This window comes from Rhodoferax sediminis, from assembly GCF_006970865.1.
Classification (GTDB): domain Bacteria; phylum Pseudomonadota; class Gammaproteobacteria; order Burkholderiales; family Burkholderiaceae_C; genus Rhodoferax_A; species Rhodoferax_A sediminis.
This window is the reverse complement of sequence record NZ_CP035503.1, coordinates 951,168-1,005,379: the sequence shown is the minus strand read 5'-3', so window position 1 is coordinate 1,005,379 and position 54,212 is coordinate 951,168. Positions and strand designations below refer to the sequence as shown.

58 protein-coding genes (2 of these 58 cut by a window edge) are annotated in these 54,212 nt (G+C 64.5%); 25 read left to right on the top strand and 33 right to left on the bottom strand.

The features are described 5' to 3' along the window. The 6 genes from EUB48_RS04850 to EUB48_RS04825 all read right to left on the bottom strand — a co-directional run. Nucleotides 1-581: the 5' portion of an RNA polymerase sigma factor gene (locus EUB48_RS04850; protein WP_142817865.1), read on the bottom strand. It extends 664 nt beyond the left edge of the window; the window shows 581 of its 1,245 coding nt (coding positions 1-581); the start codon lies at nt 579-581; its stop codon lies off the left edge, out of view. Nucleotides 582-588: 7 nt separating this feature from the next. After that, on the bottom strand, nt 589-945 hold the full coding sequence (locus EUB48_RS04845; RefSeq protein WP_142817864.1) for a YciI family protein: 357 nt from the start codon (nt 943-945) through the stop codon (nt 589-591). Between the two features lie 264 nt (nt 946-1,209). Continuing rightward, nucleotides 1,210-2,217: an NAD(P)H-dependent glycerol-3-phosphate dehydrogenase gene (locus EUB48_RS04840; protein WP_142817863.1), complete on the bottom strand. Its 1,008-nt coding sequence runs from the start codon at nt 2,215-2,217 to the stop codon at nt 1,210-1,212. A gap of 51 nt (nt 2,218-2,268) precedes the next feature. Further along, nucleotides 2,269-2,733: a protein-export chaperone SecB gene (gene secB, locus EUB48_RS04835; RefSeq protein ID WP_077560209.1), complete on the bottom strand. Its 465-nt coding sequence runs from the start codon at nt 2,731-2,733 to the stop codon at nt 2,269-2,271. A gap of 106 nt (nt 2,734-2,839) precedes the next feature. Then, entirely contained in the window at nt 2,840-3,100 is a 261-nt protein-coding gene (gene grxC / locus EUB48_RS04830; protein WP_142817862.1) for a glutaredoxin 3, read from the bottom strand. A 19-nt stretch (nt 3,101-3,119) separates the two neighbouring features. Further along, entirely contained in the window at nt 3,120-3,527 is a 408-nt protein-coding gene (locus EUB48_RS04825; protein WP_142817861.1) for a rhodanese-like domain-containing protein, read from the bottom strand. A 91-nt stretch (nt 3,528-3,618) separates the two neighbouring features. Here EUB48_RS04825 and gpmA point away from each other — a divergent pair, with 91 nt between their 5' ends. From gpmA to EUB48_RS04810, 3 genes are all read left to right on the top strand, one after another. Then, nucleotides 3,619-4,374, top strand: coding sequence for a 2,3-diphosphoglycerate-dependent phosphoglycerate mutase (gene gpmA, locus EUB48_RS04820; protein ID WP_142817860.1), 756 nt, complete (start codon nt 3,619-3,621; stop codon nt 4,372-4,374). Between the two features lie 91 nt (nt 4,375-4,465). Further along, entirely contained in the window at nt 4,466-5,902 is a 1,437-nt protein-coding gene (locus EUB48_RS04815) for a S41 family peptidase (RefSeq protein ID WP_142817859.1), read from the top strand. Next, entirely contained in the window at nt 5,899-6,654 is a 756-nt protein-coding gene (locus EUB48_RS04810) for a HesA/MoeB/ThiF family protein (protein WP_142817858.1), read from the top strand. The genes EUB48_RS04815 and EUB48_RS04810 overlap by 4 nt, the downstream gene beginning before the upstream one ends. Before the next feature lie 24 nt (nt 6,655-6,678). On the opposite strand, the gene EUB48_RS04805 is transcribed toward EUB48_RS04810, so the two are convergent. Continuing rightward, nucleotides 6,679-8,616 (bottom strand): AsmA family protein, encoded by a 1,938-nt coding sequence (locus EUB48_RS04805; RefSeq protein WP_142817857.1) that lies wholly within the window; start codon nt 8,614-8,616, stop codon nt 6,679-6,681. Between the two features lie 273 nt (nt 8,617-8,889). Here EUB48_RS04805 and EUB48_RS04800 point away from each other — a divergent pair, with 273 nt between their 5' ends. Next, nucleotides 8,890-9,285, top strand: coding sequence for a response regulator (locus EUB48_RS04800; RefSeq protein ID WP_142817856.1), 396 nt, complete (start codon nt 8,890-8,892; stop codon nt 9,283-9,285). On the opposite strand, the gene EUB48_RS04795 is transcribed toward EUB48_RS04800, so the two are convergent. Then, nucleotides 9,275-9,907, bottom strand: a complete 633-nt coding sequence (locus tag EUB48_RS04795; RefSeq protein ID WP_142817855.1) for a response regulator — start codon at nt 9,905-9,907, stop codon at nt 9,275-9,277. The genes EUB48_RS04800 and EUB48_RS04795 overlap by 11 nt on opposite strands. Before the next feature lie 71 nt (nt 9,908-9,978). Between EUB48_RS04795 and EUB48_RS04790 the strand changes: the two genes are divergently transcribed. The 8 genes from EUB48_RS04790 (at nt 9,979) to EUB48_RS04755 (ending at nt 17,257) form a co-directional block, all read left to right on the top strand. Continuing rightward, nucleotides 9,979-11,328 carry a CHASE3 domain-containing protein gene (locus EUB48_RS04790; protein WP_142817854.1) on the top strand — a complete coding sequence of 450 codons (1,350 nt, stop codon included), beginning with the start codon at nt 9,979-9,981 and terminating at the stop codon, nt 11,326-11,328. A gap of 181 nt (nt 11,329-11,509) precedes the next feature. After that, complete coding sequence (locus EUB48_RS04785) at nt 11,510-11,674, top strand: DUF1328 domain-containing protein (RefSeq protein ID WP_142817853.1); 165 nt, start codon at nt 11,510-11,512, stop codon at nt 11,672-11,674. A 47-nt stretch (nt 11,675-11,721) separates the two neighbouring features. After that, entirely contained in the window at nt 11,722-12,057 is a 336-nt protein-coding gene (locus EUB48_RS04780; protein WP_142817852.1) for a hypothetical protein, read from the top strand. A gap of 65 nt (nt 12,058-12,122) precedes the next feature. Next, complete coding sequence (locus EUB48_RS04775; protein WP_142821093.1) at nt 12,123-12,668, top strand: ferritin-like domain-containing protein; 546 nt, start codon at nt 12,123-12,125, stop codon at nt 12,666-12,668. 102 nt (nt 12,669-12,770) lie between these two features. After that, complete coding sequence (locus EUB48_RS04770; RefSeq protein ID WP_142817851.1) at nt 12,771-13,085, top strand: BON domain-containing protein; 315 nt, start codon at nt 12,771-12,773, stop codon at nt 13,083-13,085. A 96-nt stretch (nt 13,086-13,181) separates the two neighbouring features. Beyond that, nucleotides 13,182-14,183 (top strand): Bug family tripartite tricarboxylate transporter substrate binding protein, encoded by a 1,002-nt coding sequence (locus EUB48_RS04765; protein WP_244618332.1) that lies wholly within the window; start codon nt 13,182-13,184, stop codon nt 14,181-14,183. Further along, the gene (locus EUB48_RS04760) at nt 14,180-15,496 is read left to right on the top strand and encodes a sulfatase family protein (protein WP_142817850.1); all 1,317 of its coding nucleotides are present in this window, start codon (nt 14,180-14,182) and stop codon (nt 15,494-15,496) included. The genes EUB48_RS04765 and EUB48_RS04760 overlap by 4 nt, the downstream gene beginning before the upstream one ends. 42 nt (nt 15,497-15,538) lie before the next feature. Continuing rightward, nucleotides 15,539-17,257, top strand: a complete 1,719-nt coding sequence (locus EUB48_RS04755) for a SulP family inorganic anion transporter (RefSeq protein ID WP_142817849.1) — start codon at nt 15,539-15,541, stop codon at nt 17,255-17,257. On the opposite strand, the gene EUB48_RS04750 is transcribed toward EUB48_RS04755, so the two are convergent. The 16 genes from EUB48_RS04750 to EUB48_RS04675 form a co-directional block, all read right to left on the bottom strand. After that, entirely contained in the window at nt 17,203-18,030 is an 828-nt protein-coding gene (locus EUB48_RS04750) for a DUF429 domain-containing protein (RefSeq protein ID WP_142817848.1), read from the bottom strand. The two genes, EUB48_RS04755 and EUB48_RS04750, sit on opposite strands and share 55 nt — an antisense overlap. 52 nt (nt 18,031-18,082) lie before the next feature. Then, the gene (locus EUB48_RS04745; RefSeq protein ID WP_142817847.1) at nt 18,083-18,505 is read right to left on the bottom strand and encodes a BLUF domain-containing protein; all 423 of its coding nucleotides are present in this window, start codon (nt 18,503-18,505) and stop codon (nt 18,083-18,085) included. 4 nt (nt 18,506-18,509) lie between these two features. Continuing rightward, nucleotides 18,510-19,235, bottom strand: a complete 726-nt coding sequence (folE, locus tag EUB48_RS04740; protein WP_077560191.1) for a GTP cyclohydrolase I — start codon at nt 19,233-19,235, stop codon at nt 18,510-18,512. 93 nt (nt 19,236-19,328) lie between these two features. Continuing rightward, complete coding sequence (clsB, locus tag EUB48_RS04735) at nt 19,329-20,552, bottom strand: cardiolipin synthase ClsB (RefSeq protein ID WP_142817846.1); 1,224 nt, start codon at nt 20,550-20,552, stop codon at nt 19,329-19,331. Between the two features lies 1 nt (nt 20,553). Then, nucleotides 20,554-21,282, bottom strand: coding sequence for an endonuclease/exonuclease/phosphatase family protein (locus EUB48_RS04730; protein ID WP_142817845.1), 729 nt, complete (start codon nt 21,280-21,282; stop codon nt 20,554-20,556). Continuing rightward, the gene (gene nudB / locus EUB48_RS04725) at nt 21,279-21,758 is read right to left on the bottom strand and encodes a dihydroneopterin triphosphate diphosphatase (protein WP_142817844.1); all 480 of its coding nucleotides are present in this window, start codon (nt 21,756-21,758) and stop codon (nt 21,279-21,281) included. The genes EUB48_RS04730 and nudB overlap by 4 nt, the downstream gene beginning before the upstream one ends. A 64-nt stretch (nt 21,759-21,822) precedes the next feature. Further along, on the bottom strand, nt 21,823-23,658 hold the full coding sequence (gene aspS, locus EUB48_RS04720) for an aspartate--tRNA ligase (protein WP_142817843.1): 1,836 nt from the start codon (nt 23,656-23,658) through the stop codon (nt 21,823-21,825). Between the two features lie 59 nt (nt 23,659-23,717). Beyond that, a complete protein-coding gene (locus EUB48_RS04715; protein WP_142817842.1) occupies nt 23,718-24,338 on the bottom strand; it encodes a DUF502 domain-containing protein in 621 nt (206 codons plus the stop codon). Between the two features lie 15 nt (nt 24,339-24,353). Next, nucleotides 24,354-24,719 carry an FmdB family zinc ribbon protein gene (locus EUB48_RS04710; protein WP_142817841.1) on the bottom strand — a complete coding sequence of 122 codons (366 nt, stop codon included), beginning with the start codon at nt 24,717-24,719 and terminating at the stop codon, nt 24,354-24,356. A 100-nt stretch (nt 24,720-24,819) separates the two neighbouring features. After that, the gene (locus EUB48_RS04705; RefSeq protein WP_142817840.1) at nt 24,820-26,265 is read right to left on the bottom strand and encodes a high affinity choline transporter 1; all 1,446 of its coding nucleotides are present in this window, start codon (nt 26,263-26,265) and stop codon (nt 24,820-24,822) included. A gap of 47 nt (nt 26,266-26,312) precedes the next feature. Next, the gene (gene ubiB, locus EUB48_RS04700) at nt 26,313-27,881 is read right to left on the bottom strand and encodes a ubiquinone biosynthesis regulatory protein kinase UbiB (protein ID WP_142817839.1); all 1,569 of its coding nucleotides are present in this window, start codon (nt 27,879-27,881) and stop codon (nt 26,313-26,315) included. Beyond that, nucleotides 27,878-28,432, bottom strand: a complete 555-nt coding sequence (locus EUB48_RS04695; protein WP_142817838.1) for a hypothetical protein — start codon at nt 28,430-28,432, stop codon at nt 27,878-27,880. The genes ubiB and EUB48_RS04695 overlap by 4 nt, the downstream gene beginning before the upstream one ends. A gap of 62 nt (nt 28,433-28,494) precedes the next feature. Continuing rightward, a complete protein-coding gene (locus EUB48_RS04690) occupies nt 28,495-29,502 on the bottom strand; it encodes a Tim44 domain-containing protein (protein WP_142817837.1) in 1,008 nt (335 codons plus the stop codon). A gap of 25 nt (nt 29,503-29,527) precedes the next feature. Next, nucleotides 29,528-30,259 (bottom strand): bifunctional demethylmenaquinone methyltransferase/2-methoxy-6-polyprenyl-1,4-benzoquinol methylase UbiE, encoded by a 732-nt coding sequence (gene ubiE / locus EUB48_RS04685; RefSeq protein ID WP_142817836.1) that lies wholly within the window; start codon nt 30,257-30,259, stop codon nt 29,528-29,530. A 156-nt stretch (nt 30,260-30,415) separates the two neighbouring features. Continuing rightward, the gene (locus EUB48_RS04680; RefSeq protein ID WP_142817835.1) at nt 30,416-30,829 is read right to left on the bottom strand and encodes a gamma-butyrobetaine hydroxylase family protein; all 414 of its coding nucleotides are present in this window, start codon (nt 30,827-30,829) and stop codon (nt 30,416-30,418) included. A gap of 116 nt (nt 30,830-30,945) precedes the next feature. Continuing rightward, nucleotides 30,946-34,890 carry a DUF3683 domain-containing protein gene (locus tag EUB48_RS04675; protein WP_142817834.1) on the bottom strand — a complete coding sequence of 1,315 codons (3,945 nt, stop codon included), beginning with the start codon at nt 34,888-34,890 and terminating at the stop codon, nt 30,946-30,948. A 188-nt stretch (nt 34,891-35,078) separates the two neighbouring features. Here EUB48_RS04675 and ugpB point away from each other — a divergent pair, with 188 nt between their 5' ends. The 5 genes from ugpB to ugpQ all read left to right on the top strand — a co-directional run bounded on the left by ugpB (nt 35,079) and on the right by ugpQ (nt 40,047). Then, nucleotides 35,079-36,389, top strand: coding sequence for a sn-glycerol-3-phosphate ABC transporter substrate-binding protein UgpB (gene ugpB, locus EUB48_RS04670; protein WP_142817833.1), 1,311 nt, complete (start codon nt 35,079-35,081; stop codon nt 36,387-36,389). An 83-nt stretch (nt 36,390-36,472) separates the two neighbouring features. Then, the gene (ugpA, locus tag EUB48_RS04665) at nt 36,473-37,354 is read left to right on the top strand and encodes a sn-glycerol-3-phosphate ABC transporter permease UgpA (protein WP_142817832.1); all 882 of its coding nucleotides are present in this window, start codon (nt 36,473-36,475) and stop codon (nt 37,352-37,354) included. 15 nt (nt 37,355-37,369) lie between these two features. Beyond that, the gene (gene ugpE, locus EUB48_RS04660) at nt 37,370-38,221 is read left to right on the top strand and encodes a sn-glycerol-3-phosphate ABC transporter permease UgpE (protein ID WP_142817831.1); all 852 of its coding nucleotides are present in this window, start codon (nt 37,370-37,372) and stop codon (nt 38,219-38,221) included. Between the two features lie 9 nt (nt 38,222-38,230). After that, nucleotides 38,231-39,247, top strand: a complete 1,017-nt coding sequence (locus EUB48_RS04655) for a sn-glycerol-3-phosphate import ATP-binding protein UgpC (protein WP_142817830.1) — start codon at nt 38,231-38,233, stop codon at nt 39,245-39,247. Nucleotides 39,248-39,264: 17 nt separating this feature from the next. Beyond that, complete coding sequence (ugpQ, locus tag EUB48_RS04650) at nt 39,265-40,047, top strand: glycerophosphodiester phosphodiesterase (RefSeq protein WP_142817829.1); 783 nt, start codon at nt 39,265-39,267, stop codon at nt 40,045-40,047. Between the two features lie 10 nt (nt 40,048-40,057). Here the strand turns inward: ugpQ and EUB48_RS04645 are convergent, their stop codons facing one another. Further along, entirely contained in the window at nt 40,058-40,336 is a 279-nt protein-coding gene (locus EUB48_RS04645; RefSeq protein WP_142817828.1) for a hypothetical protein, read from the bottom strand. Nucleotides 40,337-40,416: 80 nt separating this feature from the next. Here EUB48_RS04645 and hemA point away from each other — a divergent pair, with 80 nt between their 5' ends. The 3 genes from hemA to EUB48_RS04630 all read left to right on the top strand — a co-directional run bounded on the left by hemA (nt 40,417) and on the right by EUB48_RS04630 (nt 43,804). Next, complete coding sequence (hemA, locus tag EUB48_RS04640) at nt 40,417-41,676, top strand: glutamyl-tRNA reductase (protein ID WP_142817827.1); 1,260 nt, start codon at nt 40,417-40,419, stop codon at nt 41,674-41,676. 9 nt (nt 41,677-41,685) lie between these two features. Further along, nucleotides 41,686-42,783 carry a peptide chain release factor 1 gene (prfA, locus tag EUB48_RS04635; RefSeq protein WP_142817826.1) on the top strand — a complete coding sequence of 366 codons (1,098 nt, stop codon included), beginning with the start codon at nt 41,686-41,688 and terminating at the stop codon, nt 42,781-42,783. Between the two features lie 82 nt (nt 42,784-42,865). Beyond that, nucleotides 42,866-43,804, top strand: a complete 939-nt coding sequence (locus tag EUB48_RS04630) for a HemK/PrmC family methyltransferase (protein ID WP_142817825.1) — start codon at nt 42,866-42,868, stop codon at nt 43,802-43,804. A gap of 1 nt (nt 43,805) precedes the next feature. Here the strand turns inward: EUB48_RS04630 and acuI are convergent, their stop codons facing one another. The 3 genes from acuI to EUB48_RS04615 are packed head-to-tail and all read right to left on the bottom strand — an operon-like array spanning nt 43,806 to nt 46,894. Beyond that, nucleotides 43,806-44,789 carry an acrylyl-CoA reductase (NADPH) gene (gene acuI, locus EUB48_RS04625; RefSeq protein WP_142817824.1) on the bottom strand — a complete coding sequence of 328 codons (984 nt, stop codon included), beginning with the start codon at nt 44,787-44,789 and terminating at the stop codon, nt 43,806-43,808. Nucleotides 44,790-44,826: 37 nt separating this feature from the next. Continuing rightward, complete coding sequence (locus tag EUB48_RS04620; protein ID WP_142817823.1) at nt 44,827-46,551, bottom strand: AMP-binding protein; 1,725 nt, start codon at nt 46,549-46,551, stop codon at nt 44,827-44,829. Between the two features lie 58 nt (nt 46,552-46,609). Further along, nucleotides 46,610-46,894 (bottom strand): DUF1330 domain-containing protein, encoded by a 285-nt coding sequence (locus EUB48_RS04615; protein ID WP_142817822.1) that lies wholly within the window; start codon nt 46,892-46,894, stop codon nt 46,610-46,612. Between the two features lie 78 nt (nt 46,895-46,972). Here EUB48_RS04615 and EUB48_RS04610 point away from each other — a divergent pair, with 78 nt between their 5' ends. Genes EUB48_RS04610 through EUB48_RS04600 form a run of 3 tightly spaced genes read left to right on the top strand, consistent with a single transcriptional unit; the run spans nt 46,973 to nt 48,336 of the window. Further along, nucleotides 46,973-47,191, top strand: coding sequence for a SlyX family protein (locus EUB48_RS04610; protein WP_142817821.1), 219 nt, complete (start codon nt 46,973-46,975; stop codon nt 47,189-47,191). 49 nt (nt 47,192-47,240) lie between these two features. Further along, nucleotides 47,241-47,927 carry a ProQ/FINO family protein gene (locus tag EUB48_RS04605; protein ID WP_142817820.1) on the top strand — a complete coding sequence of 229 codons (687 nt, stop codon included), beginning with the start codon at nt 47,241-47,243 and terminating at the stop codon, nt 47,925-47,927. 40 nt (nt 47,928-47,967) lie between these two features. Continuing rightward, complete coding sequence (locus tag EUB48_RS04600; protein ID WP_142817819.1) at nt 47,968-48,336, top strand: hypothetical protein; 369 nt, start codon at nt 47,968-47,970, stop codon at nt 48,334-48,336. A gap of 191 nt (nt 48,337-48,527) precedes the next feature. Here EUB48_RS04600 and EUB48_RS04595 read toward each other — a convergent pair whose 3' ends face one another. From EUB48_RS04595 to EUB48_RS04585, 3 genes are all read right to left on the bottom strand, one after another. Beyond that, a complete protein-coding gene (locus tag EUB48_RS04595; protein ID WP_142817818.1) occupies nt 48,528-49,376 on the bottom strand; it encodes a DUF2971 domain-containing protein in 849 nt (282 codons plus the stop codon). Between the two features lie 140 nt (nt 49,377-49,516). After that, nucleotides 49,517-50,593, bottom strand: a complete 1,077-nt coding sequence (locus EUB48_RS04590) for a formylglycine-generating enzyme family protein (RefSeq protein WP_142817817.1) — start codon at nt 50,591-50,593, stop codon at nt 49,517-49,519. After that, entirely contained in the window at nt 50,577-51,053 is a 477-nt protein-coding gene (locus EUB48_RS04585; RefSeq protein WP_142817816.1) for an FKBP-type peptidyl-prolyl cis-trans isomerase, read from the bottom strand. The genes EUB48_RS04590 and EUB48_RS04585 overlap by 17 nt, the downstream gene beginning before the upstream one ends. 118 nt (nt 51,054-51,171) lie before the next feature. Between EUB48_RS04585 and grxD the strand changes: the two genes are divergently transcribed. Together grxD and paeA are read left to right on the top strand one after the other, a co-directional pair. After that, nucleotides 51,172-51,498, top strand: coding sequence for a Grx4 family monothiol glutaredoxin (grxD, locus tag EUB48_RS04580; protein WP_142817815.1), 327 nt, complete (start codon nt 51,172-51,174; stop codon nt 51,496-51,498). Between the two features lie 130 nt (nt 51,499-51,628). Continuing rightward, nucleotides 51,629-52,927, top strand: coding sequence for a polyamine export protein PaeA (gene paeA / locus EUB48_RS04575; protein ID WP_142817814.1), 1,299 nt, complete (start codon nt 51,629-51,631; stop codon nt 52,925-52,927). On the opposite strand, the gene EUB48_RS04570 is transcribed toward paeA, so the two are convergent. Beyond that, the gene (locus EUB48_RS04570; RefSeq protein ID WP_142817813.1) at nt 52,893-53,570 is read right to left on the bottom strand and encodes a transglycosylase SLT domain-containing protein; all 678 of its coding nucleotides are present in this window, start codon (nt 53,568-53,570) and stop codon (nt 52,893-52,895) included. The two genes, paeA and EUB48_RS04570, sit on opposite strands and share 35 nt — an antisense overlap. After that, nucleotides 53,567-54,212: the end of a proline--tRNA ligase gene (locus EUB48_RS04565; protein WP_142817812.1), read on the bottom strand. 1,100 nt of this gene lie beyond the right edge of the window; 646 of the gene's 1,746 nt are visible here — the last part of the coding sequence; the start codon falls outside the window, past its right edge; its stop codon occupies nt 53,567-53,569. Before EUB48_RS04565 ends, EUB48_RS04570 begins: the two co-directional genes overlap by 4 nt.

Here is a 54,212-nt window from a genome sequence, read left to right as displayed (position 1 = left end):
GCGGCATAGATCGCCTCCAGCACCGCATCCAGCCGCTCGGGCAGGTGCGCACGCTCCGGCACCTGCAAGCCAATACCGGCCTGCCGGATCTTGGCCTTGGCCCGCACCAGGCGCTGGCCCATGGTGGCAGGCGCAACCAGAAAGGCCGAGGCCATCGTGGCCGCGTCGAAGCCCAGCACCGTCTGCAGCATCAGCGGGGCGCGGGTCGCCGGCTCGATGCCGGGGTGCGCGCAGGCGAACAGCAACTCCAGCCGCCGATCCGGCAGGCTCGTCTCAGCCGTCTCGGGCTCGGCCAATTCGGCCAGCCACCCGAAGTAGCCGGCGGCGGCCTCGTCGTGCCGGCGCAGCCGGGCCGCGTCGACCATCTTGTGCCGCGCCACGGTCAGCAGCCACGCCTCGGGATTGTCCGGCACCCCGCGCGCCGGCCATTGGGCCAGCGCCGCGGCAAAGGCCTCCGAGAGCGCGTCCTCGGCGCCGGCCACGTCGCGCGTGCGCGCGGCCAGGAAGGCGACGAGCTTGCCGTAGCTGCGGCGCGCCGCGTCCTCGGCCGCGCGGGATGCTTCGAGCCGGTCCTGCGGCACCGCGCGCTCAGCTCTCGCCCATGGCCCAGATCGGGCGCACCTCGACCGTGCCGTGGCTGGCGCCGGGGCAGCGCGCGGCCCAGGACAGGGCGGTGTCGAGGTCCGGCACGTCGATCAGGTAGTAGCCGCCGAGTTGCTCGCGCGTCTCGATGAACGGCCCGTTGAGCACTTCGGTCTTGCCACCCCGCACGCGCACGGTGGTGGTGGCGTCGGCGCTGCGCAGGCGGTTGCCGCCGCGCGCCACGCCGGCCGTCTGCAGGGCCTGCATGTAGGCGCCGTAGGCCGCCAGGGCCGTCGAGCGTTCGGCCTCGCGCAGGGCCTGCAGCCCGGCGGGATCGGCATGGATAAGCAACAGATATTCCATGGGAAACTCCTTCTGGTCAGAACGGCGCACCATGCGCCGCCTTGACAATGTCGCTCGGCGAGCGCCAATTTCGACACGCCCCCGGGAGAGAATCTACGCCGCTTCGATGGCTGGCACCAGTGCGCCCGCATCGCGCGCGGCCCTGAGGATGGCTGAGGTCGAACCCCAAGCATCGGCGTGCGCCAGATCGGCCACACGCTGGGGGGAGAAATCAGAAATTGGGGCCCTGGTTAAAAGCACGGCGATGCCAAAAGGGTGACGCCCCTACAACTGCTCGTGTGTGGGCTCGCGTCCCATCAGGGCCGCGACGGCGGCGTCCGGCTTCAGCTGGCCGTCCAGCAGGGCCACCACGCCTTGCGCGATCGGCATGTCCACGCCCAAGAGCGCAGCCCGCTGCACCACGGTGCGCGCGCAGTACACGCCTTCGGCCACGTGGCCGAGCGAATCCACGGCTTGCTTGAGCGTGCGGCCCTGTGCCAGCAGCAGGCCGACGCGGCGGTTGCGGCTCAGGTCGCCCGTGGCGGTGAGCACCAGGTCGCCCAGACCGGACAGGCCCATGAAGGTGTCGGGCCGGGCACCGAGGGCCACGCCCAGGCGCGTCATTTCCGCCAGGCCGCGCGTGATGAGCGCGGCGCGCGCGTTCAGCCCCAAGCCCAGGCCATCGCACAGGCCGGTGGCGATCGCGAGCACGTTCTTGACCGCGCCGCCGACCTCCACGCCGGTGACGTCTTCGTTCACATACACGCGCAGGGCGGAGCTGTGGAACGCCTCGACCAGCGCGTCGCGCACGCTCGCGTGCTCGCTGGCGGCCACCAGCGCGGTCGGCTGGCCGCGCGCCACCTCCATGGCAAAGCTCGGGCCGCTGAGCGCCCCCGCTATCAGATCAGGAGCAACCTGCGCCCGTACTTCATGGGCCAGAAGCCCAAATGACTGCGCACGCGCGGCCTCGAAGCCCTTGCACAGCCAGGTCACGGGCGTCGCACAGGTTTTGAGCTGGGAGAGCAGGTCGCGCAGGCCCGACATGGGCGTGGCGATGATGACCAGGTCCTGCCCCGCCACGGCGGCACCCACCGGCCCCGCGCGCACGCCCAGCGAATCCGGCAGCGCGATACCCGGCAGGTAGCGCGCGTTGACGCGCTGCGCCTGCAGGCTCGCCGCCTGCGCCGCATCGCGTGCCCACAACGTGACCCGGTGCCGTGCCGGCGCGTTGCTGGCGGCGCCGATGGCCAGCGCCGTGCCCCACGATCCAGCGCCGAGAACTACGATTTTCATAGCGTCCGGTGCAGAGTGGTCAAGGGCTACAGACCGATAAGACTTAAGAAATTACTGCGTCACAACACTGGGCGCCTGCTCGGCACCGTTGGTCTGGGCTTGCTGCTGTTGCTCGTACATGGCCTGGAAGTTGATTTCCGACAGGTGCACCGGCGGGAAACCGGCACGCTGGATCAGATCGGCCACGTTGCCGCGCAGGTACGGGTACACGATTTGTGGACAGGCGATGCCCAGGATGGGGCCGGTCTGCTCGGCGGGCAGGTTGCGCAGCTCGAAGATGCCGGCCTGCCGGGCCTCGACCAGGAACACGGTTTTTTCCTTGATCTTGGTCTGCACGGTGGCCGTCACGGTCACTTCGAACAGGCCATCGCCCACGGGAGAGGCGTCCACGCCGAGCTGGATGTCCACGGTGGGCTGTTCCTGCTCGAGCAGGATGGCCGGCGAATTGGGCTGCTCCAGCGAGGCTTCCTTGAGGTACACGCGCTGGATCTGGAAAACGGGATCTTGGTCTGCCATGGGATTTCTTTCAAGTCAAAAACAGGACCCGCCGCAGATGTTTTTCACGGCGGGCGGTGAAGTGTCAGGGGTTGCCGGCGCGATTATCTCAGGTGATCGCGCGAGTTCAGACGGCGTTGAGCAGCGGCATCAGGCCGCCCTGGCCATCGAGCGCCATCAGGTCGTCGCAGCCGCCCACATGGGTTTGCCCGATGAAGATTTGCGGCACGGTGCGCCGCCCGGTGGTGTCCATCATGACCTTGCGCTGCTCGGGGTCCTGATCGACGCGGATCTCCTCGATCTGCGCCACGCCCCTGGATTTGAGGATCTGTTTGGCGCGAATGCAGTAGGGGCAAACGGCCGTGGTGTACATCTTGACGGATTGCATGGTGCGGTTTTTCAGGCCTTCAGGTATTTTGAATCGGCAGATTAGCGTCTTTCCAGGCCTTGAGGCCGCCGCCCAGCGCTTGAGCCTGCTCATAACCCAGTTTCTTGACCGCCGCGAGCGCGCGGTTGGAGCGCGCGCCGGTGGCGCACACCAGGATCACGGGCAGCGTCTTGTTTTTCACGGTCTCGGTGAGTTTTTTCTCGAGCAGGTCAAACGGCACATTTTTGGCGCCGCCGATGTGGCCGGCCGCGAACTCTTCGGGCTCGCTGACATCGACCACCACGGCACGTTCGCGGTTGATCAGCTGCACCGCACCGGCGGGGTCCAGGCTGCCGCCCGAGGCGCCCTTGATCACGGGCCACACCAGCATGCCGCCCGAGGCCAGCGCCACGCACAGCAGCATCCAATTGTCGATAATAAATTTCACTTGAGTCCTTGTTGGTTGGCGGGTATTTAACCCGTCATTTTAGAATGGAGGGCTTTGCAGCCGAATATCCGCAGGAATTGACAAGGATCCCATGTACAAACTGGTACTCATCCGCCACGGCGAATCGACCTGGAATCTGGAAAACCGCTTCACGGGCTGGACCGACGTTGACCTCACCGCCGCCGGCATCGAACAGGCCAAGGCCGCGGGCCGGCTGCTCAAGGCCGAAGGCTACGAGTTCGACGTGACGCACACCAGCGTGCTCAAGCGCGCCACGCGAACCCTGTGGCATTGCCTGGACGAAATGGACCGCACCTGGCTGCCGGTGGTGCACAGCTGGCGCCTGAACGAGCGCCATTACGGTGCGCTGCAGGGCCTGAACAAGGCGGATACCGCCAAAAAATACGGCGACGAGCAGGTGCTGGCATGGCGGCGCAGCTACGACACGCCGCCGCCGGCGCTGGAGCCGGGCGACCCGCGCTGCGAGCGCGGCGACCTGCGCTACGCCAAGCTCAAGCCCGGCCAGGTGCCGCTGACCGAATGCCTGAAGGACACGGTGGCGCGCGTGATGCCGTTCTGGAGCGAGGCCATGGCGCCCGCCATCCGGGCCGGCAAGCGCATCCTGGTGGCGGCGCACGGCAACTCGATCCGCGCGCTGGTCAAGTACCTGGATGGAGTCTCCGATGCCGACATCGTCGGCCTGAACATCCCCAACGGCATCCCGCTCGTTTATGAGCTCAACGCCGGCCTGAAACCGGTCCGGCACTACTACCTTGGAGATGCCGACGCAGCGGCTCGGGCCGTCGCCGCAGTGGCCTCCCAAGGTAAAGCCCAAGTAAAGGTTTGAAGCCTTCTTCACAAAGGTGTCAGCAGTCGCGGAACCGTCACAATGAGCGACGTTCCAAGGTGTATATTGGGGTTGTAAAGGTGTTTTTTCTATGCGTCATAAACTGAAAATTGCGGGCTGGATTTCGATTGGCGCCATAACGGGGGCGTTGACCACCGTTTCACTGCAAACGGTCGCCCGCGGCTCGCTGGCGCCGCTGCCGCTCGAAGAGTTGCAGCAATTGGCCTCGGTATTCGGCATGATCAAGACCGACTACGTGGAGCCGGTGGATGAGAAGAAGCTGATTTCCAATGCCATTTCGGGCATGGTTTCCGGACTCGACCCCCATTCGGAGTATTTCGACAAGAAATCGTTCAAGGAATTCCGTGAAGGAACGAGCGGAAAGTTTGTCGGCGTGGGCATCGAGATCACCCAGGAAGACGGCCTCGTCAAGGTGGTCTCGCCCATCGAGGGGACGCCGGCCTACCGCGCCGGGATCAAACCGAATGATCTGATCACCAAGATCGACGACACCGCCGTCAAGGGCCTGTCGCTGAGCGACGCCGTCAAGAAAATGCGCGGCCAGCCCAACACCAAGGTCACCCTCACCATCTTCCGCAAGGATGAGAGCCGTACCTTCGTCGTGACCATCACGCGCGAAGAAATCCAGACGCAGTCGGTGCGCGGCAGGGTGGTCGAGCCCGGCTATGCCTGGATCCGTCTGAGCCAGTTCCAGGATCGCACGGTCGACGACTTCGCGCGCAAGGTCACGGAAATCTACAAACAGGATCCCAACCTCAAGGGGCTGGTGCTGGATTTGCGCAATGACCCTGGTGGTTTACTGGATTCCGCGGTGGCCATTTCGGCGGCCTTTCTGCCCGACAACGTGACCGTGGTGTCAACCAAGGGCCAGTTGCCGGAGAGCAATTTCACGTACAAGGCGGCGCCCGAGTTTTACCAGCGGCGCAGCGGTGCGGACCCCCTCAAGGGCCTGCCCGCCGCACTGAAAACCGTGCCGCTGGTGGTGCTGGTCAATGAAGGCACGGCCTCCGCCAGCGAGATCGTGTCGGGCGCCCTGCAGGATTACAAGCGGGCCACCATCATGGGCAGCCAGACCTTTGGCAAGGGCTCGGTGCAGACGGTGCGCCCGCTCGGGCCGGACACCGGCTTGAAACTCACGACCGCCCGCTACTACACGCCTAGCGGCCGCTCGATTCAGGCCAAGGGCATCGTGCCCGATGTGCTGGTCGACGAGACCGAAAAAGGCAACCTCTTCGCCGCCCTGCGCACCCGCGAAGCCGATCTGGACCACCACCTCAACAGCGGCCAGGGGCCCGAGGTCAAGGATCCGGCCCGCGAGAAAGCCCGCGATGAGGCGCGCAAGGAACTGGAGCTCGAAATGCTCAAGCCGCAGGCGGAGCAAAAAGTGCCCGAACTCGGCAGCGACAAGGACTTCCAGCTCGTCCAGGCGCTGAATCAGCTCAAGGGCCGCCCCGTCATGGTCAGCAAGACCATGACCGAGCGCAAGGAAGAGAAGAAAGAGAATTGACCGACGACCAGCTGCTGCGCTATTCGCGCCACATCCTGCTCGACGAGATCGGCATCGAGGGGCAGCAGCGGCTGCTGGCGGCGCATGCGCTGATCATCGGTGCGGGCGGCCTCGGCTCTCCCGCGGCGCTGTATCTCGCGTCGGCAGGCGTGGGCCACATCACCCTCGTCGATGACGACTCGGTGGATCTGACCAACCTGCAGCGGCAGATCGCCCACAGCACCGCGCGCATCGGCATGGCCAAGGTGCAATCGGCGATGCAATCCGTGGCGGCAATCAATCCGGAAGTGACCGTGACGCCGATCCAGGCGCGCGCCGACGCGGGCCTGCTGTCCGAACTGGTGGCCCGAGCCGACGTCGTGCTGGACTGCTGCGACAACTTCGCCACCCGGCACGCCGTGAACGCGGCCTGCGTCGCGCATCGCAAGCCGCTGGTCTCAGGCGCCGCCATCCGGTTTGACGGCCAGCTCACGGTGTATGACCCACGCGATGAGCAATCGCCGTGCTATGCGTGCATCTTCCCGCCCGATACGAACTTTGAAGAAGCACGCTGCGCCACCATGGGGGTCTTTGCGCCGCTGGTCGGCATCGTCGGCGCCATGCAGGCGGCCGAGGCCCTGAAACTGCTGAGCCATGCGGGCCAGCCGCTCACCGGCCGGCTTTTGATGCTGGATGCACGCTCGATGGAATGGAGCGGGATGCAGGTGCCGCGCAATGCGGCATGCAGCGTCTGCGGCGCCCACACCTCCTGAAGCGCCGCAGGTCGAACCAGACGGCTATGGGGTGCGCCCCGGTGGTCTGGGGGCAGTGGCCTGCGCCAGTACCTGCGCACAATCCGCATCCTTGCCCGGCCCGGTTTCCACCGTGGCAGCCAGTGCCAGCAAGGGGTTGATGGCGCCCAATGCCAGGGTGATCCCGGCCCGCCCGCCCAGCGCAGCCTTGTCTGGACCGGCGGATGGCGCGTCAAAGCTGCCAGTGATCTTGAGCGGTGAACGCAAGCTGAGAATGCTTCTGTCCTTGGGCTCGGGCTTGAGTACGATATCCAGCGTCTCATCCGCCAGATTGATGGTTCCGCTGCCGTTGATCACCGTGGTCGAGGTATCGAGCACGATCGATCGGCTGGTCATCAATCCGTTTTTGACATCGAACGCCGCCGCCGCGCAACGCAGCAGCACAGGCTTGTCCCCCACGACCAGAAATTTGATGATCTTCCCGCCATCCAGTCCCAGCTCCGCCAGTAACAGGCGGCTGATCTGGCCCTTGCCCATAAGCAGCGCCACGCTGCCGGACGCCGAGCCAAGCACCTGCGCCGTCGAATTGCCACGCCCTTGCAGATCCACTCGTCCATGCAGCTTGCCGAGGCTGCCTTTGGTGAGCTCGATGGTGGGAAACAAGCGGTTGAGCTGAAGCGCGCGCGCCTGCAGTTGCGCACTCACAGAGGCAGGCGCGGCGTTCGCATCGATCCTGATGTTCCCGGCCAGCTGGCCGCCCGCCACCCCTAAATTCAGGGGGTCCATCTGCAGCACGCCGTTGGCGAGCCGGACATGAACACTCATCTTGTCCAGCGGCAACGCCTTGATGTGCCGGATGTCGGAGGCGGCGTACCAGACGTCGGCATCCATGACCTTCAAGCGCCCGAAATCCAGCGCGCTGTCGGGCAGCACCTTGTGCCCGGGCCGGGCGAGCGGCGTGGGGGCGCCCGCATCCGGCGTGGCAGACGCACCGATCAACGGCCCGAGGTCATCAAAATCCAGCTCCCTGGACTGCAGTTTTCCGGTCAGCATGGGAATCGCCCTGCTGCGGTCGTAACTCATGTCGCCCGACAGGTCCGACCGGCCCAAACGCCCCTGTATCTTGCCGACCGCCCACACGTCGCCCTGCTTGCGCAAATTTCCGCGCAGCGCGTAGGGCGGGGTGTGGGGCAATACCACGCCGAGCAAGGTATAGAGTTCTGCGAGGCTGCGGCCGCGAATGTCGAACGTGGCATCCACGCTCGCGAGCGTGGCCAGGCCAGCGATCGAGCCGCTGGCCTTCAGGCTCGTCCGGCCCGCGGTGGCTTGAACCTCGACGGGGAAGGGCTGCTGCACGGCCGAGCTCAATTGCAGGACGCTGCCGGTGCGCCCACGCGCCGTGAAGGCCTGTTTCTTCAGCACCCCGCGTGCCGAGTAAGACAGCGGCAAGGCGGGATCCGACGTGGCGTCCATGCCGAAGTCAACCGCAATGTCGGCGCCCTGGGCACTGTCGACATAGTGCACGGTCCCGTTGTCCACGTGCAGCAGACCGATCTCGGGAACGGTGCTCCGGTCGGAAGTGTCTTTGCCCAATGCCCAGGTCCGCCGGCCGTCGGGCTCGATCTGAAGCGACAGCTGAGGCTTGCGCAAACTCACCAGCGGGAGCACAAGCTTGCCATGCAGCAAGGGCCAGAGCCTGATATCGAATTGGGCCGCCTCGGCCTTGAGCAGATAAGGATCGTGCGCCCATGCGGGGTTGGTGAATTCGACCCCTTCGGCGATAACACGTGTCGTCAGCCCCAGTCGCACATCGAGGCGCTGCGTGATCTCGAACCGGCGCCCCGTGAGGTCACTGACATAGTGGTTGAGCGGGCCGCGCAGCAGATCCCACGGGAAGAAAGCCGCCATGCCTGCCAGCACAATCAGGATCGACGCCAGCCAGGCGGGCCAGCGGATCCACGGGGATTTGAACGAAATTTTCATAGTGCCTCTCGCGCGCAAAGCATGTGTTGCGGCGCTTGGTTGTTTCGCCCTAATATGCTGTGCAACGCGTCCACCGGCAGTCAGCGACTTTCACCGGCCCATGTCAGTCAACACCGATAGATGCAGCGCGTAGGAGTCGTCCTACATAAAGCCGACCCCATGGCTGGCATCGTGAACCCCGGGAACACGGTACATTTCCAATCGGCAGCAGCAGCACAACTTCGATCCAATCCGTGGACACCCTCCGCCGCAAAACCCTGAATAGACCCTACCGTGTCGTCGAGAACCTATATCGTTGAGGACAACGCGACCATCCGCGAAAATTTGGTGGCTACGCTGGAAGAGCTGGCGGGCGTCAAAGCCGTTGGATTTTCCGAGACGGAGGATGAAGGCAAGGCATGGTTGACCGAGAACGACCAGGCGTGGGATCTGGCCATCGTGGATCTGTTTCTGCGGCAAGGCAGCGGCCTTCGCGTACTGGAAGCCTGCCGCAATCGCCGATCGAGCCAGAAAGTCGTGGTTCTCACCAACTACGCCACGCGCGACATTCGCAAGCGCTGCGCCCAACTGGGCGTTGACGCGGTTTTTGACAAGTCCAACGAAATCGACGCCCTGATTGAATTTTGCGCCGGCATGGGCTCACCAGCCGGTGCACCGCTCAATCAATAAGCTTGTTTTTCAGCGCGTAGTAGGTCAGATCGCTGTTGGACGAAAGATTCATTTTTTCCATCAGGCGGGTGCGATAAGTGCTGACGGTTTTGACACTCAAGGACAGCGCCTTGGCGATGTCACCCGCTGTTTCACCCTTGGCCAGCTTCAGAAATACCTGAAATTCTCGCTCCGAGAGTTGCTCGTGGGGTGCGGTGTCGTTCTTGTGGTTGAGTTGCTGCGCCAGCAGCTCTGCCACCGAGGGCGAGATATAGCGCCGGCCCAGCGCTATGGTGCGTATGGCATTGACAATTTCCAGCGGGTCGCACTGCTTGTTGAGGTAGCCGCTGGCGCCCTGGCGAATAAGGTTCAAGGCGTAATGCTCCTCGGGATAGCCGCTCAATATCAGCACACCAACATCCGGCGCTTTGGCACGGATCATGGCCAGCGCGTCTATGCCGCTCTGTCCGGGCATGGACAGGTCCATCACCAGCACATCGATTTCGGTGGTGCGCACCAGATCGATGGCTTCACGCCCGCTGGCAGCCTCTCCCACCACCCGCAGGTCCACGTGGTCGGAAAAGAACTGCCGCAGCCCTGACCGCACAATGGCATGGTCATCGACAATTCCAATCTTGATCATCTCGGTGTCTTTCAGTGAGGTTGCTGCACTGATTATTCACGATTTATCCTCGGTATTCACTGGAGACCCTTATGCGATGGTTTGTAATGCCCAAGATGACGATCAGCCTGCCCCTTGCGGTGCTGGCGGCATGCCTGCTGATTGGTATCAATGAAGCAGGCTACAAGCGGTCCGCCGCCGCGATGCAGGACATGGCGCAAGCGCAGAGCATCCGAACCGAACTCACCACACTGCTCAAGCTCATGCTGAATGCAGAAACGGGGCAGCGCGGCTTTCTGCTCACAGGAGACCCTAAATACCTGGCGCCCTATGAGTCCGCCCTGACCGAGGTCAACCAGAATCTGGGCAGCCTGCGCGAGCTCTACGCGTCCGACCCTGGCGAGCTCACCGAATTCAGCCGTCTGTCGCAGGACGTCTCCGGCAAGATGGCCGAGATGGCTGTGAGCGTACGCATGCGCAAGCAGGGTCAGGAGGATGGCTGGAAAGCCGTGCTGCTCACCGATGTGGGCAAGGAACAGATGGACGCCATCCGCGACCAGACCTCGAAATTGATTGCACAGAGCGCGCGCAAGATGAGCGTCAATCAGGATCAGGTGGTGCGGGCACTGCAGCTGTCGCGCATCGGCATTGCGCTCGTGGCCATGAGCGGCTTGCTGGCGTTCTACATGTACCTGCTGCAAAGCAATGCCCTGCGGGCCGCCGGGCAGCGCGAACAGGAATCCCTGAAGAGGGAGCGCGACCAGCTCGAACGGCAGGTTCGTGAGCGCACCGAGAGCCTGGCAGCGCTGGCCACCCACTTGCAGCAGGTGCGCGAGGAAGAGCGCGGCCATCTGGCCCGCGAACTGCACGACGAACTCGGCTCGCTGCTGACTGCGGCCAAACTGGACGTGGCAAGGCTCAAATCCAGACAGGCCAATGCCTCACCAGAAGCCGCCGAGCGCCTGCAACACCTGACCGACACGCTCAACAGCGGCATCGCACTGTCGCGCCGCATCATCGAAGACTTGCGCCCCTCGTCGCTGTCCCACCTGGGTCTGGTGGCTTCGCTCGAAATTCTGGCGCAGGAATTTGGTGAAAGAGCGGGACTCACTGTCACCACGGATCTCGAGGCGGTCGAACTGGGGGGTGCGGCACAACTCACGATCTATCGGCTGCTTCAGGAGTCGCTGACCAATATTGGCAAGTATGCACAGGCCCAGCACGTCACCATCAGCCTGCAGAACTTCGATAGTTACATCAGCGTAGAGGTCAAGGATGACGGCAAGGGGTTTGACACGACCCAGGCCCGCCTCTCGAGCCATGGGCTCATCGGCATGCGGCACCGGGTTGAAGCCAGCGGCGGGCGCCTCACGGTGACTTCCCGTATCGGCAGGGGCACCTGTATCTCCGCCGTCTTGCCCAAGGGCGCCAACGCGGGCTGACCCGCGTTCGATAAAGGCGCCCTCCTGTGTCAGTGGATTCCTACAACGCCTCAACGCGGTCGCTGACAACCGCTCAAGCCTCCCGCCGATGAACAACGGCTCACTCCCGTTTTAACCTTGCTGCAGGTGGCTCGATAGTGGCCACCTCATCAAATGGGTACCGCCCAGCAAGGAGATCCGTATGTTGCACTATGCCGTTGTATTCCTGGTGATTGCATTGATCGCCGCCATTTTTGGCTTTGGTGGCATCGTCGCCGGGGCTGTCGAGATTGCCAAGATTCTGTTCTTCATTTTCGTCATCATGGCCATCGTCAGCTTCGTGGTAGGGCTGCTTAAAAAGGGCTAGCCGCGCCAACACCACCATTCAACCCTCCCTTCATAAGGAACCAGATCATGACCATCGACACCTCAAAAACCAGCACCCTGCGCGAGCAGGGAGAGACGGCGCATCACCTGGCGAGCCACGTGCTGAAATCAGCAGAGCAGGCTTACGACACAACCCGCAACTTTGCCGACGAGTCACTCGACCAGGCACAGCGGTTCGCCCGGCGCGGCATGGATGCCGCATCCGACGCCGGAGCCAAAGCACAAAAAACTTTGGCGCGCTACGCCGACAGCACGGGGGAGTACGTGGCGAACCAACCCATGAAGTCCCTATTGATCGCAGCCGCAGCAGGTGCGGCCATTGCCACACTGCTGCTCTCTGTGCGGCATCGCAATGGCAGGTGAACGGATGGGGTCTCTGGTTCGCGCTGCGGGCCGGCAATAGCAAACAATGCCCGAAAGGAAATGGAATGCAAAATATCAAACCCGGAACCAGCGACAGTCTTGTGCTGGATGAAAAGGCGCTGAAGCAGGCCGCGCAAAACCTGGAGGACGGCGCCGTCACTCCCAGCTATGGCCCGCATCGCGATGCCATCGTCAAATTGCTGAATGACGCGCTGGCCACCGAGCTCGTGTGCGTGTTGCGCTACAAGCGTCACTATTTCACGGCCGTGGGCCTGGCGTCGGCGAAGATTGCAGAAGAATTCCTGGTACACGCCAACGAAGAAGCTGCGCACGGCGACCTGCTGGCGCAACGCATTGTTCAGCTTGGCGGTGATCCCGATTTTTCGCCCGACACGCTCAGGCAGCGCAGCCATGCCGCGTACGACGAATCAAAAGATCTCAAAACCATGGTTCGGGCGAACCTGGTCGCGGAGCGGATTGCGATAGAGAGCTACACCCAGATGATCAGCCTGCTGGCTGACAAGGATCCGACCACCCGCAGAATGCTGGAAAGTATCCTGGCCCAGGAAGAAGAGCACGCGAATGAGCTCAAGGACTGGCTCGCGATCTGATCCTTCCATCTTTATTGTGCAAGCTGGTTGGCGTGGTGCCGCAAATTGGCGAGCTTTTCAACGACAGCACCAAATCACAACTATCCACTTGAAGGAATCATCATGAAATACGCTCGCGCACTTGCATTTGCCGCCCTGACCGGGATCACGGCCGTCACCATGGGCTGCGCTGTCTCGCGCGGCCAGGAAACCGTAGGGTCGTATGTGGATGATGCAACCATCACCACACAGGTGAAGGCCAAATTCGTCGGAGATAAAACCGTGGACGCCACCGCCATCAGTGTCGAGACATTGAATGGCACCGTTCAGCTCTCTGGCTTTGCCAAATCGAGCGCCGAAAAAGACCGGGCCGTGAGCATCGCGCGCGGCGTCAACGGTGTGAAGGGCGTACACGACAGTATCGTCGTGCGGCCTTGACGCAGTCATTCTGGCGCTGCCAGTAAAAAAAGCCGGCTGCGGGACAATGTCCCGCAGCCGGCTTTTTTACAATCTCTCCCGAGAAGGGTTTCCTCCATGTCCATCCACCGCCAACTGACCCGTCGCCAACCGCTTGCCGCCCTCGGCGGCATGGCTCTGATCTTCACACTGGGCCTGAGCGCCACCCCCGCTCTTGCGCAAGGCACGTATCCCGCCGCCAAACCGGTGACGTTCGTCAACGCTTTCCCGCCCGGGGGCCCGGCGGATATTCTGGCGCGCTCGGTGGCCAGCATCCTGCAAACCAGCCTGAAGCAATCGTTTGTGGTTGAAAACAAACCCGGGGCCGGCGGCAATCTGGGCGCCGACTATGTGGCCAAGAGCCGGCCGGATGGCTACACCGTGATGTTCGGCATCGACACCACGTTCACGGTCAATCCGCACATCTACAAGAACATGCCCTTCAAGCCCGGCGATCTGAAGCCACTGATGATCATGGCCTCCTCCGGCCTGCTGGTAGGCGTCAACCCGTCGACCGGCATCAAATCGATGAATGATCTCGTGGCCCAGGCCAAGGCCAAAACGCTGAACTTCGGTTCGGCGGGCAGCGGCAGCCCGGGACATCTGGCGGTACAACTGTTCACCGAGGTGACCAAGGCCAGGCTCAATCACATTCCCTACAAAGGTAATACGCCCGCCGTCACCGCCGTGCTCTCGGGAGAGGTGGACGGCGGCGTGTTGGCCACACCTGGCATGTTGCCTTACGTCAAGGCCGGCAAAGTCACCGCGCTGGCCGTCACCAGCCAGCAGCGCTCCAGGCTGGCGCCCAATATACCGACCGTCGCCGAGGCGGGATTCAAGGAATTGGGGCAAGAGGTGCTGTATGTCGCCATGGTTCCCGCAGCCACCCCCGAGCCCGTGGTGCAAATCCTGCAGCGGGCCTTCACCGATGCATTCGCGCGCCCCGACATGCAGGCGCGCCTGAACACGCTGGACCTCCAGCCCGACGGTGCCACGGGCGCGGCGGCGGCCAAGCGCCTGGCAGACGTCTCCGCGCACTACGCCCAGATCATCCGCACCACCGGGATGAAAGTCGAATGAAACAACCCAACATCATCTTCATCGTCGCAGACGATCTCGGCTATGCCGACCTGGGCTGCTATGGCGGGCGGGACGCCGTGTTCGGCCCCGTCTCGCCCGTGCTCGACGGCCTCGCCGCAAAAGGCCTCAAGTTCACCCAGGGCTACGCGAACTCGCCCGTGTGCTCGCCCACGCGCTTCGCACTGATGACGGCGCGCTACCAGTACCGCCTGCGCGGCGCGGCCGAGGAGCCGATCAACAGCAAGAGCCGCGGCAGTGCCACGCTGGGCCTGCCTCCCGAGCATCCGACCTTGCCCTCGCTGCTGCGCGGCGCCGGCTACCGAACGGCCCTCATCGGCAAATGGCATCTGGGCTACCTGCCGAACTTCGGCCCGCTGCGCTCCGGCTACGAAGAGTTCTTCGGCCCGACCTCGGGCGGCGTCGACTACTTCACCCACTGCGATTCGAGTGGGAATCACGATCTCTGTTTCGGCGAAGAAGAGCAGCACCACGAGGGCTACCTGACCGACCTGCTCTCACGCCGCGCGGTCGATTACGTGGAGCGGATGGCGCAGCAACCGGCGCCTTTCTTCCTCAGCCTGCACTACACCGCGCCGCACTGGCCGTGGGAGACGCGTGACGACGCGGCCAAGGCGCCCGCCATCAAGGACAACCTGTTCGATCTGGCCGGCGGCAACATCCACATCTACCGCCGCATGATCCACCACATGGACGAGGGCATCGGCTGGCTCATGGCGGCGCTGCAAAAGCACGGCGTGGCCGACAACACGCTGGTGGTCTTCACCAGCGACAACGGCGGCGAACGCTTCTCCGACAACTGGCCGCTGGTCGGCGGCAAGATGGACCTGACCGAAGGCGGCATTCGCGTGCCGTGGATCGCGCACTGGCCGGCCACGATCAAGCCGGGCAGCGAGAGCGTGCAGCACTGCATGACCATGGACTGGTCGGCCACCATGCTCGATGCGGCCGGCGCCCGCGCGCACCCCGACTACCCGCTCGATGGTGTGTCGCTGCTGCCGGTACTGCGCGATGCCAGTCACAGCTTTCATCGCCCGCTGCATTGGCGCATGAACCACCGCGGCCAGCGCGCGTTGCGCGATGGCGACTGGAAATACCTGTCGGTGGACGGCAACGACTACCTGTTCAACATTCCGGCCGACGAGCGCGAACGCGCCAACTGCGCCAGGCTGGAGCCGGCGCGCCTGGACGCCATGCGCGCGGCCTGGCAGGCCTGGGAGGCAAGCATGCCGCCGATTCCCGCGGACGCCACCGTCAGCCTGGGTTATTCCTACAAGGACATGCCGCAGCGCTGACGCTCGTGCTCCGGGCAATGGCCACGTTAGTATCGGCGGCACATGGTCAACATCACGCCCCTGCACCGCTGGTTTCCCTTCCTTGGCTGGCCCCGGCCCGACCGCCATACGCTGAGCAGCGAACTCGGGGCCGGCGTTACCGTCGGCCTGATGGTGATCCCGCAAGGCGTCGCCTATGCCGCACTGGCGGGGATGCCACTGGTGACCGGCATTTACGCGTCCATGCTGCCCGCGCTCGTGGCCGTGCTGTGGAGTTCGTCCACCCGGTTGTCGGTCGGGCCCACGGCGCTCACCTGCCTGCTGGTGGCTTCTTCGCTGACGGGCTTGGCCATGCCTGGAAGTGCCGAGTGGATCAACCTGGCCGTCTGGCTGGCGTTGCTGTCAGGGCTGCTGCAGGTGGTGCTGGGCTGCGTGCGCTTTGGCTGGCTGCTCAATGTGGTGAGTTCGCCCGTACTCATGGGATTCACCCAGGCCGCAGCGGTGCTGATTTTGGCCTCACAAATTCCGGCGCTGCTCGGCTTCAGAAGTAGCTGGAGCCATCTATTCACACAACCCGGCCTGCATGCAATGGCCGCGGTTTTCGGCCTGGGCAGTCTGGCTGCACTGGTACTGGCCAAACGCTTTGTGCCGCGTTTTCCGGCCGTGGTCCTGGTGGTGCTGGCCGCATCGGCGCTGAGCGCCGCCACGGGCTTTGAAGCGGGCGGCGGCCGGGTGGTGGGCACGCTGGCTTCGGGCCTGCCATCGCTCTACATTCCATCGCTGCTGCCTTGGCCGGCCCTGGGCCAGCTTGTGGTTCCGGTGCTGGTGATCACACTGGTGAGTTTTCTGGAAACCGCGTCCAGCGCCAAGGTGGAAAGCCAGCGCGAAGGCCACCGCTGGAACCAGAACCAGGATCTGATCGGCCAGGGCCTGGCCAAGCTCGCCTCGGGACTGTGCGGGGCGTTCCCCACCAGTTCCTCGTTTTCGCGCTCGGCCCTGAACCTCTACGCCGGGGCCAGGACCGGCTGGGCCACCATCGTGTCGGTGATCGTGGTGCTGCTGGCTCTGCTGTTCCTGACACCAGTGCTGCATCAGGTGCCGCAATCGGTATTGGCCGCCGTGGTGGTGGCCGCCATCTACGGCCTGCTCAAGCCGGCGTCTTTTACGCGGGTGTGGCGGGTGTCGCGCGTCGAGGCCCTGACCGCCGCCATCACCTTTGCCATCACGGTGCTGAGTGCGCCCAATCTGTACTGGGGGGTGATTGCCGGGCTGCTCGTGAGCCTGAGCCATTTCTTGTACCAGCGGCTGCACCCGCGCATCATCGAAGTCGGCCTGCACCCGGACGGCAGCTTGCGCGATCGTCATCTCTGGAAACTGCCGCCGCTGGCGCCGCACGTGTATGCGCTGCGCATGGACGCCGAGCTCGACTTTGCGTCGGCCAGTGAATTCGAGCGCGCCATTGTCGAGCACCTGGCCGCCTCGTACGAGGTCCAGCATGTGTGCCTGCTCGCGCACCCCATCAACCGCATTGACGCCACCGGGGTAGAGCGCTTCCGCCAGGTACGCCACATGCTGGCCGGCCAGGGCATCACACTTCACATCAGCAGCCTCAAGCTACCGGTCGAGACCGTGCTGCGCCAGGCCGGTGAAATTCAGGAAGGGCCCTGGTTGAAGCTGTACCGGACCGATGCCGAGTTGCTGCTGGCGATGAGCCAGCCCAACCCGGTTCAGGCGCTCACGATCCAGCCTTCGAGCGGGTCGAGGTCCACGGGAAGTCCGTAACGCGGCGCCCCCTGCTCATGCCGGACCTGCGCCCAGGCGGCCTGCAGCAGACACAGCGTGGCGTCCAGCGAGTCGCCGCTGGCGTCATCGGCCAAGGCGTCGCGCTGGGCATGAGTCAGCTTGAGCCGCAGGCCCAGACGGGTCTGGCCGTGCTCCAGCGCCGTGATCAGGTCCTTGCGCGCAATCAGCCGATCGGGCGTCTGTTTGGCCGCCGTGTCGCTCTTGTAGCTGCGCCGGCCCAGAACTTCACGCGCGAGCAGGCCGGGATAGCCCTCCAGCGCCACGCGCGCCACGTCGCCCTCGTGCAGCCCGGGCAGGTGCGCGCCGGCACCCAGCAGGCGGGGCACGCCCGCATGCAGCATGAAGGCCACGGGCGGATTGACCCACTTCATGGACGGACTCGAACCGGCCGGCCCATCTGTCTTGCGGTGCGCGAATTTGGCGCCCGCGGGCCGCGCATCGCAAAAGGCGGCGAAGGTGGCGCGGATGGCTTCGCGGCTCAGACTGGCGTAGTGACGCATGCAGGCGTCCCATTGCGTCGGCCAGCCGAGCTGTTCGACCAGCGCACGCGGCAAGCCAAACGGGAAATCAAACGCGCCAATCCAGGCATGGGGCTGGCACAACCACAGGCCAAACGCATCGAGCGAGTCGAGTCGCTCCAGTTTTGATAGCACAATGCGTCCGCCCGATAAGGACCCCAGGGCTAAAACGATGGGTTTTCGACGGGTCGGGCGGCTCGTGAAGTCGCAGCCGATCAGATGAAAGTCAGGCATGACCGCGGGGGCAGCGCGTGGGGCCGAACGCCAGCCCGGGACAACCTGCGGCTCAGGCGCGCCCGCAGATCGAGGCGGTGGCCATCAGCTCTTCGAGCAACGCCAGCGACACCGTGCCCGACACCGCATATGGATCGAGCTCGGGCTTCTCGGAATACTTCATCAGGATATTCGTGTTGATCTTGGACAGGTTGACCTGCCCCATGGTCCAGCCGCCGAAGCGCCGTTCGGAAATTTCCTCGTAGTTCAGCAACACCACGTCCTTGTGCCGCGGATCCTTCTGGATGTGACCGTACAACTCGTTCACCTGCATGCGCCCGCCTTCGATGGCCTGCAGAAAGACACCGCCGCCGTAGCACAGGATGCCCGTGATGCCGCTGGTGGGGTTGTACTGGCGCGACTGCGTCAGGATCGACTCGATGGCACCGGGGCTCGGGTCCACCGCGCGGCTGGCATAAAGCAAACGTACAAGCATGGCATCAATCCTTTTGCGGAATCAGGGATAAGAATTCGCGGCGCAGGTTCGGGTCCTTCAGGAACACGCCGCGCATGACCGAGTTGATCATCTTGCTGTCCATGTCCTTCACGCCGCGCCAGGCCATGCAGTAGTGGCTGGCCTGCATGACGAGGGCCAGGCCGTCGGGCTGGGTTTTCTCCTGGATCAGGTCGGCCAGTTGCACCACGGCCTCCTCCTGGATCTGCGGGCGCCCCATGACCCATTCGGCCAGGCGCGCGTACTTGGACAAGCCGATCACATTGGTGTGCTCGTTGGGCATCACCCCGATCCAGAGCTTGCCGATCACCGGGCAGAAGTGGTGCGAGCAGGCGCTGCGCACGGTGATGGGCCCGACGATCATCAACTCGTTGAGGTGTTCGACGTTCGGAAACTCGGTGATGGTGGGCGCGTGCACGTAGCGGCCCTTGAAGACCTCGCGCAGGTACATCTTGGCCACGCGCCGCGCGGTATTGTTGGTGTTGTGATCGCCATGGGTGTCGATCACCATGCTGTCGAGCACGCCCTGCATCTTGACTTCGACCTCGTCGAGCAGCTTGTCGAGCTCGCCCGGTTCGATGAAATCGGCGATGTTGTCGTTCGAATGAAAGCGCTGGCGCGCCGCCAGCAGCCGCTCGCGTATCTTCACGGAAACGGGGGTGCCTTCGTCCTGATCGGCTGGGCTCATGGTGTCGGGGGTTTTCAATAACATGAAGTGATGGTAACAGCGATTGATTGCCGATGTTTTTTGCTATGAACCCACACCGGTCATGCACAGGTAGCTATCAATACAGTAGCAAAATCGTCAGTAGCGATAGCCCGTCACAAACAGCGCCGCGCGCATCAGACCAAAGGCGATGCGGTCGCGCAACCGCTGCCGCCACGGCCTGCTGGCGTACAGCGCCGCATCCACGCGCTGGCCGCCATTGTCCATGGCGCGAACCAGCCTGGCGCGCAGGTCGGCGGCGAAGCCGGCGTCGTTCACCACGACGTTCGCCTCGCGCGCCAGCAGCAGGCTCAAGGGGTCCAGGTTGGAGGAGCCCACCGTCACCCAGTGCCCATCCACCACGGCCACCTTGGCATGCAGAAAGCTTGCCGAATACTCGTAAATCTCGACCCCGGCAGCCAGCAGCGCGCCGTACACCGGGCGGGCCGCGTGGTACTGCATGAAGTATTCGTACTTGCCCTGCAGCAGCAATTGCACCTTGACGCCGCGCTGCGCCGCCATCTTGAGCGCCCGGCGCAACTTGCGCCCCGGCACGAAGTAGGCGTTGGCAATGATGATTTCCTGGCGGGCTTCGCCGATGGCCTTGCGGTAGGCGCGCTCGATCTTGCTGCGGTGGTGCACGTTGTCACGCAGCAGCAGCAGCGCCTCGGCAAAATGAACATCGTCTGCGCCATTTCTGGCGCTCCCCTGCGTGCCGTGAAGATAGCCGGCAGCCGTGCGCAGCGAGCTCAGCGCGGCCGGGAAGTTGCGCTGGCGGGTGTCACGCACCGCCTGCAGGCGCCACCACAACAGCGCCATGGTGTCCCGCATCTCCTGAACCAGCATACCGGACGCGCGCACGGCAAAGTCCAGGCGCGGCAGCATCAAAGTACCGTAATTGGGATCGTGCAAGTCGTCCAGGATATTGATGCCGCCGCAAAACGACACCAGGCCATCGACCACACACAGCTTGCGGTGCAGGCGCCGCCAGCGGCTGGGGAGCAGGTAGCCCAGCGGCCCCAGCGGCGCGTAAACCCGCCACTGCACGCCCGCCCGATCGAAGCGCTCGCGCCATTCGGGCGGGAATGTGCCGGTGCCCACGCCATCGACCACGAGCTGCACCGTCACGCCGCGCTGCGCCGCGCGCTCCAGCGCCTGCGCCACGCCGGCACTGGTGCCGGTGAAGTCGAAGATGTAGGTTTCCAGCCGAACCTCGACCCGAGCCAGGTCCACGGCCTCGATCAACGCGGGGAAAAATTCCTTGCTGCCTTGCAACAACTGGATCTGATGTTCACGACGCTGCAGCAAGTCCGGCCGGGACATGTCAAATTTCAAATTCGGCAATCAGCGGCAAATGATCCGACATGCGCCACCAGACGCGCCCGTGCGGAATCTGCAGCCCCAGCGGTTTGAGGCCCCGCGAATAAATGTGATCGAGTTGAACCACCGGCAGGCGGGCCGGATAGGTCGCATTGCGTCCGTCGCCAAATGCAACCAAATCGACAGCACCTAATGCCCGCCTGATCTGCACGCCCCAGTCATTGAAGTCTCCGGCCACCAGCAGCGGCGCCTGCGCCGGCACCTCGCGCTCGATAAAGCGTTTGAGCTGCGCCACTTGCCGGGTTCGGCTGGCAGGAATCAGGCCGAGGTGTACCACGATCACGTGGACGGTACGGCCATGGGCATTCACCTCGACATGCAACAGCCCGCGCTGCTCGAAGCGATGATCCGACATGTCTTCATGCTGGTGGTCGATGACGGGCCAGCGCGACAGCAGCGCATTGCCGTGCTCGCCGTAGCGTGTAAAGGCATTCGTCTGGTACACCGCCTCGTAACCTTCGGGCGCCAGAAACTCGGCCTGCGGCAAATCCGGCCAGCGCTTGAAATGCCTTGCCTCGCGCCGGTGCAGCTTGCGCACTTCCTGCAGGCACACCACATCGGCGTCGATCTGCTCGACGGCGTGGCCCAGGTTGTGAATCTCAAGCCGGCGGGCCGGCCCGATGCCCTGCACGCCCTTGTGGATGTTGTAGGTGGCTACGCGAAGAATCGTCATGCGGCAAACTTTACTCCGATAAGTTTTGGCAGCATCAGGATGGCTTCGGCATTGGAGGGCGAAAAACAGCGGTCGGCCGCCTCGCGCCAGGGCAGCCACTGGCTAGCCGTGTGTTCGCGTGGATTCAAGGTGACCGGCGTGCCCGGCGGCACCACAAGCCCGAACACATGTTCGGTATTGCGCGTGACCCCCGGTGCATAGCGGTGCTGCCAGCGCGGGTAAATGTCGTACACGTTCTCCAGACCCCAATCGCGCAGACCGCTGGCCAGCGTAGTGCCGCTCGCGCAGTCGATGCCGGTTTCTTCCCGCACTTCGCGCGCCGCCGTCTGCCGAAAGTCCTCGCTGGCGCGATCCTTGCTGCCGGTCACCGACTGCCAGAAGTCCGTGGCGTCGGCGCGCCTGATCAGCAGCACGTCGAGCGCCGGCGTGTAGATCACCACCAGCACGGACAGGGGAATCTTGTAGGGCTTGACCATGAAAAAAGGGGCGCCGGTATGGCGTTCTTCATTGTGCCCCAAGCCCTCAACCGCCGGGGCGGGGTCACTCCGGCTTGACCAGGTCACTGCTCCTGAGCTTGATGTGCAACTCGCGCAGCTGCTTCTCGTCCACGGGCGTGGGCGCCTGCGTCAGCAGATCCTGCGCGCGCTGGGTCTTGGGGAAGGCGATCACGTCGCGAATCGAGTCGGCTCCTGTCATGAGCGTGACGATGCGGTCCAGACCGAACGCCAGGCCACCGTGCGGTGGCGCACCGTATTGCAGCGCATCGAGCAGGAATCCAAATTTTTGCTGGGCCTCTTCGGGGCCGATCTTCAGCGCGTCGAACACCTTTTGCTGCACGTCGGCCTGGTGGATACGCACCGAGCCGCCGCCGATTTCCCAGCCGTTGAGCACCATGTCGTAGCCCTTGGCGATGCATTTCTCGGGCGCGGTCACCATCCAGTCTTCATGACCGTCCTTGGGCGCGGTAAACGGGTGGTGCACCGCGGTGTAGCGCTGAGCCTCGTCGTCGAACTCGAACATCGGGAAGTCCACCACCCACATCGGCCGCCAGCCGGCCTCGAACAGGCCGTTCTTCCTGCCGAACTCGCTCAGGCCAATCTTCAGGCGCAGGGCGCCCATGGCGTCGTTGACGACCTTGACCTTGTCCGCACCGAAGAAAATCAGGTCGCCGTCCTGCGCACCCGTGCGCGCCAGAATCTGCGCAATAGCCTGGTCGTGAATGTTCTTGACGATCGGGCTTTGCAGGCCCGGCCACCGAAGGGCCTTGTCGCCCGGGCCTTTGGCCTGCTCGTTGACCTTGATGTAGGCCAGCCCCTTGGCGCCGTAAATCTTGACGAACTCGGCGTAGCCGTCGATCTCGCCGCGGGAGAGGCCACCGGCCTCCCTGGCGCCGCCCGGAATCCGCAGGGCCACCACGCGCCCGCCCTTCATGTTGGCAGCGCCGGAAAAGACCTTGAAGTCCACGTCGGCCATCACGTCGGTCAGCTCGGTCAATTCGAGCTTGACGCGCAGGTCCGGCTTGTCGGAGCCGTAGCGGTGCATGGCCTGTGCATACGCCATCACCGGGAATTCGCCCAAATCAACGTTCAAGGTGTTCTTGAAGACGGTACTGATCATGTCCTGGAACAGGTCGCGGATTTCCTGCTCGGCCAGGAACGAGGTCTCGATATCGATCTGCGTGAACTCGGGCTGGCGGTCGGCGCGCAGGTCTTCGTCGCGGAAGCACTTGGTGATCTGGTAGTAGCGATCGAACCCGGCCACCATCAGCAACTGCTTGAACAGCTGAGGGCTTTGCGGCAGCGCAAAGAACGTGCCGGCGTGCACGCGCGAGGGCACCAGGTAGTCGCGCGCGCCTTCGGGCGTGGACTTTCCCAGCATCGGGGTTTCGATGTCGATGAAGCCATGGGCATCGAGAAACTTGCGCACCTCCATCGCGGTTTTGTAGCGCAACATCAGGTTGTTCTGCATGTACGGACGGCGCAGGTCCAGCACACGGTGCGTCAGGCGCGTGGTCTCGGACAGGTTGTCGTCATCGAGCTGGAACGGCGGCGTCACGGACGGGTTCAGGACCGTGAGCTCGTGGCACAGCACCTCGATCTTGCCGCTCTTGAGGTGCTCGTTGATGGTGCCTTCGGGGCGCGCGCGCACCAGGCCCTTGACCTGAATGCAAAATTCGTTGCGCAGGCCTTCGGCAGTCTCGAACATCGCGGCGCGATCCGGGTCGCACACCACTTGCACGTAGCCTTCGCGGTCGCGCAAGTCGACAAAAATCACACCGCCGTGGTCGCGCCGGCGGTTCACCCAGCCGCATAGGGAAACGGTTTGGCCCATCAGGGCCTCGGTCACAAGACCGCAATAGTGGGAACGCATCACCATGGTATTTCTTTTCAACTTCTCACTAAAAGTACTTCAGACCAGCGCTGCAGGAGCGCGCTCTATTTGGCGGCGGCGTCGGCCGGTCCGCCCGGAATCACAACGCCCATCGAGACGACATACTTGAGCGCCTCGTCAACGTTCATTTTCAATTCGACGCAATCGCTCTTCCTGAGCATCACAAAATAGCCGCCCGTCGGATTCGGCGTGGTCGGCACATACACGCTCAGGCAGTCGCCCGGCAAATGGTTGGCCGCATCGCCGCCAGGCACGCCCGTCACGAAACCGATGGTCCAGACGCCTTCGCGGGGCCACTGCAGCAGCACCGCCGTGCGAAATGCGTTGCCATTTTCGGAAAACAGGGTGTCCGACACCTGCTTCACGCCGGAATAGATGGAGCGCACCACCGGGATGCGGTGCAGCAAGGCATTCGACCAGCCCACCAGCTTGCGGCCAAGGAAATTGCTCGCGGTAGCGCCCACCACCAGCAAAATGGCCAGCGCCAGCAGTACCCCAAAGCCCGGAATGTGGAACCCCAGCAGCCGGTCCGGCTGCCACTGTGCGGGCAGGATCAGCAGGGTCTGGTCCAGCGTGCCGACGATCCAGTCCAGCACCCAGATAGTGATGGCCACAGGCACGATCACCAGCAGGCCAGCCAGCAGCCATTTTCGGATTGCAGCCATCACGGTCGTTCAGTGTCAGTGGCCAGAAGGCGCCGCCGCCGCAGGTGTAGCGTCAGGTTTGGCGGGCGCGGCCTCGGATCTGGCGGGCGCAGCGTCGGATTTGGCCGTCGTGGCGCCCTCGGAAGGCTTGCTGTCGGTTTTGGCTTCAGTCTTGTGGCCGTCGGTCGCCGTTGCGGGTTTCGCCGCCGCATCGCCCGCGCCGCCGCGGAAATCCGTGGCGTACCAGCCAGACCCCTTGAGCCGGAAACCGGCCGCCGTGAGCTGTTTTTTGAAGGTCGGCGCCCCGCAATGGGGGCAAACCGTCAGGGGCGCATCCGAGATTTTTTGCAATGCGTCTTTGCTGTGCCCGCAGGATTCGCATTTATAAGCATAGATTGGCATGGCGTTAAAGGTTTCGGGAGGGTGCAAAACCCTCAATTATAGGCATCGACCCGAAAATCAAGCCCCTGGCCTCCCCGGTTTCGCCCGGGCGTGCGGCCCGTCAGCCTGCGGCTGCCAGCTTGTGGTGCGATGCATGGCTGTTCTTGATCGCCTGCGGCCCCAGCGAGCCGATCAGCATCCCCGTCAGCGCCGCCAGCACGCCCGCGAGCTGAGCCGGAAACTCGCCACCGGCCGGCGTGACCAGAAACAGCACCCAGGTCAGCACGCCCAGCACAATGGAGAAAATCGCACCCTGGGTGGTCGCCCCATTCCAGTACAGCCCGAACACCAGCGGCACGAAAGCCCCCACCAGCGTCACCTGATACGCCCCGGACACCATCTCGTAGATCGGCGTGCCCTGCGTCTTGATGGCATACAGCAGCACCAGCGCGCTGAACACCAGCACCGTCACGCGCATGGTCCTGAGCTCCTGTTTGTCGCTGATGCGCGGCCTGAACTGGCGCCAGATGTTCTCCACGAAGGTGACGCTGGGCGCCAGCAGCGTGGCCGACGCCGTGGATTTGATGGCCGACAGCAGGGCGCCGAAGAACAGGACCTGCATCACGAATGGCATGTGCGTCAACACCAGTTCGGGCAGCACCTTCTGCGGGTCGTCCTTCAGCAGCGCGGCGGTCTGCTCCGGCATGATGATCAGCGCACTGGTCACCAGGAACATGGGAACGAAAGCAAACAGGATGTAGAAAACGCCGCCGATCACGGGACCCTTGGTGGCGGCGCCCACACTGTTGGCCGACATGACCCGCTGGAACACGTCCTGCTGCGGAATCGAGCCCAGCATCATGGTGATGGCCGCCGCAAAGAAAAACAGCATGTCCTTGAAGGTCGGCTCGGGCCAGAAGTTGAACAGATCGCGGCTGAGCGCCAAATGCACCACCTTGTCGGCGCCGCCCGCCTGATGGCCCGCAAACACCGCCAGGATGGTCAGGCCGATCACCAGAATGATCATCTGGATGAAGTCGGTGACGGCCACCGACCACATGCCGCCAAACAGCGTGTACGCCAGGATCGACACCACGCCGATCACCATGCCGGCGGAGATGCTGATGGCGCCCTGCGACAGCAGGTTGAACACCAGGCCGAGCGCGGTGACCTGGGCCGACACCCAGCCCAGGTAGCTGAGCATGATGATGAGCGAGCACACCACCTCCACGGTGCGGCCGAAGCGCTCGCGGTAGTAGTCGCTGATGGTGAGCAGGCTCATCTTGTACAGCTTGCCCGCGAAAAAAAGTCCGACCAGGATCAGGCAGGTGCCGGCGCCGAACGGGTCTTCCACCACGCCGTTCAGGCCGCTGCCCACGAACTTGGCCGGGATGCCGAGCACCGTCTCGGAGCCAAACCAGGTTGCAAACGTGGTGGTCACGATCATGGCCAGCGGCAGGCCGCGGCCGGCAATCGCGTAGTCGGCGGAATTTTTGACGCGCTTGGCCGCATACAGGCCAATCGCGATGGTGACAAGCAGATAAACAATGACCAGAGTCAACAGCACGGCGCACTCTCCTTTTCGTGCCGGGCATTATCTCGGCAAATGCAAGGCTAGAACAGCCGCACGCGCAGCACGATCTGCATCACGATCAGGCCCAGCACAAAGCCGACGCCGCCGTAGATCAGTCCCTGCAACAGCTTGTTGGTGCGCTTTTGCTCGGCCAGCAGCTCCTGCAGGTCGCGCCGTTGGTTGCCGCCGGGGCGTTGCAGCAGGTAGTCGTGCAACAGGCGCGGCAGCTCCGGCAGCAGCTTGGCATAGCGGGGCGCCTGGTCCTTGAGCTGGTCGATGAGCTTTTGCGGCCCGACCTGCTCGACCATCCACTTCTCCAGAAACGGCTTGGCGGTCGCCCACAGGTCGAGCTCGGGGTCGAGTTCGCGGCCCAGACCTTCGATGTTGAGCAGGGTTTTTTGCAGCAGCACCAGCTGCGGCTGGATCTCCACCTGAAAGCGCCGCGAGGTCTGGAACAGCCGCATCAACACCATGCCAAGCGAGATTTCCTTCAGGGGCCGGTCAAAGTACGGCTCACAGACGCTGCGGATGGCCGACTCCAGCTCGTCCACGCGGGTGCCGGCCGGCACCCAGCCGGATTCGATGTGCAGTTCCGCCACGCGCTTGTAATCGCGCCGGAAAAACGCCGTGAAGTTCTGCGCCAGGTATTCCTTGTCGAACTCGGTGAGCGTGCCCACGATGCCGAAGTCCAGCAGGATGTAGCGGCCCAGCGTGGCCGGCTCGATGCTGACCTGCAGGTTCCCGGGGTGCATGTCGGCGTGGAAAAAGCCGTCGCGAAACACCTGGGTGAAGAAAATCGTCACGCCGTCGCGCGCCAGCTTGGGGATGTCAACCCCGGCGTCGCGCAGGCGCTCCATCTGGCTGATGGGAACGCCCTTCATGCGCTCCATCACGATCACGTCGGGCATGCAGTAGTCCCAGAACATCTCGGGGATCAGCACCAGGTCGAGCCCCTGCATGTTGCGGCGCAGTTGCGCGGCGCTCGAGGCTTCGCGCACCAGGTCCAGTTCGTCGTGCAGGTACTTGTCGAACTCGGCGACCACCTCGCGCGGCTTCAGGCGTTTGCCGTCGCTCGACAGGTCTTCCACCCAGCCGGCCAGCATGCGAATCAGGCTCAGGTCCTTCTCGATCGCCGGCAGCATGTTGGGACGCAATACCTTGACGGCAACTTCGCGCTCATGACCGTCGCGGCCCCGCAGCATGGCGAAGTGCACCTGCGCAATCGAGGCGCTGGCGACCGGCTCGCGGTCGAAGCTGGTAAAAATCTCTTTCAGCGGCTTGCGAAAGGCGCGCTCGACGGTCGCGATCGCGATGGCCGAATCAAACGGGGGCACGCGGTCCTGCAGCCGCGCCAGTTCGTCGGCAATGTCGGTGGGCAGCAGGTCGCGCCGGGTCGAAAGCACCTGGCCAAATTTGACGAAGATCGGCCCCAGCCGCTCGAGCGCCTCGCGCAGCCGCTGCCCGCGTGGCGCCTGCAGGTTGCGCCCGACCGAGACCACGCGCGCAATCACATGCAGCCAGGGCTTCTGGAAGCTGGTCAGCACCAGCTCGTCGAGCCCGTAGCGCAGCGCAATCAGGATGATGAAGACACCCCGGAAAATGCGCCTCATGGCTGCGCCTTGCCGGAGCCCGCTGGCGTTTGTGCGCGCGCGCTGGTGAACTGGCGCAGCCCGTCCACCATGCGGCGCGCAGCCTGGCCCAGTGCGTGAGCCGGCGCATCGCCCAGCACGCGCGACAGGTCTTCTTCTGCATCCCAGCGCACATGATCCACCAGCCAGTTGACCTCGGCGGCGAGCTGAACATCTCCTTCAATGCGAACGGCGGGCTTGTCGCCGCGCAAGGCCGCCTGAGCCAGTTCCAGCGGCGACGCTTCCAGCATCGACAGCGTCAGGTCGGGTTGCGCGTCCGGCGCCGCCAAATCGAGCAAGCCGGCCGGTGTCGCCACAAATTTAATAGCGAATGACCGCCACTGGGCAAGGACCACGCGGTCTTTTTGTCGTGCAAGGCGGGCCATGGCCTCACTCTCCTGCAGCAGCACGTGGTTGAGGAACAAGACCAGGCGGTGCTGCACCTCGTCAACCACCCAGGCGGGCGGCTGCAGGCCGGAGGCCAGCTTGTCGACAATGTCGTTCAAAAAAGAAAAGGGGGACGATGTGGCCATAGTCCCCGATTATTCCCTGAAAGCCATTGCGCCCCGGCGGCGCTCAACGCACCGTCGCCTCGCTACTGCAGAGCCTGCACGCCGGCCACCAGCCAGCCGCTGGTGCCGCTCTTGGGCTTGGACATGTTCCAGACCTCCCGGAACGGGCTCGGGCCGGCGGACGGCTCCTCGCGGATCATGCCGGAGAACTCCACGCTGGCCAGGTAGCCCTCGCCCAGGTCCTCGATGCCCAGCAACTGCGCCTGCAGCATCACCACGTCGGTCCGGTTGGACTGCCCGCCCGTATGCACTTCGCGCTCGGACAGCTGCGTCTTGATCTCGCTCAGCATGGTGTCGGTCATCATGGCGCGCAGCATGCCGATGTCGGCGCGATCCCAGGCGTCCTGCAGCGTCACAAAGTTGCGCTTGGCCGCGGCCAGAAACCCGTCGACATCGAACCCTTCGGGAACGCCCCAGGTTTGCGAGCCGACCAGGGCAGAACCGATCAGGGAGCCCGGACCGGGCAAGGCCGCCGCTCCGCTCTGGGATTTGTCCGGGTCAAACGCCATGCCGGCACGCTCCCAGGGGCGTGCCGAAGCGTCGTTGCCCACGTTGTCGGGGCTGTACTGGCGCGGCGTGACCGCTGCCGGCGCGCCGCCGGCGCCCTCGAACGCAAACGGGGCGCCCCCCGGCGTGGCGCCCGCCCTGCGCGAACGCATCACCATCCCGTACACCGCAAGCCCGATCAGCACCACCAGGGCCAGCAGCAGGATTTGCCCAAACGCCGCGCCCAACCCGAGCGAGTGCGCCAGCCAGGCCAGGCCCAGACCGGCCGCCAGGCCGCCGAGCATGCCGCCCCACGGTTTTCGGGGTGCAGGAGCGGCGCCATTGGCCCCCGCCGCACCAGGCGCCGGTTTGGCCACACTTTGCGCGGCGCCGCCCGGCGCGACCGGTGCCCTGGCGGCCTCGCGCTGCGTCACGTTGCCGGACTGCTGGCCGAAGGAGCGCCCGCCCCCCAGGCGCCGCGCCGCTTCTGCGTTCAGGCTCGACAGCGCTAGAGCGGCCACCAGAATCAAAGACCAGTACTTCATGTCAATCTCCCTTTTGCCGGATGCGCTAACACTTGATTCCAACATGCAGCGCCACGACGCCGCCGGACAGGTTGTGGTAGTCCACATGGCCAAAACCGCTTTGCTTCATCAGGGCCTTGAGCGCCTGCTGATCGGGGTGCATGCGAATGGACTCCGCCAGGTAGCGGTAGCTGGCGTCGTCGCCGGCCACCAGCTTGCCCAGACCGGGCAGCACCTTGAAGGAGTACCAGTCGTAGAGCTTCTCCAGCGGCTTGGCCACCTTCGAGAATTCGAGCACCAGCAGCTTGCCGCCAGGTCTCAGCACGCGGTTCATCTCGGCCAGGGCCGCGTCCTTGTGCGTCATGTTGCGCAGGCCGAAGGCGACGCTGACCACATCGAACGAGTCGCTTGCAAACGGCAGCTTCTCGGCGTCGCACACCAGCGTGGGCAGCGCCACGCCCGCGTCGAGCAGGCGCTCGCGCCCGGTGCGCAGCATGGCTTCGTTGATGTCGGTGTGCACCACCCGGCCCGACGCGCCGGCCTTTTTGGCGAAGGCCAGCGCCAGATCGCCCGTGCCGCCCGCGATATCGAGCACCGAGTCGCCCTCGCGCACGTCGGCCACCAGCACGGTGTAGGCCTTCCAGGCGCGGTGCAGACCCAGCGACATGAGGTCATTCATCAGATCATATTTGGGCGCAACCGAGTCGAAAACGCCGCGCACGCGGCGCGCCTTGTCGCCCTCTTCGACCGATTGGAAACCGAAATGCGTTGTTGTCATAAAGGTGATGCTAGAGTGGAAATGGCGCCAGCGCGGTGACACCCCCGCATTGTGTCGGAGATTTGTCGGGAATTAGTCGAAACGACGAGGAAAATCGGGGCCGCGCCCTTGATGAATCTACACAGGTTGCTATATTATTAATAGCAAACGGGAGCCTCAATGGCTGCCGCGGGTGTGGCCGCCCTTGCCCGGCATGGGCGCGTCGCGATCGACACCGGCGGCGCGCAGTCGGTCCGTGTAGTCGCCCCACAGCTTGTCCTGCTGGGAGCCCAGAAAGTACAGGTAGTCCCACGAGAAAATACCGGTGTTGTGGCCGTCGGAAAAGCTCGGTTGCACCGCGTAGTTGCCAATCGGCTCCAGCGCCACCAGGTCCACCTCGCGCTTGCCGGTCTGCAGCACTTCCTGGCCGTGGCCATGGCCCTGCACCTCGGCCGAGGGTGAATACACGCGCATCAGCTCGAACGGGATGCGGAAAGTAGCGCCGTCCGAAAACGTGATTTCCAGCACACGCGACTGGCTGTGCACCGTGATGTCTTGGGGCGTGGGCGCCCCGGATTTCAAACCGGCCATGAAAGGCTCCTCTAAAGTGTTGGGGACGGAGCAGAATTGCTGCGCAATTCCTGGCCTGTCCCGCCTAATCGGTTGAGGACAGAGCTCCGCTTCGCTTCGGTCAGTCCCACAAAGCTTCAGACTAACACGCGCTCGATGCCGCCCGCATTCGCGGCGGCCACGTACTCGGGCAGCCACCGCTCGCCCAGGATCTGGTTCGCCATCTCGATCACGATGTAATCGGCCTCGAGCAAGCCGTTTTGCAGGTCGTCCTCGTAGCGCTTGAGGCCCTGCAGGCAACTCGGGCAGCTGGTGAGAATCTTCACATTGCCTTGCGCGCCTACGGTGCCGGCGGCGCGCAGTTGCGCTTCGCCCTTGCGGATTTCCTCTTCCTTGCGAAACCGCACCTGGGTCGCGATGTCGGGCCGGGTCACGCCCAGCGTGCCGGATTCGCCGCAGCAGCGCTCGCTCTTGATCACGTTGTCGCCGACCAGCGCCTTGACCGTTTTCATCGGGTCGCCGAGCTTCATGGGATTGTGGCAAGGCTCGTGGTACAGGTAACCCCCCTGCCCCGCAGGCAGCGTGATGCCTTTTTCCAGCAGGTACTCATGGATGTCGATGATGCGGCTGCCCGGAAAGATCTTGTCGAACTCGTAGCCCTGCAGCTGGTCGTAGCAGGTGCCGCAGCTCACCACCACGGTCTTGATGTCCAGGTAGTTCAACGTATTGGCCACGCGGTGGAACAGCACGCGGTTGTCGGTGATGATTTTCTCGGCCTTGTCGTACTGGCCCGCGCCGCGCTGCGGGTAGCCGCAGCACAGGTAGCCGGGCGGCAGCACGGTCTGCACGCCGGCGTGCCAGAGCATGGCCTGGGTCGCGAGTCCCACCTGCGAGAACAGCCGCTCGGAGCCACAGCCCGGGAAGTAGAACACCGCCTCCGTCTCGGGCGTGGTGCCCGTGGGGTTGCGGATGATGGGCACGTAGTCCTTGTCCTCGATGTCCAGCAGCGCGCGCGCCGTTTGCTTGGGCAGGCCCCCCGGCATCTTCTTGTTGATGAAGTGGATCACCTGCTCGCGCACCGGCGCGGCGCCCAGCGTGGCCGGCGGTTTGGCGGTCTGCGCCCGAGCCAGCCGGTGCAGCAGCTGGTTGGCCAGGCGCTGCGCCTTGAAGCCCACGCCGACCATGGCGCCACGCACCAGCTTGATGGTCTGCGGATTCGTGGCGTTGAGGAAGAACATGGCCGCCGCATTGCCGGGGCGAAAGCTCTTTTGCCCCATCTTGCGCAGCAGGTTGCGCATGTTCATCGACACGTCGCCGAAGTCGATGTCGACCGGGCACGGGGACAGGCACTTGTGGCACACGGTGCAGTGGTCGGCCACGTCCTCGAACTCCTCCCAGTGCCGGATCGAGACGCCGCGCCGGGTCTGCTCCTCGTACAGGAAGGCCTCTACCAGGAGCGAGGTCGCCAGGATCTTGTTGCGCGGGCTGTACAGCAGATTCGCGCGCGGCACGTGGGTGGCGCACACGGGCTTGCACTTGCCGCAGCGCAGGCAATCCTTCACCGAATCGGCAATCGCGCCGATGTCGGACTGCTGCATGATCAGCGACTCGTGCCCCATGAGGCCGAAGCTGGGGGTGTAGGCATTGGTCAAATCGGCAAAGATTCGATTCGACAGGGCCCCTCCCCCGTCGAGCCATTTACCATCCTGCACAGTCTGCTCCGAATTTCGCAGCAACTTGCCTTTGTTGAAGCGCCCCTCGGGATCGACCCGGCGCTTGTAGTCGGTGAACGGCTGGAGCTCTTCGTCGCTCAGGAACTCGAGCTTGGTGATGCCGATGCCGTGCTCGCCCGAGATCACGCCGTCGAGTGAGCGCGCCAGTGCCATGATGCGTTTGACCGCCTCGTGCGCGGTTTGCAGCATGTCGTAGTCGTCGCTGTTGACCGGGATGTTGGTGTGCACATTGCCATCGCCCGCATGCATGTGCAAGGCGGCCCAGACGCGGCCCTTGAGCACGCGCGCGTGGATCGCGTTGCATTCTTCCAGAATCGGCTTGAACGCGTCGCCCGAAAAAATCGCCTGCAGCGGGGCGCGAATCTGCGTCTTCCAGCTGGCGCGCAGCGAATGGTCCTGCAGCCCGGGAAACAGCTCGGCCACGCCCTGCAGCCAGCCGCTCCACAGCGCGCGCACCTCGTGGATCAACGCCAGCGCCTGCGCCACGCGGTCTTCCAGCAGTTCGGCCGACGGCACCTCGCCCGACTCGTCCTTCTTGCCCAGCGGCAGGTTGCCGCGCGTAAAGAAAGCCTCCAGCTCAATGCACAGCCGCAGCTTGTTGGCGAGGCTCAGCTCGATGTTGATGCGTTCGATGCCGTCGGTGTATTCGGCCATGCGCGGCAGCGGAATCACCACGTCCTCGTTGATCTTGAAGGCGTTGGTGTGCCGGCTGATGGCCGCCGTGCGCTTGCGATCCAGCCAGAACTTCTTGCGCGCCTCCGGGCTGATGGCGATGAAGCCTTCGCCGCTGCGCGAGTTGGCAATGCGCACCACCTCGGAGGTGGCGCGCGCCACGGCGTCGGCGTCGTCACCCACGATGTCGCCGAACAGCACCATCTTGGGCAGGCCGCCGTGTTTCTTCGATTTGGTGGCGTAGCCCACGGCCTTCAGGTAGCGGTCGTCCAGATGTTCCAGGCCCGCCAGCAGGACTTGGGAGGTGCCCGGTCCTTCACCCTCTTTGCCCGTGTGCTTTTGCAGGGAGAACATGAAATCCTTGATCTCGACGATGCTGGGCACCGCGTCCTTCGCGTTGCCGAAAAATTCCAGGCACACGGTGCGCGTATGCACCGGCATGCGGTGCACGATCCAGCGCGCGCTGGTGATCAGGCCGTCGCAGCCCTCCTTCTGGATGCCGGGCAGGCCCGAGAGGAACTTGTCGGTCACGTCCTTGCCCAGCCCTTCCTTGCGGAAGGTCTTGCCGGGAATGTCCAGCCGCTCGGTGCGTACCGGCGTCTTGCCGTCGGCCTCGAAGTAGCGCAGCTCGAAGCTGGCCAGCTCGGCATCGTGAATCTTGCCCAGGTTGTGGTTCAGCCGCGTGACTTCGAGCCACTGTGCCTGCGGCGTCACCATGCGCCACGAGGCCAGGTTGTCCAGCGCGGTGCCCCACAGCACGGCCTTCTTGCCGCCCGCGTTCATGGCGATGTTGCCGCCGATGCAGGAGGCCTCGGCCGAGGTCGGATCGACGGCAAACACGAAGCCTGCGCGCTCGGCGGCGTCCGCCACGCGCTGCGTCACCACGCCCGCCTCGGTCCACACCGTGGCCACCGGCTGCGCGAGCCCGGGCAACGGAATCATCTCGACCTCGGTCATGGCCTCCAGCTTTTCGGTGTTGATGACCGCGCTTTTCCAGCTCAAGGGGATGGCGCCGCCGGTGTAGCCGGTGCCGCCGCCGCGCGCAATGATGGTCAGGCCCAGCTCGATGCAGCCCTTGACCAGGGCCGCCATCTCGGCCTCGGTATCCGGGGTCAGCACCACAAACGGGTACTCCACGCGCCAGTCGGTGGCATCGGTCACGTGCGAGACGCGCGAGAGGCCGTCGAACTTGATGTTGTCCCTGGCGGTGCACTTCTGCAGCATGCGCCGGGCCTGCCGGCGCAGGCGGGCCACTTCCAAAAATGTAGCATCGAACGCCCGTACCGCCTGAGCTGCAGCCGTAAGAAGCTCACCGACGATGACGTCCCGATCGGCATCCATCGCGGGCGTGCGGCGTTTTCCGACCTCGGCCAGGCGGTGGTGCAGGGCCTCCACCAGCAGCTTGCGGCGCTTCGGGTTGTCCAGCAGATCGTCCTGCAGATACGGATTGCGCTGCACTACCCAGATGTCGCCCAGCACCTCATACAGCATGCGGGCCGAACGCCCCGTGCGGCGCTCCTGGCGCAGGGAATTGAGGACCTCCCAGGCCCTTGCGCCCAGCAGCCGGATCACGATCTCGCGGTCGGAAAACGAGGTGTAGTTGTAGGGGATTTCGCGCAGGCGGGGTGCCTCATCGGCCGCGGCCATGAGGTGGTTGAGCGTTGTGGGAGCGTTCATGAGGTCCTGGAATTGCAGCCAGAACGGACTGCCGTGCTGGGATCGAATGTTACCGCAGCGCAGCATTCACGCGCCCGCCATGGGGGAACCCCATGGAAACCCGGGTTGCGGCGTGCCGGTGCTGTCGTGTTAAATCAATGTGTCACATTTCCTTGATAGCCTCAGGCATCGATTCAGGAGTCTTCACAATGAAACTGCAATTTACTGCGGCAGCGCTTGCTGCGGCCTTGGTCCTGCCCTTGTCGGCCCAGGCGCAAACGGAAATCCAGTGGTGGCACGCCATGAGCGGACCGCTGGGCGATTGGGTCGGCGACCTCGCCAAGGACTTCAACGCAAGTCAAAAAGAATACAAGGTCGTTCCCACCTACAAGGGCACCTATGGAGAAACACTGACCGCCGGCATGGCGGCGTTTCGGGCCGGCAATGCGCCCGACATCCTGCAGGTGTATGAAGTCGGCACCGCCACCATGATGGCCGCCAAGGGCGCGATCAAGCCGGTCGGCGAAGTCATGACCACGGGCGGCGCCAAGTTCGACAGCAAGGCCTACATTCCGGCGGTGGCGGGCTACTACACGGCGCCCAACGGCCAGATGCTGAGCCTGCCATTCAACAGCTCGACCACGGTTTTTTATTACAACAAGGATGCGTTCAAGGCTGCGGGCATCGACCCCAACAAGGCGCCCACCACCTGGCCCGAAGTGATTCTGGACGCCGCCAAGCTCAAGGCGGCCGGCCATAAGTGCCCGTTCACCACGAGCTGGATGAGCTGGACCCAACTGGAGAGCTTCTCGACCTGGCACAACGTGCTGTTTGCAACGCTGAACAATGGCTTCGGCGGCCCGGCGGCCCGGCTGGTCTTCAACTCGCCATTGCACATACGCCATTTCGACGATCTGTCCGACATGGCCAAGCAGGGCCTGTTCGTCTACAAGGGCCGCGACAACGCGGCCGATGTCTCGTTCCCCTCCGGTGAATGCGCGATGATGACGGGCTCCTCCGGCCTGTATTCGCGCGTCAGCAAGGAAGCCAAGTTTGCCTACGGCATCTCGGCCCTGCCGTATTACCCGGATGTGGCCGGCGCTCCGCAAAACACCATCATCGGCGGTGCCAGCCTGTGGGTGATGGCGGGCAAGAAAGCGGAAACCTACAAGGGCGTGGCGGCGTTCTTCAAGTACCTGTCGCGGCCCGACGTGCAGTCGGCCAGCCACAAGCGCACCGGCTACCTGCCGATCACCACGGCCGCCTACGAACTCACCGACAAGTCCGGCTTCTACAAGGAGCACCCCGGTACCGATGTGGCGGTGACGCAGATGATCCGCAAGACCACGGACAAGTCGCGCGGCATCCGGCTGGGCAATTTCAACCAGATCCGCACCATCATCGACGAAGAAACCGAGCAGATCTGGACCGGCAAGAAAACGCCGAAAGAGGCGCTGGACGCTGCTGTCACACGCGGCAACGAGCAACTGGAGCGGTTCCAGAAAGCCAACAAGTCCTGAAGCATTGCTTTCGTCGACGCCGTCATGACGGCGATTGGCTCCGGCCCTTCCCGCAATGCGGGGAGGGCCTCATAGTTTGATCCATGGAAAAACGCGTCCTTTTCCGTTCCCGGTGGCTACCGTGGGTGCTGCTCGCGCCGCAGGTGTCCGTCATCGCGGTCTTCTTCTTCTGGCCGGCCGGGCAGGCCATGCTCCAATCGTTCCAGCTGCAGGATGCCTTTGGCCTGTCCACCCAGTGGGTGGGTTTCGACAATTTCAGAGACCTGTTCACCGACTCGGCGTATCTGAACTCCTTCAAGATCACCGCGCTTTTCTCCGCGATGGTGGCCGCCCTGGGCATTGGCCTGTCGCTTATGCTGGCCGTTTTTGCCGACCGCATCATCAGGGGCGCGCTGTTTTACAAGACCTTCCTGATCGTGCCGTATGCGGTCGCGCCGGCCGTGGCGGGCGTACTGTGGCTGTTCATGTTCTCGCCCACGCTGGGCGTTGTGGCCTACGCGTTGCGCAGCCTTGGCGTGGACTGGAACTCCCTGCTCAACACGGGCGATGCGGTCGCCCTGATCGTGATGGCAGCGGTGTGGAAGCAGATTTCCTACAACTTCCTGTTCTTCATGGCGGGTCTGCAGTCGATCCCAAAATCGTTGATAGAAGCAGCAGCCATCGACGGCGCACACCCCTGGCGGCGCTTCTGGAGCATCCAGTTTCCCCTCCTGTCGCCGACCACCTTCTTCCTGCTGGTGATCAACATGGTCTACGCCTTCTTCGACACCTTTGCGATTATCGACGCCACCACGCGCGGCGGTCCGGGCCAGGACACGATGATTCTGGTCTACAAGGTCTACAACGACGGCTTCAAGAATGGCGATCTGGGCGGCTCTGCGGCCCAGTCGGTGGTGCTCATGGCCATCGTGATTGCGCTGACCGTGGTGCAGTTCCGCTATGTCGAGAAAAAGGTCCAATATTGATGAAAGCCCTGCATCATGGTTGAACGCAGCCCGTGGCTGACGGTCCTGGCCCACGTGGTGATGGTGCTGGGCCTGCTGGTGGTCGCATTTCCGCTGTACCTGGCATTCGTCGCCTCCTCGCACACCGCACAGGAAATCATCCAGGCCCCGATGCCGCTGCTGCCGGGCGGCCATCTGTGGGAAACCTACAAAACCGCCTTGGTGGGCGGCGGCGACGGCGCCGGCTCTACCGCCCCGGTGGCGCGCATGATGTGGGTGAGTCTGGTCACGGCGCTGGTCATCACGTTTGGCAAGATTGCCATCTCGCTGCTGTCGGCGTTTGCCATCGTCTACTTCCGCTTCCCGTTCAAGAATTTCTTCTTCTGGGCCATCTTCGTCACGCTGATGCTGCCGGTCGAGGTGCGCATCATGCCGACCTACAAGGTGGTGTCCGATCTGGGCATGCTCAACACCTATGCGGGCCTGACCATTCCCCTGATCGCCTCGGCCACGGCCACCTTCCTGTTCCGCCAGTTCTTCCTGACCGTGCCCGATGAGCTGGTGGAAGCGGCGCGCATGGACGGCGCCGGGCCGATGCGTTTCTTCAAGGACATCCTGCTGCCGCTATCCAAGACCTCGATCGCGGCGCTGTTCGTGATCCAGTTCATCTACGGCTGGAACCAGTACCTGTGGCCGCTGCTGGCCACCACCAGCGAGGACATGTACCCGGTGGTGATCGGCATCAAGCGCATGATCGCCGGCGGCGACTCGGCAAACCAGTGGAACGTGGTGATGGCCACCGCCATCCTGGCCATGGTGCCGCCGGCCATCGTGGTCATCCTGATGCAGAAATGGTTCGTCAAGGGCCTGGTTGATACGGAAAAATAAAGATCAAAAATGGCCTCCATTTCACTCAGGAACATCACCAAGCACTACGGCAGCGGCAAGGCGGCGGTGCAGGTGCTGCACGGCGTCAGTGCGGAAATTGCCGACCACGAATTCGTGGTCATCGTTGGCCCGTCCGGTTGCGGCAAGTCCACGCTCCTGCGCATGGTAGCCGGGCTGGAGGAGATCAGCGGCGGCGAAATCGCCATTGGCGCGCGGGTCGTGAATGACCTGGAGCCGGCGGAGCGCGACATCGCCATGGTGTTCCAGAACTACGCCCTGTACCCCCACATGAGCGTGTTCGACAATATGGCCTACGGCCTGAAGATAGCCAGAGTGCCGGCTGGCGAAATCAGGGCCCGGGTCGACAAGGCCGCCGGAATTCTGGAGTTGGCTCATCTGCTGGACCGCAAGCCCCGCGCGCTGTCCGGCGGGCAGCGCCAGCGCGTCGCGATGGGACGCGCCATCGTGCGCCAGCCGCAGGTGTTCCTGTTCGACGAGCCGCTGTCGAACCTGGACGCCAAGCTGCGCGTGCAGACCCGGCTCGAAATCCAGAAGCTGCACCGCGAACTGGGCATCACCTCGCTCTTCGTCACGCACGACCAGATCGAGGCGATGACGCTGGCGCAGCGCATGATCGTGATGAACGCGGGCCGCATGGAACAGTTCGGCACGCCCGAAGAGGTCTACACGCGCCCGGCCACCACGTTCGTCGCCAGCTTCATGGGCTCGCCGCCGATGAACCTGCTCAAGAACGGGCCGAATGCCGCGCTCGGAGGCCCCAGCGGCGCGCTCATGGGCATTCGCCCCGAGCATCTGCAGATCACGCCCTCGGGCTGGGCGCTGCAGGTCGAAACGCTGGAAATGCTGGGCGCGGAGCGGCTGGTGTATTGCCGCATGGGCGGCGAGCCGCTGATCGTGCGCACCGACGAAAGCCAGGCCGCACCGGCCATCGGCGCGACCATTCATGTGACGCCGCGCTTTGACCGCCTGCACTGGTTCGACGCCGCCAGCGGGCAGCGGCTGTAGTCGACGCGATCCGCACCATGTCGCTGCAAACCGTCAGCTTCGAGCTTTGGCCTTACCCGCGCTGGATCGCGCACCGCGGCGCGGGCAAGCTGGCACCGGAGAACACACTGGCCGCGTTCCGGCGCGGGGCCAGTCACGGCTACCGCATGTTCGAGTGCGATGTGAAGTTGTCCAGCGACGGCGTGCCTTTTCTGATGCACGACACCTTGCTCGCGCGCACCACCAACAGCCGCCAGCGGCTGGATGCCGCGGCCAGCGACGTCGGCGGCGAGCACCCCTGGGGCGAGCTCGCGCAGCTGGACGCGGGCAGCTGGCATTCGCGCGCCTTTGCGGGCGAGCCGCTGCCCAGTTTCGAGAACATTGCCCGCTATTGCCTGCGCAACGGCCATTGTTTGAATGTCGAGATCAAGCCCACGCCCGGCGTGGAGCGCCACACCGGCGAAGTGGTCGCCCAGCATGCGGCACGGCTCTGGCGCGACGCGCCCGCGCCGCCCCTGCTCAGCTCGTTCAGCGTTGACGCGTTGCGAGGCGCGCAGGCGGCTGAGCCGCAGTTGCCGCGCGGCCTGCTGCTGGACACGCTGTGGCAGGGGTGGTTTGAGGCCGCCATCGACCTGGGCTGCGTGGCCATCGTCTGCAACCATGCGCTGTGGGACCGCACCAATGTTACGCAGGCCCACAACGCCGGACTGCGTGCCTTAAGCTACACCGTGAACGACGAGTGGGCCGCGCAGCGCCTGCTGGACCTCGGTACCGACGGCATCATCACCGACCGCGTGGATTTGTTCGCACCGCGGGCTTGACGTGACCGGCTCAGTGCCGCCAGCCCCGCGCCATGAGCCACTGACTGCTGGCACAGCCAAGCACCAGCGCCGCATAGGTCGCCATCTTGCCGTCGTGCCCAAAGTACCATAGCCCGAGCAGCAAGGCGGCCGCGCCGACTACGAAATTGATAGCTGCTTGCGCCCACCAGGCAAGGGCTACCGAGCCTTTTCTTGCAAATAACCGGGAAGCCAGTGTCGTGACAATGGCCACGAACAGCGCCGGCGCCACGAAATTGAGCAGTTGAATGAGCAGGTCCAGAGGTCCCATGGTGTTGCGTTTTGTGTGCCAATGGCAGGTCGTTGATCCGGCTCAATACCTGTTCGAGCCACAAATTTTATAATCTAATAATGGCAGTCTGGGCTTTAGGCATCAATCACACGACCGCGCCGCTCGATCTGCGCGGTCGCTTTGCGTTCGCCATCGACCAGATCCAGCCGGCCCTGCATGGGTTGCGCGCATCGCTGGCCCGGCATCCCGAGGTGGCGATCCTGTCCACCTGCAACCGCACCGAAATCTACTGCGCCGGTGAAAGACTGGCGGCGGGCCACGCGCTGGACTGGCTGGCCCGCACGGGCAACGTCTCCCCCGAGTTGCTGCGCTCGCACACCTACACACTGGAAGACGGGCCGGTGGCGCGCCACGCCTTTCGCGTCGCCAGCGGGCTCGATTCCATGGTGCTGGGCGAGGCCCAGATCCTGGGCCAGATCAAGGACGCAGTGCGCGCCGCCGAAGAAGCCGGCGCCTTGGGCACCACGCTGAACCAGCTGTTCCAGCGCTCGTTTGCGGTGGCCAAGGAAGTGCGCACCTCGACCGAAATCGGCGCGCACTCCATCAGCATGGCCGCCGCCGCCGTGCGGCTGGCGGGCCAGTTGTTCGAGGATCTGAGCCAGATCAAGGTCTTGTTTGTCGGCGCCGGCGAGATGATCGAACTCGCGGCCACCCATTTCGCGGCCAGGAACCCGAAGGCCATCGCCATCGCAAATCGCTCCCTGGAGCGCGGTGAAAAACTGGCCAGCCGCTTCGGCGGCGAGGTGATGCGCCTGGCCGACCTGCCGGCCCGCCTGCACGAGTTCGACGCCGTGGTCAGCTGCACCGCGAGCACCCTGCCCATCATCGGCCTGGGCGCCGTGGAACGGGCCCTGAAGGCGCGCCGGCACCGCCCGATGTTCATGGTCGATCTGGCCGTGCCGCGCGACATCGAGATCGAGGTCAAGGCGCTGCAGGACGTGTACCTGTACACCGTGGACGACCTCGCGGCCGTGGTGCAGACCGGCCAGGCGAATCGCCAGGCGGCGGTGGCGCAGGCCGAGGCCATCATCGACGCCGGCGTACAAAGCTTCATGCACTGGATGGACCAGCGCGGCAGCGTGCCGCTGATCCAGCAGCTGAACGCGCAGGCGGACGAATGGCGCGGTGCCGAAATCGCGCGCGCGCGCCGGCTGCTGGCCCGCGGCGAAGATGTCGACGCGGTGCTGGAGGCCCTGTCCAGGGGCCTGACCCAGAAGATGCTGCACGGCGCCATGGCCGAACTGCATGCGGGCGACCACGCGTCCCGCGAACGCGCCAGTGTGGCCATCGAGCATTTCTTTCTTCGCAAAAGCCGTTAGGGGCGCCCCATGAAATCCTTCCTGCGCGCCCGGCTGGAGCGTTACGCTGTCCGTTTGTCGGAGCTGGACTTTTTGCTCTCGCGCGAAGACATCATGCGCGACATGAGCCAGTTCCTGGTGCTCTCGCGCGAGCACTCCGATGTGGCACAGCTGGTGAGCCGCTACCAGCGCTACGTGGCGCGCGAAAACGATCTGGCCGCGGCCCGGGCCCTGCAGGCCGACCCCGCCGTGGACGCTGACATGGCCGAGATGGCGCAGGAGGAAATTGCCTCGGCCGAGACCGAACTGGCGCAATTGCACGCCGAGCTGCAGCGCATGCTGCTGCCCAAAGACCCTGACGACGCGCGCAACGCCTTCGTGGAAATCCGCGCCGGCACGGGCGGCGACGAATCGGCGCTGTTCGCGGGCGATCTGCTGCGCATGTACGCCCGCTACTGCGAGCGCCGCGGCTGGAAGACCGAGATCATCAGCGAGTCGCCCAGCGAACTCGGGGGCTACAAGGAAGTGGTGCTGCGCGTGGTCGGTGACCAGGCCTACGGCGCGCTCAAGTTCGAATCCGGCGGGCACCGCGTGCAGCGCGTGCCGGCCACCGAGACGCAGGGCCGCATCCACACCAGCGCCTGCACCGTGGCCGTGCTGCCCGAGCCGGATGAGCAGGAGGCCATCAAGATCAATCCGGCCGATCTGCGCATCGACACCTACCGCGCCAGCGGTGCCGGTGGCCAGCACATCAACAAGACCGACTCGGCGGTGCGCATCACGCACATTCCGACCGGCATCGTGGCCGAGTGCCAGGACGGGCGCAGCCAGCACAGCAACAAGGCCCAGGCGCTCAAGGTACTCACCGCGCGCATCCAGGAAAAAGACCGTTCCGAGCGCGCCGCGAAAGACGCCGCCGAGCGCAAGAGCCTGATCGGTAGCGGCGACCGCAGCGACCGCATCCGCACCTACAACTTCCCGCAGGGGCGGCTCACCGACCATCGCATCAATCTCACGCTGTACAAGCTGCTCGCCATCATGGAGGGCGACCTGGACGATGTGGTGCAGGCGCTACAGGCCTACGAGGCGGCGCAGCAGCTGGCCGAGCTGGAAGTCGCGAGTGCTTGAGCACCCGCTAACTTTTCATCAAATCGGCCTCTAGCCATTACGCAGTAAGCGCAAGTAGCTACGCTTCTCATAGCAATCGAACGTGACCTCCATCGCCCAAGCGCTGCTCGAAGCCCAGTCCCGCGGCCTGGACCGGCTGGATGCGCAGTTGCTGCTGCTGCACGCGCTGGGCCGCGCCACGCACGACCGGGCCTGGCTGCTCGTGCATGACACCGATGCGCTGCCGCCCGCGGTGGAAGCCACGTTGGACGCCTCGGTGCAACGCCGCTCTAGCGGCGAGCCGCTGGCCTACATCACCGGCCACAGGGAATTTTTCGGGCTCGACCTGCGGGTTGACGCGCGCGTGCTGGTGCCCCGGCCCGACACTGAAACGCTGGTGGAGTGGGCGCTGGAGGTGCTGGACGAGGTATCCGTTCAGTCGAAACCTATGCTGCCCGACGCCAGGGATACCGCGGAACCGGCTTTGCCGGGCCGCTGGTATCGCCCCCTTGAGGGGGAGGCGCCACAGGCGCTTCGGGGGTGTTTCATCTCCGTCATCGACCTGGGCACCGGCAGCGGTGCCGTAGCGCTGGCCCTCAAGCACGCACGGCCCGCTTTGCAGGTCAGTGCCACGGACGCGAGCAGCGACGCGCTGCAGGTGGCTCAAGCCAACGCGCAGCGGCTGGGGTTAGCTATCGAATTCATGCAAGGCTCATGGCTGACACCGGTTCACGGCCGCTACCACGCCATCGTCTCGAACCCGCCCTACATCGCCGCGCAGGACCGGCACCTGATCGATTTGACGCACGAGCCGCTGCAGGCCCTGGCCAGCGGCCACGATGGGCTGGACGACATTCGCCTCATCATCGCGCAGGCGCGTGCGCACCTGCGCCCGGCCGGCTGGCTGCTGCTGGAACACGGCTACGACCAGGCCGGGGCGGTGCGCCAATTGCTTAGCGGCGCCGGCTTCGAGGAAGTGCAGTCCAGGCTGGATCTGAGCGGCATCGAGCGCTGCAGCGGCGGGCGCGCGCCGCGAGCCTGACTCAGCGATTCACATCCACCACCACGCGGCCGCGCACCTTGCCGTCGAGCAGCACGGGCGATTGGGCGATCACCTGCGACAGCCCGATTTCGACCGTCATGCGCTCCAGGGTGGCGCCATCCACATGCTGCGCCAGCAGCCGCCAGGCCTCGGCACGCCTGGCGTTGTCGATGAAGACGCAGTTGATCCCGTACAGCGTCACGCCGCGCAGGATGAAGGGCATCACGGTGCTCGGGAAGTCGGCGCCCTGCGCCAGGCCGCAGGCCGCGACGGCGCCGTTCCAACGGGTTGCGGCGCAGGCGTTGGCCAGGGTGTGGCTGCCCACCGTGTCGATCACGCCGGCCCAGCGCTCGCGCTGCAGCGGCTTACCCGGCGCGGAGAGCTCAGTGCGATCGATGATGTGCGCCGCGCCCAGCGACTTCAGGTAGTCGGCTTCCTGCGGCCGGCCCGTGGATGCGATGACCGAATAGCCAAGGCCCGAGAGCAGTTTGACGGCCACCGAGCCGACCCCGCCGGCCGCGCCGGTGACGAGCACTTCGCCGTCACCCGGCCTCAGGCCATGGCGCTGCAAGGCCATCACGCACAGGGCCGCGGTGTAGCCCGCGGTGCCGATGGCCATCGCCTGCCGGGTTGAATAAGCCTCGGGCAGGCGCAGCAGCCATCCCGCATAGAGTCGCGCCTTCTGGGCCAGGCCACCCCAATGTGTCTCGCCGAGGCCCCAGCCGTTGACGACGACACGGTCGCCGGGTTTCCAGGCGGGGTCCAGGCTCTGCTCGACGACGCCGGCCAGGTCGATGCCCGGCACCAGCGGCCACTTCTTCACGATCGCGCCGCGCCCGGTGATCGCCAGCGCATCCTTGAAGTTCAGGCTCGAGTACTGCACGCGCACCGTCACGTCGCCCGCCGGCAACCGGGCTTCATCCAGCGGCGCCAGCGTCGCAACGGTCTGCTTGTCGTTTTGGGTGAGCAACAGGGCCTGGAACATCGCGGACTCCTTCTAGGACATGGTTGATTGGGTGTCGCTACGCGCGCGGCGATTTCGTTTCGGCCGGGGACCGCAAGGCGGCAAAGTCCTCTTCGAAGAACTCCCACTCGCCCTTCTCGTTGGCGGCGCGGCGCGTGGCTTCTGCATGGCGCAGGTCCACGCGGCGGATCTTGCCGGAGATGGTCTTCGGCAGCTCCGCAAACTCGAGCCGGCGGATGCGCTTGTACGGCGCCAGCTTCACCCGCAGAAAGGTCAGGATGCTTTCGGCCAGCGCTGCCGAGGGGCTGTAGCCCTGACGCAAGGCAACGAAGACCTTGGGCACGGCCAGACGCAGCGGATCGGGGCTGGGCACCACCGCGGCCTCGGCCACGGCTTCGTGCTCGATCGCGACGGATTCCAGTTCGAACGGCGAGATGCGATAGTCCGCGGCCTTGAACACATCGTCGGCGCGGCCCACGTAGGTGATATAGCCGTCGGCATCGCGCGCGGCCACGTCGCCGGTGCGGTACACGCCACCGCGCGTCACCTCGGCATTCTTCTCGCTGTCGTCGAGGTAGCCGCTCATCAGTCCGACGGGGCGCGGATCCAGATGCAGCGCGAGCTCGCCCTCGTCGGCCTGCTGGCCATCGGCATCGATCAGCACGACGCGATAGCCCGGCAGCGGACGGCCCATCGACCCCGCCTTCACCGGCTGCCCCGGCGGGTTGCCGACCTGGGCCGTGGTTTCCGTCTGGCCATACCCGTCGCGCACCGTGATGCCCCAGGCCGTCTTGATCTGCTCGATGACCTCGGGGTTCAGCGGCTCGCCGGCGCCGATCAACTCACGGATGTGCAGACGGTCGCGATGCGCAGCGAGATCCTCCTGGATCAGCATGCGCCACACCGTCGGGGGCGCGCACATCGTCGTCACCTGGAATTTTTCCAGCACGCCGAGCAGCGCCGGCGCGTTGAAACGCGTGTAGTTGTAGATGAAGACGCAGGCACCGGCATTCCAGGGCGCGAAGAAACAGCTCCACGCGTGCTTGGCCCAGCCGGGCGATGAGATGTTGAGGTGGATGTCGCCGGGCTGCAGGCCGATCCAGTACATCGTCGACAAATGACCCACCGGGTAGCTCTGGTGCGTGTGCAGCACGAGTTTGGGCTGGGACGTGGTGCCGGAGGTGAAATACAGCAGCAAGGGATCGCTCGCGCGGGTCGCGCCGTCCGGGCTAAAGCCGGCCGGAGCCTGTATCGAATCGGCAAAATCCAGCCAGCCGCTAACGGCTTTGCCGACGCATACGCGGGTGTAGCTGCCCGGCACATCGGCGAATTTCTCGACGTTCGCCGCGCCCACGATCGCGTGCTTGACGTCGCCGCGCAGCATCCGGTCGCGCAAGTCCTGCGGCGTCAGCAGGTTGGAGCAGGGAATCAGCACCACGCCCAGCTTGATGCAGGCCAGCATGCTCTCCCACAGCGGCACCTCGTTGTTCAGCATGAGGAGAACGCGGTCGCCGCGCCGCGCGCCCTGCGCGCGCAGCCAGTTCGCCACCTGGTTCGAGCGCGCCGACATCTGCGCGAACGAGAGCTTGCGCTCCTCCCCCGACTCCTCGACGATCCACAGCGCGGGCCTGTCGTTGCCCGCCGCCATGCGGTCGAAGTGGTCCAGCGCCCAGTTGAACTCGGTGAGCTCGGGCCATTTGAAATCGCGGTAGGCGGTGGCGTAGTCGGTGCGGTGCGCCAGCAGGAAGTCGCGGGCTCGCAGGAAGGCGTCGGCGGCGGTCATTGTGTCTCCTTCAATATCATGGGGTGAACTGGAACTTTACTCCGCCGGCGCGGGCAGCTCAAACGCCTTCGGTCGCGACCAGCAGGGATTTGGCCGTGCGCGCACGGATGGCGCGCAGCGGCAGGTACTCGGGCGAGTCCCACCAGGTTTTGAGTTGGGCCATGCTCGGGAATTCGAGCAGCACCCAGCGGCCGGGTGCCTCGCCCTCCAACACTTCCGTGGCGCCGCCGCGGGCAATGGAGCGCCCCCCGTACGCCTCTATCGTGGCGGACACCTTCTGGCTGTATTCCTCGTATCCGATGCCGTCGACGACCTCGACGTGGGCGACTACATAAGCGACCATGGCTGCTTCTCCTGGGTGGGTGGTGACTCCCTGATTGTCGTGCGTCCGGCGCGCCAGCAAATCAGGTCCAATAGGGATATGGAAAACCCGCACGACATCGAACAGCGCCTGACCGATCTGGAGATCAAGGCCACCTTCACCGAAGACCTGCTGGAGCAGCTGGACCAGGTCATCGTCCGTCAGCAACAGCAAATCGACCTGCTGATTCGCGAGATCGGCCATCTGCGCCAGCCCGCCACCGATGGGCAGCCCGGCGCGGCGCGCAACCTGCGCGACGAGCTGCCGCCGCATTACTGAGCGCTCGCCATTTCGCCGACAATCGCGGGTTGATCAAAGGTTTAACTTCATGACCCCCAGCCCCTCCGACGCCCCTGTCCTGCCAGATGCATCCACGCCCCCCGAGGCTTCGGCCAAAAAACCGGGACGCCTGCCTTCCGCCCGGCCCGTGCTGGAAAAACTGTTCGAGCTGTATCCGCACCTGTTCGGCGCCGAGTTCCTGCCGCTCAAGCTCGGGATCTTTCAGGAACTGCTGGCCGCGCATCCCGAGCATTTCTCGCGCGACGCGCTCAAGGCCGCCCTGGGCGTGCACACACGCTCCACGCGCTACCTGCAAAGCGTGGCTGCGGGCAAGCCGCGTCACGACCTGACCGGTGTGGCCGTGGAACCCGTGGCCCCCGAGCATGTCTGCCTGTCCGTGCTGGAACTGTTCCGCCGCAAGCAGGGCCGGACCCCCGAAGATCTGCGGCCGAAGTTTCGCGCGCAGCTCCTGCGCGCGTTCGAGGCCTCCGGCCTGACGCCCCAGGAGTACCGGGCCAAGGTCCAGACGAGCGATGCGCGCGCCAACGCCCTGCTGGAGGAAGCGTTTGCCGAATACGACCAGCAGCGCGCCAGGCAGGAAGCCCTGTGCCGGGCGCTGGAGAGCAGCGGCAAGACCCCTGCGGAGTTTGCCGAGATGTACGGCCTGAACCCGCGCGACGTGACCGCGGCGCTTGAGCGCCAGCGCCGCCAACAGGCTCCAGCCGCCCCGCTCTGATATTGCGCCGACAGCGCAGACGCTGTCAGGCCATGGCGCCATGCCCTTGAAGCATTCCACCCCGGCCAGCCGCCTTTACCTGGCCGGCGCCATCATCCTGATCGGGGGCCTGGTCGCCGCCGCGCTGGTCTATTTCCTGGCGGCGAACCCCGCCGACACGAACGCTGCCGGCTACAACATCGTGGGCGGAAACACCTACGCCCTCACGCTCGCGGAATCGACGCGCGAACTGCAGGAGGTCGAGCGCCTCGGCGGCCAGTCCGCCGTCCTGGTGCTCGAATTCCACCGCCGGTTTTTGTCGCTGTGGCATGGGCGGCGCCTGGCGTACACGCTGGCGCTGCTGTCCGCCGCGGTCGCACTGCTGTGCTTCCATATCGCGGGATTGATGGGGGAAGATGTTGGGGATTGAGTGCTTCGTGACGGACGGGTGTCATGAGTTTTATTGCGAAACTACCGAGAGTCATTTAGGGCTCTGGACCTTACTGGGTATTCGTAGTTAGCTACTGATTTAATAGCGATCAACTCTTTGAACCGCCTTCGGTACTCGTCGACCAAAACGGTCAGTTTCCTGCCGTTGGGGGGTCCATACAGGGTTAGTCGTCAGTGAGCGGGCCCGACACGGAGGCGGTAGCTTTCATTGTCAATGGCCGCATGAATGCAGCGAGTGTGAGCGTACTGCGGCAACGCGGCGAGTAGCGCCTGAATTTCAGCTCTCTTGGTTTCCAACATTCGGCAGCCGAGAATTACTGACGTTACCGCCTGGGCCGGAAAACTGAAGAGATGGATTGCCTCCGGCCCCGTTCCTATGACATGCGACGCGTCCGCGAGCGGCACAATCATTCTCCATTCGGCTTCGTACTCCCACTCGACACCCTTCATCAGGAAGGCCGAACCATCCTCAACTTCTGAAAGTGTTAGAGAGGGCCGCTTGGAACCGTAAGTCACCTGACGTAGATGCCTAAGCTCGTCATCTTCGGAGACGCACCGGTTGAAGAACGGTGAAGTCTCATCGAACTGCACGACGAACCCTCTATGAGAATCTGCGTAGTGCGCCCACATGAGAAGACTCTTCGGGGACTCGGACAAGCAGAGCACGCCAAGAAGCTCCTCCAGCTTTCGCGCCATCGTCTCCTGAAGGAGCGGCATCATTTGCGCCGATGCGCCATTGAGGCTCTTCTGGATAGCAGGCAACTGCGCTTTAAGGAAGGCCTGCAGCGCTTCTTCCGAGACTAGAGCGCGAAGCTCCGCGGGCAACTGGGCGAGTTCCTCGGCAAGGACACGTGGGAGCGCCCGCTGCAGATCTGCTGCCGCGTATTCAGGAGTGGCGAGCGCTGCGAGATGTGGCTTGAGCTCGAAGGGATCGTTCAGGACAGCCGGCGACGAAAAGCGAATGCACTGGTTGCGTAGAACGTCAGTTCGGTCAGGATGCAGGTACTTGTAGAGAGGCATTGTCTGACGGCTAACGTGATATAGATCGTCGGATATTCTGGGACCGCAGTTTATCCGACAGGATGGAAAACTGGATTGAAACTATCGCGCAGGCTTGACGTGGCGCGTCATCGCGCCGCGAGACCGGGCACCAGGTAGATTCACTTATCGCGTGCTTGCACAGACCCGCTAGCCTTGTCTTCCCGTAGCAACCGCATCCCCAACAGCGTGTAGCGGGTGCTGGCTGCATTCCAGTTCCGGAACGAGCAGCGCGCATACAGGGCCCACGTGTGCCAGGACCCGCCGCGGCGCACGCGCACCGAGCCTGATGCCGGTCCCTGCGGATCATCCACGGGCGAGGTCTTGTAGTAGGTGTCGCCATACCAGTCCGACACCCACTCCCAGGCGTTGCCGAGCATGTCGTGCAGCCCGAACGCGTTGGCAGGAAAGCTGCCGACGGGCGCCGTGAAGGCAAAGCCGTCGTGCCCCTTGAGCGCAAAGGCCTGCCAGCGCGGCCAGTAGGTGGCCGCGTCGGCGTCGAAGGTGTTGGCGATGTGCGTGAGGGCCTGCGGGTCGTCGCCGTTGGGGTAGCGGGCGGGGGTGCCCGCGCGGCACGCGTACTCCCACTCCGCCTCGGTGGGCAGGCGGTACACGGCGCCTTCCTTGTTGCTCAGCCACTTTGCCAGCGCGACCGCGTCGTTCCAGGTCACGTTCAGCACCGGGTGGTCGTCCCCTTGGGGGAAGCCCGGGTTGCGCCAGCTGTAAATGGGGTTGCGGCCTTCGAAGGCGTCGCCGCGCTCCGTTTTGGACGGGTCGTAGGCCGCGTTGTAGCCGTAGCCGCCCGTGCCGTCGGCCACTGATTCAGGCGTGTAGCCCGACAGCGCCAAGAACCGGGCGAATTGGCCCACTGTGACTTCATCCTGCCCCAGGTAAAAGGGCCGCGTGATGCGCACGCGGTGCCGGGGCGCTTCGTCGTACAAATCCACAAAGCGCTGGTGCTCGTAGGCCGGATAGCTTGACGCGAGCGCGTCGGGCGCCTCATCGCTGCCCATCGTGAATTCGCCGGCGGGCACGCGCACCAGCTTCATGCCGAGCGTGTTTTCGATCACCTCGGGGCTGGCTTGGCCCGGCGTTGGCGGGCTCGGCGCCTGCGCCCAAGCTCCCGGGCCGGCAAACCACGCAAGAATGAGCAGCAGGCGGGCGACGGCGGCGCGCCGCGTATCAGTGGTGGTGGCCATGCTCACCGTGCACGTGCCCATGCGCCACCTCCTCTTCGGTGGCAGCGCGGACCTCGGTCACGGTGAGGTTGAAGCGCAAGACCTTGCCGGCAAAAGGGTGGTTGCCGTCGAGGAAAACCTTGTCGCCCTTGATTTTCATGACGGTGAAGGCGTGTTCGTGGCCATCCTCGCCCCGGCCCTGCAACTGGCCGCCGACCTTCACGCCAGGCGGAAACTGGGTCTTGGGAATGGTCTGCAGCAGGCTCTCGTCGCGCAGGCCGAAGGCGTCCTGCGGCTGCAGTTCAACGCTGGTCTGGTACTGCGGCTCTTTCCCTTCGAGCGCTTCCTCGATCTTTGGGAAGGTGTTGCCGTAGCCGCCGTGCAGGTAAACCATGGGCTCGTGGCTTTCCTCGAGGAGCTTGCCGGCGGCGTCCAGCACCTTGTAGCGCAGCGTGACGGCGGTGTTTTTTTCGATTTTCATGGGGCGTATTCCGATGCAGGGGTCATTATCAGGGTGGTATTGTGCCGGCGCGGCATCGCTGCGCCGAACGTGAAATAATCGGCTCCATTGAACTTGTTGGAACCAGGAGTAAGACAACATGAGTGACGCACAACAACGCATCGACGAATTGGTCAAGTCCAGCGAGGTGCTGCTGTTCATGAAGGGCAACGCCAATTTCCCGATGTGCGGCTTTTCGGGCCGTGCCATCCAGATCCTCAAGGCCTGCGGCGTGGACCCCAAGGACGTGAAGACGGTGGACGTGCTCGGCGACGAGGGCATCCGCCAGGGCATCAAGGAATACAGCAACTGGCCCACCATCCCGCAGCTCTACGTCAAGGGCGAGTTCGTGGGCGGCGCCGACATCATGATGGAGATGTACGAAAAGGGTGAGTTGCAGCAGGTGCTGGGCCAGCCGGCCGCCTGACCTCCCCGGGTTCCCTCCTGACCTGCGCCGGCTTGCCGGCGCCACGCACAGCCACCCTCGGTGGCTGTTTTTCTGGCCGCTACACTTTGGGCAAGATCTGTCGCCGCATCGGCGCCGGCGCCTTCCCGCCATGAGCCTGAGCCAAAGCCTGTTCATCATTGCCCTGTTGATTGCGGTCAGCGCGTTTTTCTCGGTGGCCGAGATCTCGCTGGCGGCCTCGCGGCGCCTGCGTCTGCGCCAGATGGCCGACGAGGGCGACGCGCGGGCCAGCAAGGTGATGCGCGCGCAGGAGCAGCCCGGGCATTACTTCACCGTGGTGCAGATCGGCCTGAATGCCATCGCGATTCTGGGCGGGATCGTCGGCGAAGGGGCCTTGAGCCCGCATTTCAGCGGTCTTTTCGGGCTGTGGCTGGCGCCCGAATCGGCCCGGACCGGCGGTTTCATCGCCTCGTTCGCGGTGGTGACCTCTCTGTTCATCCTGTTCGCCGACCTGGTCCCCAAACGCATGAGCATGACGCAGCCCGAACGGCTCGCGGTGCTGGTGGTCGGGCCGATGCAGGTCTGCGTCTCGCTGCTCAAACCGGTGGTCTGGCTCTACAGCAAGGGCGCCGACTGGATGGTGCGCGGTTTTGGCCTGCCGGCACAGCGCGACGACCGCGTGACCTCCGACGACATCCTGGCCCTGACCGAAGCCGGCGCCCAGGCCGGCGTGCTGGCGCGGCGCGAACAGCAGGTGATCGCCAATGTGTTCGAGCTCGACACGCGCACCGTGGAGAGCGTCATGACGCCGCGCGAGCGCATCGCCTGGTTTTTGCGCGACGAGCCCGACAGCGTGGTGCGCGCGCGCATCGTGGCCCAGCCGTTTTCCACCTACCCGGTCTGCGACGGCGCGATCGACCATGTGCTGGGCTACGTGGACGCCAAGGACATGTTCCAGCGCGTATTGACCCAGCAGCCGATTCCGCTGACGGACGAGAGCCTGCTGCACAAGGTGCTGATCGTGCCCGACCGCCTGACGCTGTCCGAGGTGCTGGAGCAGTTCAGACAGGCGCATGAGGACTTTGCCGTGATCGTCAACGAGTACAGCCTGGTGGTGGGTGTACTGACGCTGAACGACGTGATGAGCACGGTGATGGGCGACCTGGTCTCGCCGCCGGACGAAGAGCAAATCGTGCGCCGCGACGAAAATTCGTGGCTGATCGACGGCGTGGCGCCGGTGCAGGATGTGCTGCGCGCTTTGGGGCTGGACGCGCTGCCGCACGACGAAGAATACGAAACCCTGGCCGGCTTCCTGATGGTCATGCTGCGCCGCGTGCCCAAGCGCACCGACAAGGTGACCTGGGGCGGCTACACCTTCGAAGTGCTCGATGTGGACAGTTTCCGCATCGACCAGGTCATGGTGTCGCGACTCGAACCGCCTCGTCCCTGAAGTCCCAGCGCCGGGTGGCGCCCAGCACCGCGTCGGGATACGGCGCCAGGCCGCGCGAGCCGTTGTAGCGGCCCAGCGCCAGGAACAGGTTGCCGCGCTCGCGGTCCAGGTAGTGGCGCAGGATGACGCAGCCAAAGCGCAGGTTGGTCTGCATCTGGAACAGCTTGCTGGCGTCGCCGTCACCGATCAGGCGCGCCCAGAACGGCATGACCTGCATGTAACCGCGCGCGCCCACGCTGGAGACGGCGTACTTGCGGAAATTGCTCTCCACCTGGATCAGGCCGAGCACCAGCGACGCATCGAGTCCCGCGCGGTGGCTCTCGTACCAGACGGTTTGCAGGAATTCCTTGCGCACCCGCCAGTCGGGCTTCGCCTTGCGCAGCCGCTCGCTCATGGCCCCGAGCCAGCGCAGGTACACCAGGCGCGATGCGGTGTCGCTGAACTCGGGAACGGGCGGCGCCTGGTTGGCCACCGCCGAGCCCAGCGCGGTGCGCACCGAATCGGCGAGCGGCTCCTCGACCTGGCCGCCGGCCATGGAAAACTCTGATTTTGATAGCAACAAAGCGCCGACTGATAAGGACAAAAGGCAGTTTCGCCTTGTAATGCCTTGACCCGCCGACGCGAATGCCATCGCAGCGCTCATTTTTGCAGCCGAGCGCTCAAGAAGGCCACCATGTCATGCACGCCGACCTTGGTCGCGGCCGCGTCGCGGCGGTGCTGGTATTCGAGCTGGCCTTCTTTGAGGCCGCGGTCGCCGATGGTGATGCGGTGCGGCACGCCGATCAGTTCCCAGTCGGCAAACATGGCGCCAGGGCGCTCGCCGCGGTCGTCCAGCAGCACATCCACTCCCGCGGCCAGCAGTTCCTCATAGAGCTTGTCGGCGGCCGCCTTCACATCGGGGCTGCGATCCGGGCCGATCGGGCACACCACCACGGTGAACGGCGCGATCGCATCGGGCCAGATGATGCCGCGCTCGTCGTGATTCTGCTCGATGGCGGCGGCCGGCAGCCGGGTGATGCCGATGCCGTAGCAGCCCATCTCCATGAACTGCGGCTTGCCGTTCACATCCAGAAAGGTGGCATTCATCGCGCGGCTGTATTTGGTGCCGAGGTAGAACACGTGGCCGATCTCGATACCACGCTCGATCGCCAGCACGCCACGGCCGTCGGGCGAGGCATCGCCTTCGACCACGTTGCGCAGGTCGGCCACCAGCGCGGGCTCGGGCAGGTCGCGGCCCCAGTTCACGCCGGTGAGGTGGAAGTCCGGCGCGTTGGCGCCGCAAATC

What these genes read in the sequence shown, in the direction of transcription:
- EUB48_RS04570 (WP_142817813.1), bottom strand. Translation starts at nt 53,570, where the DNA reads ATGAGCGCTGCGATGGCATTCGCGTCGGCGGGTCAAGGCATTACAAGG.
- EUB48_RS04585 (WP_142817816.1), bottom strand. Translation starts at nt 51,053, where the DNA reads ATGAAAATCGAAAAAAACACCGCCGTCACGCTGCGCTACAAGGTGCTG.
- EUB48_RS04755 (WP_142817849.1), top strand. Translation starts at nt 15,539, where the DNA reads ATGGTCAACATCACGCCCCTGCACCGCTGGTTTCCCTTCCTTGGCTGG.
- ubiB (WP_142817839.1), bottom strand. Translation starts at nt 27,881, where the DNA reads ATGAGGCGCATTTTCCGGGGTGTCTTCATCATCCTGATTGCGCTGCGC.
- EUB48_RS04615 (WP_142817822.1), bottom strand. Translation starts at nt 46,894, where the DNA reads ATGGTCGCTTATGTAGTCGCCCACGTCGAGGTCGTCGACGGCATCGGA.
- ugpA (WP_142817832.1), top strand. Translation starts at nt 36,473, where the DNA reads ATGGAAAAACGCGTCCTTTTCCGTTCCCGGTGGCTACCGTGGGTGCTG.
- EUB48_RS04655 (WP_142817830.1), top strand. Translation starts at nt 38,231, where the DNA reads ATGGCCTCCATTTCACTCAGGAACATCACCAAGCACTACGGCAGCGGC.
- acuI (WP_142817824.1), bottom strand. Translation starts at nt 44,789, where the DNA reads ATGTTCCAGGCCCTGTTGCTCACCCAAAACGACAAGCAGACCGTTGCG.
- EUB48_RS04610 (WP_142817821.1), top strand. Translation starts at nt 46,973, where the DNA reads ATGGAAAACCCGCACGACATCGAACAGCGCCTGACCGATCTGGAGATC.
- EUB48_RS04595 (WP_142817818.1), bottom strand. Translation starts at nt 49,376, where the DNA reads ATGCCTCTCTACAAGTACCTGCATCCTGACCGAACTGACGTTCTACGC.
- ubiE (WP_142817836.1), bottom strand. Translation starts at nt 30,259, where the DNA reads ATGACAACAACGCATTTCGGTTTCCAATCGGTCGAAGAGGGCGACAAG.
- EUB48_RS04785 (WP_142817853.1), top strand. Translation starts at nt 11,510, where the DNA reads ATGTTGCACTATGCCGTTGTATTCCTGGTGATTGCATTGATCGCCGCC.
- paeA (WP_142817814.1), top strand. Translation starts at nt 51,629, where the DNA reads ATGAGCCTGAGCCAAAGCCTGTTCATCATTGCCCTGTTGATTGCGGTC.
- EUB48_RS04815 (WP_142817859.1), top strand. Translation starts at nt 4,466, where the DNA reads ATGCGTCATAAACTGAAAATTGCGGGCTGGATTTCGATTGGCGCCATA.
- secB (WP_077560209.1), bottom strand. Translation starts at nt 2,733, where the DNA reads ATGGCAGACCAAGATCCCGTTTTCCAGATCCAGCGCGTGTACCTCAAG.
- EUB48_RS04795 (WP_142817855.1), bottom strand. Translation starts at nt 9,907, where the DNA reads ATGATCAAGATTGGAATTGTCGATGACCATGCCATTGTGCGGTCAGGG.
- ugpE (WP_142817831.1), top strand. Translation starts at nt 37,370, where the DNA reads ATGGTTGAACGCAGCCCGTGGCTGACGGTCCTGGCCCACGTGGTGATG.
- EUB48_RS04840 (WP_142817863.1), bottom strand. Translation starts at nt 2,217, where the DNA reads ATGAAAATCGTAGTTCTCGGCGCTGGATCGTGGGGCACGGCGCTGGCC.
- EUB48_RS04590 (WP_142817817.1), bottom strand. Translation starts at nt 50,593, where the DNA reads ATGGCCACCACCACTGATACGCGGCGCGCCGCCGTCGCCCGCCTGCTG.
- grxC (WP_142817862.1), bottom strand. Translation starts at nt 3,100, where the DNA reads ATGCAATCCGTCAAGATGTACACCACGGCCGTTTGCCCCTACTGCATT.
- EUB48_RS04745 (WP_142817847.1), bottom strand. Translation starts at nt 18,505, where the DNA reads ATGCTTGTACGTTTGCTTTATGCCAGCCGCGCGGTGGACCCGAGCCCC.
- ugpB (WP_142817833.1), top strand. Translation starts at nt 35,079, where the DNA reads ATGAAACTGCAATTTACTGCGGCAGCGCTTGCTGCGGCCTTGGTCCTG.
- EUB48_RS04760 (WP_142817850.1), top strand. Translation starts at nt 14,180, where the DNA reads ATGAAACAACCCAACATCATCTTCATCGTCGCAGACGATCTCGGCTAT.
- aspS (WP_142817843.1), bottom strand. Translation starts at nt 23,658, where the DNA reads ATGGTGATGCGTTCCCACTATTGCGGTCTTGTGACCGAGGCCCTGATG.
- folE (WP_077560191.1), bottom strand. Translation starts at nt 19,235, where the DNA reads ATGTTATTGAAAACCCCCGACACCATGAGCCCAGCCGATCAGGACGAA.
- EUB48_RS04775 (WP_142821093.1), top strand. Translation starts at nt 12,123, where the DNA reads ATGCAAAATATCAAACCCGGAACCAGCGACAGTCTTGTGCTGGATGAA.
- grxD (WP_142817815.1), top strand. Translation starts at nt 51,172, where the DNA reads ATGAGTGACGCACAACAACGCATCGACGAATTGGTCAAGTCCAGCGAG.
- EUB48_RS04620 (WP_142817823.1), bottom strand. Translation starts at nt 46,551, where the DNA reads ATGACCGCCGCCGACGCCTTCCTGCGAGCCCGCGACTTCCTGCTGGCG.
- gpmA (WP_142817860.1), top strand. Translation starts at nt 3,619, where the DNA reads ATGTACAAACTGGTACTCATCCGCCACGGCGAATCGACCTGGAATCTG.
- EUB48_RS04695 (WP_142817838.1), bottom strand. Translation starts at nt 28,432, where the DNA reads ATGGCCACATCGTCCCCCTTTTCTTTTTTGAACGACATTGTCGACAAG.
- EUB48_RS04690 (WP_142817837.1), bottom strand. Translation starts at nt 29,502, where the DNA reads ATGAAGTACTGGTCTTTGATTCTGGTGGCCGCTCTAGCGCTGTCGAGC.
- EUB48_RS04750 (WP_142817848.1), bottom strand. Translation starts at nt 18,030, where the DNA reads ATGCCTGACTTTCATCTGATCGGCTGCGACTTCACGAGCCGCCCGACC.
- EUB48_RS04770 (WP_142817851.1), top strand. Translation starts at nt 12,771, where the DNA reads ATGAAATACGCTCGCGCACTTGCATTTGCCGCCCTGACCGGGATCACG.
- EUB48_RS04710 (WP_142817841.1), bottom strand. Translation starts at nt 24,719, where the DNA reads ATGCCAATCTATGCTTATAAATGCGAATCCTGCGGGCACAGCAAAGAC.
- EUB48_RS04715 (WP_142817842.1), bottom strand. Translation starts at nt 24,338, where the DNA reads ATGGCTGCAATCCGAAAATGGCTGCTGGCTGGCCTGCTGGTGATCGTG.
- prfA (WP_142817826.1), top strand. Translation starts at nt 41,686, where the DNA reads ATGAAATCCTTCCTGCGCGCCCGGCTGGAGCGTTACGCTGTCCGTTTG.
- EUB48_RS04845 (WP_142817864.1), bottom strand. Translation starts at nt 945, where the DNA reads ATGGAATATCTGTTGCTTATCCATGCCGATCCCGCCGGGCTGCAGGCC.
- clsB (WP_142817846.1), bottom strand. Translation starts at nt 20,552, where the DNA reads ATGTCCCGGCCGGACTTGCTGCAGCGTCGTGAACATCAGATCCAGTTG.
- EUB48_RS04780 (WP_142817852.1), top strand. Translation starts at nt 11,722, where the DNA reads ATGACCATCGACACCTCAAAAACCAGCACCCTGCGCGAGCAGGGAGAG.
- EUB48_RS04675 (WP_142817834.1), bottom strand. Translation starts at nt 34,890, where the DNA reads ATGAACGCTCCCACAACGCTCAACCACCTCATGGCCGCGGCCGATGAG.
- EUB48_RS04600 (WP_142817819.1), top strand. Translation starts at nt 47,968, where the DNA reads ATGCCCTTGAAGCATTCCACCCCGGCCAGCCGCCTTTACCTGGCCGGC.
- EUB48_RS04605 (WP_142817820.1), top strand. Translation starts at nt 47,241, where the DNA reads ATGACCCCCAGCCCCTCCGACGCCCCTGTCCTGCCAGATGCATCCACG.
- EUB48_RS04645 (WP_142817828.1), bottom strand. Translation starts at nt 40,336, where the DNA reads ATGGGACCTCTGGACCTGCTCATTCAACTGCTCAATTTCGTGGCGCCG.
- EUB48_RS04805 (WP_142817857.1), bottom strand. Translation starts at nt 8,616, where the DNA reads ATGAAAATTTCGTTCAAATCCCCGTGGATCCGCTGGCCCGCCTGGCTG.
- EUB48_RS04790 (WP_142817854.1), top strand. Translation starts at nt 9,979, where the DNA reads ATGCGATGGTTTGTAATGCCCAAGATGACGATCAGCCTGCCCCTTGCG.
- EUB48_RS04680 (WP_142817835.1), bottom strand. Translation starts at nt 30,829, where the DNA reads ATGGCCGGTTTGAAATCCGGGGCGCCCACGCCCCAAGACATCACGGTG.
- nudB (WP_142817844.1), bottom strand. Translation starts at nt 21,758, where the DNA reads ATGGTCAAGCCCTACAAGATTCCCCTGTCCGTGCTGGTGGTGATCTAC.
- hemA (WP_142817827.1), top strand. Translation starts at nt 40,417, where the DNA reads ATGGCAGTCTGGGCTTTAGGCATCAATCACACGACCGCGCCGCTCGAT.
- EUB48_RS04730 (WP_142817845.1), bottom strand. Translation starts at nt 21,282, where the DNA reads ATGACGATTCTTCGCGTAGCCACCTACAACATCCACAAGGGCGTGCAG.
- EUB48_RS04765 (WP_244618332.1), top strand. Translation starts at nt 13,182, where the DNA reads ATGTCCATCCACCGCCAACTGACCCGTCGCCAACCGCTTGCCGCCCTC.
- ugpQ (WP_142817829.1), top strand. Translation starts at nt 39,265, where the DNA reads ATGTCGCTGCAAACCGTCAGCTTCGAGCTTTGGCCTTACCCGCGCTGG.